The 57,209-nt window shown below is 62.0% G+C and carries 49 protein-coding genes and 1 pseudogene (1 of these 50 running past the window's edge); 32 read left to right on the top strand and 18 right to left on the bottom strand.

All coding sequences use genetic code 11. The features are described from left to right. From DWB85_RS11400 to DWB85_RS11390, 3 genes are all read right to left on the bottom strand, one after another. On the bottom strand, positions 1–2,412 hold the 5' portion of the coding sequence (locus DWB85_RS11400; RefSeq protein ID WP_117954661.1) for a DUF748 domain-containing protein. It extends 417 nt beyond the left edge of the window; only the first 2,412 of its 2,829 coding nucleotides appear in the window; the start codon lies at positions 2,410–2,412; the stop codon falls past the left edge of the window. 91 nt (positions 2,413–2,503) lie between these two features. Then, positions 2,504–3,511: an AraC family transcriptional regulator gene (locus tag DWB85_RS11395; RefSeq protein ID WP_117954659.1), complete on the bottom strand. Its 1,008-nt coding sequence runs from the start codon at positions 3,509–3,511 to the stop codon at positions 2,504–2,506. A 3-nt stretch (positions 3,512–3,514) separates the two neighbouring features. Then, the gene (locus DWB85_RS11390; RefSeq protein WP_117954656.1) at positions 3,515–4,687 is read right to left on the bottom strand and encodes a GGDEF domain-containing protein; all 1,173 of its coding nucleotides are present in this window, start codon (positions 4,685–4,687) and stop codon (positions 3,515–3,517) included. 126 nt (positions 4,688–4,813) lie between these two features. Here DWB85_RS11390 and DWB85_RS11385 point away from each other — a divergent pair, with 126 nt between their 5' ends. From DWB85_RS11385 to DWB85_RS11365, 5 genes are all read left to right on the top strand, one after another. Next, entirely contained in the window at positions 4,814–5,989 is a 1,176-nt protein-coding gene (locus tag DWB85_RS11385) for an acyl-CoA dehydrogenase family protein (protein ID WP_117954654.1), read from the top strand. A 26-nt stretch (positions 5,990–6,015) separates the two neighbouring features. Continuing rightward, entirely contained in the window at positions 6,016–6,789 is a 774-nt protein-coding gene (locus DWB85_RS11380; protein ID WP_117954651.1) for an SDR family NAD(P)-dependent oxidoreductase, read from the top strand. A gap of 11 nt (positions 6,790–6,800) precedes the next feature. Beyond that, positions 6,801–7,928: a CaiB/BaiF CoA transferase family protein gene (locus DWB85_RS11375; protein ID WP_117954649.1), complete on the top strand. Its 1,128-nt coding sequence runs from the start codon at positions 6,801–6,803 to the stop codon at positions 7,926–7,928. 10 nt (positions 7,929–7,938) lie between these two features. After that, positions 7,939–8,727: an enoyl-CoA hydratase/isomerase family protein gene (locus tag DWB85_RS11370; RefSeq protein ID WP_117954647.1), complete on the top strand. Its 789-nt coding sequence runs from the start codon at positions 7,939–7,941 to the stop codon at positions 8,725–8,727. A gap of 86 nt (positions 8,728–8,813) precedes the next feature. Beyond that, positions 8,814–10,676 (top strand): DUF3604 domain-containing protein, encoded by a 1,863-nt coding sequence (locus DWB85_RS11365; RefSeq protein ID WP_117954645.1) that lies wholly within the window; start codon positions 8,814–8,816, stop codon positions 10,674–10,676. On the opposite strand, the gene DWB85_RS11360 is transcribed toward DWB85_RS11365, so the two are convergent. Continuing rightward, positions 10,677–13,940 carry a mechanosensitive ion channel domain-containing protein gene (locus DWB85_RS11360; protein WP_117954643.1) on the bottom strand — a complete coding sequence of 1,088 codons (3,264 nt, stop codon included), beginning with the start codon at positions 13,938–13,940 and terminating at the stop codon, positions 10,677–10,679. 88 nt (positions 13,941–14,028) lie between these two features. On the opposite strand from DWB85_RS11360, the gene DWB85_RS11355 reads away from it, so the two are divergent. From DWB85_RS11355 to DWB85_RS11340, 4 genes are read left to right on the top strand one after another with little or no spacing between them, the layout of a single operon-like run. Beyond that, positions 14,029–14,970, top strand: coding sequence for an MBL fold metallo-hydrolase (locus DWB85_RS11355; RefSeq protein WP_117954641.1), 942 nt, complete (start codon positions 14,029–14,031; stop codon positions 14,968–14,970). Further along, a complete protein-coding gene (locus tag DWB85_RS11350) occupies positions 14,967–15,716 on the top strand; it encodes an alpha/beta hydrolase (protein ID WP_117954638.1) in 750 nt (249 codons plus the stop codon). The genes DWB85_RS11355 and DWB85_RS11350 overlap by 4 nt, the downstream gene beginning before the upstream one ends. Continuing rightward, positions 15,713–17,590 (top strand): TIGR00341 family protein, encoded by a 1,878-nt coding sequence (locus DWB85_RS11345; protein ID WP_117954636.1) that lies wholly within the window; start codon positions 15,713–15,715, stop codon positions 17,588–17,590. Before DWB85_RS11350 ends, DWB85_RS11345 begins: the two co-directional genes overlap by 4 nt. Before the next feature lie 5 nt (positions 17,591–17,595). Then, positions 17,596–18,303, top strand: a complete 708-nt coding sequence (locus DWB85_RS11340; protein WP_239017298.1) for a hypothetical protein — start codon at positions 17,596–17,598, stop codon at positions 18,301–18,303. 61 nt (positions 18,304–18,364) lie between these two features. Here DWB85_RS11340 and rapA read toward each other — a convergent pair whose 3' ends face one another. From rapA to DWB85_RS11320, 4 genes are all read right to left on the bottom strand, one after another. Continuing rightward, positions 18,365–21,127: an RNA polymerase-associated protein RapA gene (rapA, locus tag DWB85_RS11335; RefSeq protein WP_117954633.1), complete on the bottom strand. Its 2,763-nt coding sequence runs from the start codon at positions 21,125–21,127 to the stop codon at positions 18,365–18,367. Then, a complete protein-coding gene (locus DWB85_RS11330; protein ID WP_117954630.1) occupies positions 21,127–21,942 on the bottom strand; it encodes a TatD family hydrolase in 816 nt (271 codons plus the stop codon). The genes rapA and DWB85_RS11330 overlap by 1 nt, the downstream gene beginning before the upstream one ends. A gap of 20 nt (positions 21,943–21,962) precedes the next feature. Then, positions 21,963–22,946, bottom strand: coding sequence for a LysR family transcriptional regulator (locus DWB85_RS11325; RefSeq protein ID WP_117954628.1), 984 nt, complete (start codon positions 22,944–22,946; stop codon positions 21,963–21,965). A gap of 281 nt (positions 22,947–23,227) precedes the next feature. Next, on the bottom strand, positions 23,228–25,012 hold the full coding sequence (locus DWB85_RS11320) for a WS/DGAT/MGAT family O-acyltransferase (protein WP_117954626.1): 1,785 nt from the start codon (positions 25,010–25,012) through the stop codon (positions 23,228–23,230). Between the two features lie 106 nt (positions 25,013–25,118). On the opposite strand from DWB85_RS11320, the gene DWB85_RS11315 reads away from it, so the two are divergent. Continuing rightward, complete coding sequence (locus tag DWB85_RS11315) at positions 25,119–26,402, top strand: tetratricopeptide repeat protein (RefSeq protein WP_117954624.1); 1,284 nt, start codon at positions 25,119–25,121, stop codon at positions 26,400–26,402. Positions 26,403–26,404: 2 nt separating this feature from the next. Here DWB85_RS11315 and DWB85_RS11310 read toward each other — a convergent pair whose 3' ends face one another. Both DWB85_RS11310 and DWB85_RS19865 read right to left on the bottom strand, forming a co-directional pair. Then, positions 26,405–27,025: a class I SAM-dependent methyltransferase gene (locus DWB85_RS11310; RefSeq protein WP_239017297.1), complete on the bottom strand. Its 621-nt coding sequence runs from the start codon at positions 27,023–27,025 to the stop codon at positions 26,405–26,407. 65 nt (positions 27,026–27,090) lie between these two features. Further along, positions 27,091–27,273 (bottom strand): DUF3604 domain-containing protein, encoded by a 183-nt coding sequence (locus tag DWB85_RS19865; protein WP_117954622.1) that lies wholly within the window; start codon positions 27,271–27,273, stop codon positions 27,091–27,093. Positions 27,274–27,528: 255 nt separating this feature from the next. On the opposite strand from DWB85_RS19865, the gene DWB85_RS11300 reads away from it, so the two are divergent. Then, entirely contained in the window at positions 27,529–28,920 is a 1,392-nt protein-coding gene (locus DWB85_RS11300) for a DUF1329 domain-containing protein (RefSeq protein ID WP_162846090.1), read from the top strand. A 180-nt stretch (positions 28,921–29,100) separates the two neighbouring features. Continuing rightward, positions 29,101–29,763 carry a TetR/AcrR family transcriptional regulator gene (locus DWB85_RS11295; protein WP_117954617.1) on the top strand — a complete coding sequence of 221 codons (663 nt, stop codon included), beginning with the start codon at positions 29,101–29,103 and terminating at the stop codon, positions 29,761–29,763. Here the strand turns inward: DWB85_RS11295 and DWB85_RS19780 are convergent. The 5 genes and pseudogenes from DWB85_RS19780 to DWB85_RS11270 all read right to left on the bottom strand — a co-directional run. Then, positions 29,760–29,951, bottom strand: a pseudogene (locus DWB85_RS19780) (cold-shock protein); the annotation flags it as partial. The gene DWB85_RS11295 and the pseudogene DWB85_RS19780 overlap by 4 nt on opposite strands. A gap of 409 nt (positions 29,952–30,360) precedes the next feature. After that, positions 30,361–30,573: a cold-shock protein gene (locus tag DWB85_RS11285; protein WP_117954612.1), complete on the bottom strand. Its 213-nt coding sequence runs from the start codon at positions 30,571–30,573 to the stop codon at positions 30,361–30,363. Between the two features lie 114 nt (positions 30,574–30,687). After that, complete coding sequence (locus DWB85_RS11280; protein ID WP_117954610.1) at positions 30,688–33,456, bottom strand: valine--tRNA ligase; 2,769 nt, start codon at positions 33,454–33,456, stop codon at positions 30,688–30,690. Between the two features lie 119 nt (positions 33,457–33,575). After that, complete coding sequence (locus DWB85_RS11275; RefSeq protein WP_117954608.1) at positions 33,576–33,995, bottom strand: DNA polymerase III subunit chi; 420 nt, start codon at positions 33,993–33,995, stop codon at positions 33,576–33,578. Further along, on the bottom strand, positions 33,992–35,479 hold the full coding sequence (locus tag DWB85_RS11270; RefSeq protein ID WP_205422721.1) for a leucyl aminopeptidase: 1,488 nt from the start codon (positions 35,477–35,479) through the stop codon (positions 33,992–33,994). Before DWB85_RS11270 ends, DWB85_RS11275 begins: the two co-directional genes overlap by 4 nt. A gap of 92 nt (positions 35,480–35,571) precedes the next feature. Between DWB85_RS11270 and lptF the strand changes: the two genes are divergently transcribed. Both lptF and lptG read left to right on the top strand, forming a co-directional pair. Then, positions 35,572–36,681 (top strand): LPS export ABC transporter permease LptF, encoded by a 1,110-nt coding sequence (lptF, locus tag DWB85_RS11265; RefSeq protein WP_117954606.1) that lies wholly within the window; start codon positions 35,572–35,574, stop codon positions 36,679–36,681. Further along, on the top strand, positions 36,668–37,729 hold the full coding sequence (gene lptG, locus DWB85_RS11260; protein WP_117954604.1) for an LPS export ABC transporter permease LptG: 1,062 nt from the start codon (positions 36,668–36,670) through the stop codon (positions 37,727–37,729). The genes lptF and lptG overlap by 14 nt, the downstream gene beginning before the upstream one ends. Here lptG and DWB85_RS11255 read toward each other — a convergent pair whose 3' ends face one another. Further along, entirely contained in the window at positions 37,730–38,185 is a 456-nt protein-coding gene (locus DWB85_RS11255) for an RDD family protein (protein WP_117954602.1), read from the bottom strand. Positions 38,186–38,307: 122 nt separating this feature from the next. Between DWB85_RS11255 and DWB85_RS11250 the strand changes: the two genes are divergently transcribed. Continuing rightward, complete coding sequence (locus tag DWB85_RS11250; RefSeq protein ID WP_117954600.1) at positions 38,308–38,991, top strand: response regulator transcription factor; 684 nt, start codon at positions 38,308–38,310, stop codon at positions 38,989–38,991. Further along, entirely contained in the window at positions 38,991–40,361 is a 1,371-nt protein-coding gene (locus DWB85_RS11245; protein ID WP_117954598.1) for a sensor histidine kinase, read from the top strand. Before DWB85_RS11250 ends, DWB85_RS11245 begins: the two co-directional genes overlap by 1 nt. A 10-nt stretch (positions 40,362–40,371) precedes the next feature. On the opposite strand, the gene DWB85_RS11240 is transcribed toward DWB85_RS11245, so the two are convergent. Continuing rightward, the gene (locus DWB85_RS11240; protein WP_117954596.1) at positions 40,372–41,175 is read right to left on the bottom strand and encodes a hypothetical protein; all 804 of its coding nucleotides are present in this window, start codon (positions 41,173–41,175) and stop codon (positions 40,372–40,374) included. Positions 41,176–41,282: 107 nt separating this feature from the next. Here DWB85_RS11240 and DWB85_RS11235 point away from each other — a divergent pair, with 107 nt between their 5' ends. From DWB85_RS11235 to trhO, 3 genes are all read left to right on the top strand, one after another. Continuing rightward, positions 41,283–42,320 (top strand): AraC family transcriptional regulator, encoded by a 1,038-nt coding sequence (locus DWB85_RS11235; protein ID WP_239017296.1) that lies wholly within the window; start codon positions 41,283–41,285, stop codon positions 42,318–42,320. Positions 42,321–42,420: 100 nt separating this feature from the next. Next, the gene (locus DWB85_RS11230) at positions 42,421–42,744 is read left to right on the top strand and encodes a BolA family protein (protein WP_117954592.1); all 324 of its coding nucleotides are present in this window, start codon (positions 42,421–42,423) and stop codon (positions 42,742–42,744) included. A 3-nt stretch (positions 42,745–42,747) separates the two neighbouring features. Then, positions 42,748–43,683 carry an oxygen-dependent tRNA uridine(34) hydroxylase TrhO gene (trhO, locus tag DWB85_RS11225; protein WP_117954590.1) on the top strand — a complete coding sequence of 312 codons (936 nt, stop codon included), beginning with the start codon at positions 42,748–42,750 and terminating at the stop codon, positions 43,681–43,683. A 27-nt stretch (positions 43,684–43,710) separates the two neighbouring features. Here the strand turns inward: trhO and DWB85_RS11220 are convergent, their stop codons facing one another. Continuing rightward, on the bottom strand, positions 43,711–44,451 hold the full coding sequence (locus tag DWB85_RS11220) for a trypsin-like serine peptidase (protein ID WP_162846089.1): 741 nt from the start codon (positions 44,449–44,451) through the stop codon (positions 43,711–43,713). A gap of 104 nt (positions 44,452–44,555) precedes the next feature. On the opposite strand from DWB85_RS11220, the gene DWB85_RS11215 reads away from it, so the two are divergent. The 13 genes from DWB85_RS11215 (at position 44,556) to DWB85_RS11155 (ending at position 56,675) form a co-directional block, all read left to right on the top strand. Then, positions 44,556–45,416: an SDR family NAD(P)-dependent oxidoreductase gene (locus tag DWB85_RS11215; RefSeq protein WP_117954585.1), complete on the top strand. Its 861-nt coding sequence runs from the start codon at positions 44,556–44,558 to the stop codon at positions 45,414–45,416. A 111-nt stretch (positions 45,417–45,527) separates the two neighbouring features. Continuing rightward, a complete protein-coding gene (locus tag DWB85_RS11210; protein ID WP_117954583.1) occupies positions 45,528–46,718 on the top strand; it encodes an acyl-CoA dehydrogenase family protein in 1,191 nt (396 codons plus the stop codon). Positions 46,719–46,751: 33 nt separating this feature from the next. Further along, positions 46,752–47,585 carry an alpha/beta fold hydrolase gene (locus tag DWB85_RS11205; protein ID WP_117954581.1) on the top strand — a complete coding sequence of 278 codons (834 nt, stop codon included), beginning with the start codon at positions 46,752–46,754 and terminating at the stop codon, positions 47,583–47,585. 77 nt (positions 47,586–47,662) lie between these two features. Next, positions 47,663–48,454, top strand: coding sequence for a fumarylacetoacetate hydrolase family protein (locus tag DWB85_RS11200; RefSeq protein ID WP_275400277.1), 792 nt, complete (start codon positions 47,663–47,665; stop codon positions 48,452–48,454). Positions 48,455–48,569: 115 nt separating this feature from the next. Continuing rightward, the gene (locus tag DWB85_RS11195; RefSeq protein ID WP_117954579.1) at positions 48,570–49,478 is read left to right on the top strand and encodes an acetaldehyde dehydrogenase (acetylating); all 909 of its coding nucleotides are present in this window, start codon (positions 48,570–48,572) and stop codon (positions 49,476–49,478) included. Between the two features lie 94 nt (positions 49,479–49,572). Then, entirely contained in the window at positions 49,573–50,604 is a 1,032-nt protein-coding gene (dmpG, locus tag DWB85_RS11190; RefSeq protein ID WP_117954577.1) for a 4-hydroxy-2-oxovalerate aldolase, read from the top strand. Between the two features lie 115 nt (positions 50,605–50,719). After that, the gene (locus DWB85_RS11185; RefSeq protein ID WP_117954574.1) at positions 50,720–51,841 is read left to right on the top strand and encodes an AI-2E family transporter; all 1,122 of its coding nucleotides are present in this window, start codon (positions 50,720–50,722) and stop codon (positions 51,839–51,841) included. Further along, entirely contained in the window at positions 51,838–53,355 is a 1,518-nt protein-coding gene (locus DWB85_RS11180; RefSeq protein ID WP_117954572.1) for a TolC family protein, read from the top strand. Before DWB85_RS11185 ends, DWB85_RS11180 begins: the two co-directional genes overlap by 4 nt. 20 nt (positions 53,356–53,375) lie before the next feature. Next, a complete protein-coding gene (locus DWB85_RS11175) occupies positions 53,376–54,512 on the top strand; it encodes an HlyD family secretion protein (RefSeq protein ID WP_117954570.1) in 1,137 nt (378 codons plus the stop codon). A gap of 12 nt (positions 54,513–54,524) precedes the next feature. Then, the gene (locus tag DWB85_RS11170; RefSeq protein ID WP_239017295.1) at positions 54,525–55,565 is read left to right on the top strand and encodes a DUF2955 domain-containing protein; all 1,041 of its coding nucleotides are present in this window, start codon (positions 54,525–54,527) and stop codon (positions 55,563–55,565) included. Continuing rightward, the gene (locus tag DWB85_RS11165) at positions 55,565–56,014 is read left to right on the top strand and encodes an ion channel (RefSeq protein WP_117954568.1); all 450 of its coding nucleotides are present in this window, start codon (positions 55,565–55,567) and stop codon (positions 56,012–56,014) included. The genes DWB85_RS11170 and DWB85_RS11165 overlap by 1 nt, the downstream gene beginning before the upstream one ends. A 165-nt stretch (positions 56,015–56,179) precedes the next feature. Continuing rightward, positions 56,180–56,473, top strand: a complete 294-nt coding sequence (locus DWB85_RS19960) for a BrnT family toxin (protein WP_117954566.1) — start codon at positions 56,180–56,182, stop codon at positions 56,471–56,473. Then, positions 56,466–56,675 carry a BrnA antitoxin family protein gene (locus tag DWB85_RS11155; RefSeq protein WP_117954564.1) on the top strand — a complete coding sequence of 70 codons (210 nt, stop codon included), beginning with the start codon at positions 56,466–56,468 and terminating at the stop codon, positions 56,673–56,675. Before DWB85_RS19960 ends, DWB85_RS11155 begins: the two co-directional genes overlap by 8 nt. Positions 56,676–57,209: the final 534 nt, after the last annotated feature.

Below are 57,209 nucleotides of genomic sequence, written 5' to 3'. Positions count from 1 at the left end.
GGCCTGGCCCAGCTGGTCCAGCTTGGTCGTGGCCGTGGGGTTGAGTGCACTGCTGCCGACAGGAAACGCGACCCGCTGCAGGTCCTCGGCGGAACCGACCAGGCTGGCGAGCAGGTTGAAGGGCGCGGTAACCGCCTTGGTCAGCAGGTTAACGAAGGCGCCGGCGATCACGGTGCCGAGGCCGAACTCGGGGTCATTGACATCGCCTTCAACCGGCACCTTGAGATCGATTATGCCGTTCAGGTCGGTCAGCAGGGCGAGGGCGAGCTTGAGCGGCAGGTCCAGTGCCTTGTCACTCTCCACCTGGTCGCCCAGCCTGAGCTGGTCGATGATGACGTCGTTCTTGCCCCTGAGGTAGCCTTCCTCCAGGCTGTATTTGAGGTCCAGGTTGAGCAGGCCCTGTTCGATTGTGTAACCGGCGTAGGTGCCGGAATAGGGAGTGAGCAGCACCAGGTCCACCCCGGTGAACGTCAGGCCAAGGTCGAGGAAGGGCGGCGCGCGAAAAGGCGCCGCGGAACCCGCCAGCACTACCGGAGCGTAGCCGTCGACCGTTCCCTGGATATCGACGCGGGTCAACGAATCCTCGCCGGTGCCGAGGTCGAGTATCTCGCCGTTGACGTCGCCAATCACGGTACGGAAGTGGATGGGCAGCGACTCGTCCATGAAATCGATGGCGCTGTCGGAGATAAAAATTTCCGGTATCTCCAGCTGCCAGGGGTCGTTCAGGTGCATGTCCTCGGCCATCTCTTCGGCGCGCTGGCCAACTTCCTCCTGCCACACCTTCGATGCGTTGATACTGCCGTCCTCCGCGATATGCAGCCGTCCCTCATAGTCGTGAATCAGCAGTTTCTCGAGGCGGGCGCTGCGCTGCTCGAGGTTGACCAGCACATTTTCCCAGCGCACGCTCTCCCAGCGGGTAAGCGCCTGTTCACTGCCTTCAATGGTCCCGGAAAAGTCGCTGACCTGGCCGTTGCTGCGTACCTCCACGGGCAGGAATTCGTCCAGCGTGACCATCCCGTCAACGTCGACAGTGCCGCTGGTTATACTTGCCTTGAGCGCCGCGGGAAGGTTGGGGTTGAACAGCGGCACTGACAATTCGCTCAGCGAGTACTCGATGTCACCGGCGCCCGCCGCCAGGTCCAGGGCACCCTTCAGCTCGAAGCGGGTATCCGCATTGAGCGTCAACGCCAGCGCCATCGGTGAATCGCCGGCCAGGGGCCAGTTGAGAGACTCGATACTGGCGGCGATGGGCGCGGCGACCAGGGTAGCGGGTTCGGTGAAGGGTGATCGCCAGCTGACCCGGCCAGCGTCGAGGCGGATACTGGCCACGTGGGCCGTCCATCCGCTGTCGGGCTCAGCCGGCGCTTGCGGCTGCTCTTCCCCGGTGTCTGGCAGGTCCACAACAAACAGTTCCGCCAGGCTGATCCGCTCCCCCTCCATCCAGCCTGATATGGCGGGACTTTCCACCCGGATTTCGGCCACCTCGACATGCTGCCGGTCGCCATCGACTTCGATTCCGCTGATGTGCAAGCGGCCAAGGTCTGCCCCGGTGTCAGGCAGCGTACCGGGGTCCAGTGGGTCCAGGTCCAGATTGTTGATTTCCAGCTGGCCCTCCAGTACCTGGTAGCTGAGCCCCTCGGCCCAGCTGAGGGTGTAGCTGCCGCCCAGGGAGGCGGTGCCATCATGCAACTCGAAGTTGAGCCAGGGCTCGGCAAAGCGCCACAAGGTGTGCAGGTCCAGGCGCGACAGGCTTAGCGTGCCACTGCTGCTGGCTTCGGGCAGGGATACCTGGCCCTCCCAGTAGAGTTCGCCACCGCCCTCGGCAATGGCGCTGATCTGGTAGGGTTTGCCGTCTTCCAGCACCGTGGACAGTTCAGTGACCACGATGTCGATGCCGTCATAATAGGTGCTGAAGGGCTTCTCGCGGGCCTCGTCAGTCAGGGTGATGAGCTCGGCGCCAAATGCCAGCCGCCTGATCGTAATGGCCGGTACTTCGCCAGCAGTTTCGGCGGCCTCCGGTTCGGCTGGGGGGATGAGGTCGGAAAAATTGAATACCGAATCGTGCAGGTGGCGGACGTGTGCGTTCAGCCCGGCCAGGCTGATTTCGTCCATGACCAGCCCCGGGTGCCAGAGACTGCTCAGGGACAGGTTGGCCACCGCCTTGTCAAAGCTGACAAAATGATCCCCGTCGACCTCCTGCAGTTGGGCGCCCCGCACTTCGGCGCTGAAGGAAAAGGGGTTGAACAGGATGATATCGGTGCGCAATTTTCGCCCGTACTCCCGGTCGATGTACCACGGGGCGATGAAGTTGGCAGCCGGGATAACAACCAGGGTCACAATGGCCACATAGGCAATATAAATCGCCACGATGGTCCGAACCGCAATTTTTAACACCGGCAAGCTCCTGTTCATGTGTTGGGTTCAATATAGCTGAAAATCCGCAAGCCAGAAATTCCGGGCCGGGAATACGGTCAACTGATACCGACCGGCAACTCCTGACGCGTTAAAGACCTTTGCGGTAGGTGTATGGTGTTACGCCAGTCCAGCCCTTGAAGGCGCGAATAAACGCCGATGACTCCGAGAAGCCCGCGCGGTGGGCGATCTCCTCGATAGAGAGGCCCTGCTTGCCGAGGAAGTGCAGGGCGGTATCACGCCGCACCTGGCTCTTGATCTCCTTGAAGGTGGCGCCTTCGGCCGATAGCCTGCGGCGCAGGGTCTGGGGATGGACCTCCAGCATGTTCGCCACATCATTGAGCTCGGGCATATCCACCAGGTTCTGGTGCACCAGCTCACGCACCCGGGCTGTCCAGCTGTTCTGGTTGTAGGACTGGGTGAGCATGATCAGCACCGGGTGGCGCAGGAAGTGTCGCAGTGATTGCTCGGTCTGGGTTATCCGTTTGTCCAGCAGAGCCGGTGACAGTACCAGTTGTGAGTGGTCCTGCTCGAACGCCACCGGGTTGCCGAGAAACATGGCGCGGTAGTCAGTGAGCTGGGCGGCCGGGGCGTACGCCAGCTCCACCTGTTGCAGCGGCAGGTGTTCCTGCACCAGCCAGCTGAAATAACGATGGGCGTTGAACAACAGCAGCTCGATCATGTACGGGTCTGCTGCCAGGGTTTTGTCGACATTTATTACCCGCAGGCGCACGCTCTCGCCTGTTACCAGCAGGCTGGGATTCACGCCGTACTCGAATAACTGGTAGAAGCGGCAGTAGCGGGCCATCGCCTGGCCCAGGGTTTCACAGCCCATTACCGCGTGGCACATCATCGACCAGCAGCCCAGGGGCATGGGCCGCGAGGCATAGCCCAGGGCTTCGTCTTCCATGGCCAGCATGGTGTTTACCTGCAGGTCGGCAAAGCGTTCGGCGGATATCCGGGCGTCATTCTCCAACAGCAGGCGGGGCGAGATCCGCGTTTTGCGCAGCAGGGCGATGGGATCGAGGCCGCGGGACACAGCGTGCTTCAGTACGGCCCGGGCAAAATAAACGGAAACGGAAATATCGCGGCTGGCCATCAGTCAGGCGCCTGCACCGGCGTTGCTCAAATGTACCGGGGCGCTCTTTACCGATGCCACCCGGTTGCGGCCGCTGCGCTTCGCCAGATACATGGCCTGATCGGCCTCCTGGGTCAAGGCGTCCAGGTCCACCTCACCCACCGTAGCCGCGACCCCCAGGCTGACTGTCACCGGTATGCGCTGCTGGTCTACCAGCAGCGGGCGTTCGCCGATACCTCTGCAGATACGTTCCGCCAGTATACGAGCTGCGGCCTGGTCAGTGTCAGTGAGAATGACCAGAAATTCCTCGCCGCCGGTGCGGGCGATGACATCGCTGGCCCGGCACATGCGCTCTATCATGGCCGCCACCCGGCGAATGACCTGGTCACCGGTGTCGTGGCCAAAACTGTCATTGATCTGTTTGAAGTGATCCACATCGATGACAATAGCGGCGGTGGGCAGGTCGTGACGGCTGGCGTGGGCCATGCTGACCCGCATGGCATCCTCCAGGCCGCGGCGATTGAGCAGCCGGGTCAGTGGGTCTTCCGTGGCGAGGTGCGACAGGTGCTGCTGGTACTCGATGAGCACGCTGGCCAGGAAGCCGACCGCTACCAGCACATAGGCCCAGCTGTGGGCGCCAAAGGCAATAAGCTGGCCCAGCTTGTGGGCTTCCAGTACGGCAAAGTAGTACAGGGACGTCAGTGCGCCGGCGACCATGACCAGCGCCGCGCCGGCGATGATCAGGTCACCCACATTTTTCTCCCGCAGGCAGCGCGCAAGGCTGATAACGCCAGCCGCAGCGAAAAACGTGGCGGACAGTAATACCTGAGTGACAAACAGCTGCTGCTTGCTGAGGAAGAAGGCACTGAGACAGCCCGGCAGGCATAGCAGTCCAAGCAGAATTCTACCGCCGCGGATAGCCGCTCGCTGGCCGGCGGCGATAAAGAGGATGTAACTGTTGAGGATGGCAGCGACGGCGGGTACGTCTACCGCCATGGGTGCGCTGGCGCTCTGCTGCAGGGTGAAGGCTATCCAGCCCAGCAGGGCGGCCATGAAATACACCGTGAACAGGCCCAGTCCCGCGGGCGGATTGCTGGAATCACTCAGCACGTAGACCACCAGCATTTGCGCCAGGGTGACGGCAAAAATCAGCCCCAGGTGCAGTACGGCCCAGTTCTCGGGAAAAATTTGCTCCATGCCCGTTTCAGCTCAACTCGCTGTCAGTTCCAGTCAATTAATTTGTCGGGGGCGGTCATTGTTGCCCAAAAGGCGCCTTACCATACTGTCCGCCGACTTCAAACGCTATCTCAGAGGTACACCAGAATGCTCCCCAGAGACTTTACCGAAGAGCAGAACATGTTCCGCGATGCCTATCGCAAATTCCTGGCAGCAGAGATTGTGCCACATATGGAAGAGTGGCGTGAGGCTGGAATCGTGGATCGCGAGGCTTTTCGCCGGGCAGGGGAGCAGGGCTTCCTGATGATCTGGCCCGAGGAACGCCACGGTGGTATGGGCGATGACGACTTTCGTTTCGAACAAATCATCATCGAGGAGACCAACTACGCCCGCGCGGGTGACTGGTTCAATACCCTGCACAGCCGCCTGGTCGGCCCATACCTGACCCGCTTCGGTAGCGAGGAGCAGTGCGCCCGCTTCCTGCCCAGGTGCGCCAGCGGCGAGTGCATTCTGGCGATCGCCATGACCGAGCCCGATGCCGGTTCAGACCTGGCCGGTATGCGCACCACCGCGGTGGAGCAGGGCGATCACTGGGTGCTCAACGGCTCCAAGACCTTTATATCCAATGGCATCAATGCCGATCTGGTGGTGGTCGCGGCCAAAACCGATCCGGAGAACAATCCCCACCACATGACCCTGTTCCTGGTGGAACGAGGCATGGAGGGTTTTGAACGAGGCCGCAATCTCAGCAAAATGGGTCTCAAGGCCCAGGACACCGCGGAGCTGTTTTTCAACGATGTCAAAGTGCCCGCGGAAAATGTACTGGGCGAGTCCGGCAAGGGCTTTTACTACCTGATGCAGGGGCTGGCGGAAGAGCGTTTGCTGGGCGCCGTTGGCTACCTTGGCGGCGCACAGCTGTCCTGGGACCTGACCGCGGACTACGTCAAGGAGCGCAAGGCCTTCGGCAAGCCGGTGGCAGCCTTCCAGAATACCCAGTTCAAGCTTGCCGAAATGCGCACCGAGCTCGACATCAGCCAGGTGTACATCGACCAGTGTGTCAGGGCCTTCAACGCCGGCAGCTTCACGGCCGTGGATGCCGCCAAGGCCAAGCTCTACACCAGCGAATTGCAGGTGCGGATGGCGGAGCTGGGCGTACAGCTGCACGGTGGTCATGGCTATATGGACGAGTACCCGATCAGTCGCCAGTACACCGACGCCAAGATATCGACCATTTACGCGGGCAGTTCCGAGGTCATGAAGCTGATTATCGGCCGCGACTGCCTGGGGGACGATTACGTTCCCTTCAACACCCGCAATTTCTAACGTCCATTATCCCAGGGAGAATCAACATGGATCTGCAAGGAAAAGTAGCAATCGTTACCGGCGGCGCATCCGGCCTCGGCCAGGGTACCGTGGAAGCCTACGTGGCCAAGGGAGTCAAGGTCGCCATATTTGACCTCAACGCGGAACGGGCGCAGGCCCTTATCGACGAGCTGGGGGCCGACAATGTGGCCTTCTGGAGCGTTAACGTGGCCGATGAAAACAGCGTCAGGAACGCCGTGGCCGAGGTGGTGGAAAAATTTGGCGCCCTGCATATCGTCAACAATTTTGCCGGCATTGGCAGTGCCGCAAAAACCTACGGCAAGAACGGGGTGTTCCCCCTCGAGCAGTGGGATCCGGTTATTGCCATCAACCTGACCGGCACTTTCAATGTGTCCCGTTACGCCGCCGAACAGATGGCCAAGAACGACCCCATCAATGACGACGGCGGCCGTGGGGTGATTATCAATACCGCATCCGTTGCCGGTTACGAGGGCCAGGTCGGCCAGGTTGCCTACTCCGCCACCAAGGGTGGTGTGATCGGCATGACAGTGCCCATGGCACGCGACCTGGCCAGTTATGGCATTCGCGTCAACACCATTGTCCCGGGCCTGATTCACACGCCGCTGTTCGAATCCCTGCCCGAGCAGGCCTACAAATCGCTGGAGGCTTCGGTATGTTATCCGCAGCGACTGGGCAAACCGGCGGAGATCGCCCACCTGTCGGTATTCATTGCCGAGAATGATTACCTCAACGCCGAGTGTATCCGCCTGGATGGCGCGATACGGATGCAGCCTCGCTAAGGAGCTTTGTTATGGGACCCTTGAACGGTTACACGATACTGGAACTGGCGGGCATCGGTCCCGCTCCCATGGGGGGAATGATTCTCGCGGACATGGGCGCTGAAGTTATCCGCATCGACCGGGCCGGCGGCGGTCCGGGAATGAAAGATGTGAGTAGCCGCGGCAAGAAGTCGGTGGCGCTCAACCTCAAGGACCCGGCGGGGGTGGAAACCCTGTTGCGCATGGTAGAGAACGCGGATGTGATCATCGATCCGTTTCGCCCGGGTGTTTGCGAGAAGCTGGGTATTGGCCCGGATGTCTGCCTGGCACGCAACCCGAAACTGATCTTTGCCCGGATGACCGGTTGGGGCCAGGATGGGCCACTGGCTCAGGCGGCAGGCCACGACATCAACTATATTTCCATCACGGGGGCGCTGTTCGCCATGGGACGCGCGGGTGAAAAACCCGTGCCGCCACTGAACCTGGTGGGCGATATGGGGGGTGGCGGCATGCTGCTGGTTAACGGGGTTCTGGCCGCGCTGCTGGAAACGGCCAGTTCCGGCAAGGGACAGGTGATCGATGCGGCCATGGTCGACGGCGCCGCCCAGCTGATGTGGATGTTTCACAGCTTCGAGGCCATGGGCCTGTGGGATGCCACAAAACGCGAGAGCAATATGCTGGACGGTGGCGCTCACTTCTACGACACCTACGAGTGCGCCGATGGTGAATATATTTCCATTGGTTCCATAGAGCCGCAATTCTATGCCCTGCTGAAGCAGAAGGCGGGTCTGTCGGAGGAAGAGTTCGGCGACCAGAATAACGCCAGCCTCTGGCCGCAGATGAAACAGCGGCTGACGGAAGTGTTCAAGCAGAAAACCCAGGCCCAGTGGTGTGAACTGATGGAGGGGACGGACGTGTGTTTTGCGCCGGTGCTGAAATTCACTGACGCGGCCGCCCATCCGGCAAACCTGGCCCGCAACACCTACATCGAGGTCGAAGGTGTCACCCAGCCCGCGCCTGCCCCCCGGTTCTCGCGTACGCCTTCCGAGGTCAGGAATGGTGGATCCACTGGCGGCGCCGACACCGCGCAGGTGCTGTCCGATATGGGCTTTGCCGCGCAGGAGCTGGAAGAGCTGAAAAATGCCGGCAGCATCGGCTGAGGACTGACATATGAGTGATTACCAGAGTGTGGAAATCGAGCGCCGGGGTCCGGTGGCGGTGGTAACGATGAACCGGCCCGCAGCGCTCAATTCATTTGACGCCAGCCTGCGCCGGGAAATACTGCTGGCGGCCAGGGAGGTCAATGGGGATGACAGTATCCGCGTGGTGGTACTGACCGGGGCCGGTCGTGGTTTTGGCGCCGGCGCGGACCTGTCGGAATTACCCATGGAAGATCCCAACTGGCGGGTTGAAGACCAGCTTAACCTCGAATACAAGCCGGTAATGCTGGAAATCTACAATGCTCCCAAGCCCTGGATCAGTGCCGTGCATGGCCCTGCCGCCGGCGTTTCCAGTGCCTTTGCCATGGTCTGTGACCTAACGGTGATGGCGGAGAATGCCTACATTTACCAGGCCTTTGCCGCCATCAGCCTGGTTCCCGATGGCGGCGCCACCTGGCACCTGGTGCGTACTATCGGACGCAAGCGCGCCTACGAGGTCATAGCCACCGGCGAGAAACTGTCCGCGCAGAAGTGTCTAGACTGGGGGCTGTGCAATCGCGTGGTGGCCACCGAGAAATTGCTTGAGGAGACTCTGGCCTGGGCCGAGGAACTGGCAGCCCGGGCGCCGCTTTCCCTGCGTTATTCAAAGCAGGCTGTGGCCCGGGCCTGTGAGGCGGACCTCGAGCAGACCATATCCGAGGAAGCGCAGTTGCAGGGCATCTGCATCGACAGCCAGGACGCCGCAGAAGGCACCGCCGCTTTCCTGGAAAAGCGCCCACCGGTGTGGCAGGGGCGTTAGGGGCAAGTCTGTGAGTGTCAACAGGGCCTGGTAGGCCCGGCCGGCAACGCGTGTTAGCATCCGCTTAAAACCATAAGAGAGCGGATATGCGTAACCTGATTCTGGCGCTGGCCCTGGCGACCGGCTGTACAGCGACGGGCGCCGCGGAAAAGCGCTTACTCTGGGGTGATACCCATCTTCACACCAATAATTCTTTCGATGCCATCACCATAGGCAACAAGACTATTGGCCCCGCCCAGGCATATCGCTATGCCCGCGGCCTGCCGGTAGTTCATCCCTACCACGGTGCGCGGGTGCAAATCGGTACCCCGCTGGATTTCCTGGTTGTTTCAGACCACGCCGAATTTCTGGGCCTGGTGCGCCATGTTTACGAGCACGGCGTGTCTACCGAGGGCCTGGGGCCGCTGGACACTGTGTACGCCTGGATATCCTCCCTGGCCATAAAGTTTGGTATCGATAGCCGCTGGGGCGCGCTGCTGTTCGCCTCGCGCCTGCCCGAAGCCGAGGATCCGAAAGCAGCGGGCGAGCGAGTGGCGGAAGAGGGATTCAAGCTGGGGGGTATTCCGCCGAACCCGGATATTTCGCGCCAGGTCTGGGCCGAGATTACCGCCGCGGCGGACGCCTACAACGCGCCGGGGGAGTTTACCGCGCTGATCGGCTGGGAGTGGAGCTCCAACGGTGGTGGCGCCAACCTGCACCGCATCGTGATTACCGACGGTGATGCAGCCAGCGCCAACCAGTACCTGCCCTACAGCTTCCTCGACAGCTCCTTTCCCGAGGACCTCTGGGCCTGGCTGGATGCCACCAGTGCCAGCGTTGGAGCAGATTTTATCGCCATTCCCCATAACTCCAACATCTCCAAGGGTTACATGTTCGACACCCGGAGCCTGCGGGGAGAGGCCTTTTCCAGCGACTATATTGCCGCCCGCAGCCGCTGGGAAAAAGTGGTGGAAGTCACCCAGATCAAGGGCGATTCCGAGACCCATCCCGCGCTGTCACCGGAGGACGAGTTCGCCGACTTCGAGACCTTCGATTTTTATCTCCAGCGGGATGAAACCCCCTACGCGGTGTCCGCCGCCGATTACGTACGCTCCGCCCTGCGCAGCGGACTGGCGCTGGAGAGCCAGCATGGGCAAAACCCCTTTCGCTTTGGCCTGATTGGTTCCAGCGATGCCCACTCGGGGCTGGCGGGTGCGGAAGAGGACAACTTTCATGGCAAGTTTGCCGCCGACAGTATCCCGGCTAACAAGCAGGGGCTGGTCGAGGTGGCGGACAGGCGGGCGCCCAAAGGCTGGGATATGTCTGCATCCGGACTTGCGGCGGTGTGGGCAGAAGACAATACCCGGGAGTCGATACTGGCGGCGCTGAAGCGGCGCGAGGTGTATGCCACCACCGGTCCGCGGATTGCCCTGCGCTTTTTTGCCGGTGACGGCTGGTCCGACGACATCCTCGACAGTGAAACCCTGTACCAGAATGCGGTGGCCAGCGGGGTGCCCATGGGCGGGGTACTGCGCGGCGATCGTGATGCCTCCCCGGAGTTTATTGTTATTGCCGAGCGCGATGCCGGCGGTGCCAATCTCGAGCGGATACAAATCGTCAAGGGCTGGCTGGATCAAGACGGCCAAACGCGAGAGAAAGTCTATAACGTGGCCTGGTCGGGTGAGCGCGCCGTGGATGCCTCCGGCCGCCTGCCGCCGCTTGCGGACAGCGTGGATCGCGCCAGCGCCCGTTACCGCAACAGCGTTGGCGCACCCACTCTGCGCGTGCGCTGGGAGGATCCGGAGTTCGACCCACAGCAATCCGCCTTTTACTACGTCCGGGTGCTGCAGATACCCACCCCCAGGCATTCGCTGTATGATGCGGTGGCTCTTGAACTGGAGCGCGCCGAGGGGCAGCCCGATGTCATCCAGGAGCGCGCCTACAGTTCGCCCATCTGGTACCACCCCTGATCAGCTGTCCCGGATCTGGTCCAGGTTGCGAATCTCCAGCTGCAGCGGTTCCAGGGTGTCCAGGTGTACGTCCCGCTGCGGGTAGGAAATGACAATGCCGGCATCGTTGAACTTGTCGTTGATCAGCGTGCGCAGTTCAGTCCAGGTGCCGATGCGGTCCTCGCTGATGTAGCAGCGCAGCCAGAGCATCAGGGCGTTATCGCCAAAATCCTCGAACGAGACCCTCGGTTCCGGGTCGGACAGCACGTTGGCCGCTTCACCGGCGGCCTCCATCATCAGCGCCATCGCCCGGCGCACGTCCGAACCGTAGGCGATGCCCACCGGGATGATGACCCTTACTGCCTCGTCGGACAGCGTCCAGTTCACGACCTGGCCGGTAATCAGTTCCTTGTTGGGGATCAGGTGTTCCTTGCGGTCGAAGGTCTCGAGGATGGTGGCCCGGGGGTTGATTTTCTTGACCACGCCCTCCGCGCCGCCGGCGCTGATGATGTCGCCTACCCGCACCGGCCGCTCGAACAGAATTATGATGCCGCTGATAAAGTTGGCGACAATTTCCTGCAGCCCGAAGCCGATGCCGACACCCATGGCCGCCACCAGCCACTGCACCTTGTTCCACTCAAAGCCAATGGAGAACAGGAATATGGAGCCGCCGATGGCAATCACCAGGTACTGCAGGAGGATACTGCTGGCATAGCGGGCGCCGGCGCTCATGTTGAACCATTCGCGCATGAACACCTCGCTCAGCGAGGGCAGGTGCCGGGTCAGCAGGGCGGTCGCAATCAACACCAGCAAACTGTAGCCCAGGTCGAACAGGGTAATCTCCCGCAGGGTGCCTTCGCTGTTGCTGATGGTCCACAGAGTGATTGACTCCAGCAGGTCCAGGGCGGGCAGGCTGGGTGACCATAGCCACCAGAGGGCGGTCAGCGTGGCCACGATGCGGGCCATATTGAGCAGCCTGTTATGCGCTTCAGACAGTGACATCAGGTCGAGGGCCGCTTCCTGCTCGGCGGCCGCGGATTCATGATCCTGGGTTTTTTGCTCTTCTCTTGCTCTGCGTTCCATGCGGGCGCGCAGAATAAGCAACCAGCGTTCCAGGACGTCGCCGATGGTCTTGATGGCAATCACCCAGGCGATGCTGCGCGCCAGGGCAGCGACATAAATGTCGGCGGCATACATTAGTCCCATTGCCTGCAGTACAAGGGTGACCGCGGCGATGACGATGCTCAGGCGCAGGCCGAAGCGCATGGTTGGGGAGTCGTCAACGATTCCCCGGCGCAGCAGCCGGATGAAAAAGATACTCATGGTAATGGCCGCTGCGGCTGTGCCAATGGCTCCCAGTGGGCCGCCGCTGGTCAGGGCATCCAGTTCGTTGGCGAGTACGTCCAGCAGGATGGCGCTGCACATCACCGGTCCGGCCCAGTTGAGTTCTTCCCGCAGCACATCGAGGCGGCGTCCGTCCCACTTGAGATAACGCCTGCCGACGCCCTTGCGGTTGGCGATCATCCTGGTGAGCAGCAACAGGTACAGGATACTTGCAGTGAACATCAGTGCCGGCGCCAGTGGCCGGGATAGCGGGGTGCCGGGTTCAGCCTGCTCCAGGAAGTAGCCGATCAGGTACATGCACAGTGGCCAGGGCAGGACCAGCAGCATCGACAGTCCCAGGGCAGCGAGAATATTCCACAGGGTTGCGGTGCTGAGCAGCAGCGGGAGAGTGATCAACCGGTCGTACACCGGTAGCAGCTGGCGACGGCCGATAAAACTGAGTATTGCCAGCAACAGCAGCAGCGCCGACCACTCGGTCTGCTGGTAGCCGGAAACCAGCTGGGCGGGAAGCTGGAGCCAGTTTTCCGGGTGGCTTAGCACAGCCAGCTGGCGGCCCAGTTCGCCCGGGTCGACGTGGCCGAAGTTGCGAATCCACAGCAGGTTACCCAGCAGGAACTGGTCGAATTCCTCGCTGGCTGTAACCAGTTCACGGTTCAGGTCGTTGTTGTCAAGCAGCAGGCGCAGCAGCGAGCCCAGGCTCGCCAGGTTCCTCTCCAGCAGCTCCAGCCGTTGTTGTACCAGCTTGCGTACCAGGCTCGCGGTGTTCTCATCGCGCTGGTTCAGCTCGGCGAGCAGCTTCTCAATATAGGCGCTGCTTTCATTGAGGGTGCGAAATTCCTCTTCGATATCGATTTGCGTTAATGAGGTATCGACGATCAGTTCATTGCGTTGCCCGATTTCCTGGCGAATCGCTGCGGTATCAGGCAGGTTGTCGAGCCGGGTAAGCATCACCTCGCCCAGTATTTCGTTGCGTCCTGCAACCTGCAGCCGCCGCTGCATCAGCTGGAAGTCCTGGTTGATACTCTCCAGTTGCTCGGCGTCAAACTGGCCCTCGCGGCGGGCGCGATCTGCCAGCGTGGCCGTATCCTGGAGCAGCCGCGCCAGTTGTCGGTTTTTGTCGGCGAACTGACGCAGTTGCGGATCCTGGCTTTGCAGCTGTTGCTCCAGTTCGGCGGTGGTTTCCAGCTGAGCCCGGGTAGCAGTTGCCCTGGCGTTCTCCAGGGCCTCGGTCAACGCTGCCACGCGAGTCTCGGCCTGGAGGATGGCCTTGCCGAGCCAGGCTCTTTCAGCGGCATTGGTCTGGGCCAGGGCGGCTTCCCCGGTAATCTCCTTTTCCAGGTAGCGCTGCTCCGCCTCTGCGGCTTTCAGCCGCGCCTGCGCCAGCGTCCAGGCGGTGTTCATCTCGGTGGACTGGTCAGCCGGGGGGGGCGCCGTGCTGTCGCTGCTGATAATTTTTTCCAGCGCGGTCAACCGCTGGCGGATTTCTTCCCGTCGCTGGGGCAGGCCATCGACCTTGCCGAGCAACTCGTCACGCCTTTCGGTCAGTGACTTGAGCCGGGCTGTCGCCAGGGTAAGCTGGATCTCGATTTCCGCAGCGCTGCTGCTGTCAGTTACCGCACTCTCGGGCTGGTCTGCACCGTCTTTGGCATCGAGCAACTGTTGCTCGAACCGTGCGGTCTGCTCCGGAGCGCGTTCTATCTCTGCTTCCAGCTTTGTCCTGCGATTACGGAAGTCCGCAGCAGCCTGCAAGTGGGCCTCGGCGCGGTCCAGTTGCCCGTTCAGTTCGGCCCGGGATTCATCGTCAATCGTGGTGTCGTTGGCCACCGCGTTGCGTTGGCTCTCGATGTCTGCCAAAGTCAGCGCAGCAGCCGGATGTGGGAGCAACAGGCCCAGTAGACAGAGCAGGGCCAGGATTGGCGCACAGACTGGGTAATCTTTCATGAGCCCTGGGTTCTATCCTCGCTGGCGTGTAGGTCATAATCCGGACACCTCCATCTGGTGGAGGTAAGTTATTGCAGGAGATTAGCACATGGCGCCGCCAGTCACCGAGGATCTCGGATTTGGCATAACACGGATAGATACCGGCTACCTGGAACCGGGGGTTGCCAGTTTTTACCTGGTCCAGTCGGGTAGGGAGTGCGCGGTGGTGGAAACGGGCACCATCTACAGTGTGCCGGCCCTGTTGCAACTGCTGCAGGCGCTTGCAATCAGTCCCGGGCAGGTGCGCTATGTGATCCCCACCCATGTTCACCTGGACCATGCCGGGGGCGCCGGTGCGATGATGCGACACTTTCCGGAAGCAGAGCTGGTTGTCCACCCGCGGGGAGCGCGTCACCTGATAGACCCCGGCAAACTGGTTGCCGCATCGCGGCAGGTGTTTGGCGACGCCCGCTTCGCCAGTCAGTACGGGGATGTCGTTCCAGTGCCGGAGAGTCGGGTCCGCGCTGCGGAGGACGGACTTTGCCTGGAACTGGCCGGCCGCCGCCTGCAGCTCCGGCACACGCCCGGCCATGCCGATCACCACCTGTGCGTCTGGGACCAGCAAAGCCAGGGCTGGTTCAGCGGCGATGTGTTTGGGATTTCCTACCAGTGGTTGCGCACGCCAGGCGGCGACTTCTGTATGCCAACCACCACTCCCAGCCAGTTTCGTCCCGAGGCCCTGAAGTCCTCCATCAACCTGCTCGCTGCTGCCTCCCCGGCGCGTATTTATCTCACTCACTACGGTGAACTGGCCTACAGCGACCGGGTGCGGCAGTCGCTGTTGCGGCAGATCGATGATTATGTCGGCCTCGCCATCGAATACAGCGGCCAGCCACAGCAACTGGAGGAGGCGATCATCGACTACTCCCTGCAGTGCGTCCAGGCAATGAACCCCACCATGGAGGTGGCCGGTATGCGCGAGATGTTTCGTCACGACGCGCAGCTCAACTCCCAGGGGCTGAGCCACTGGCAGCAGAGGCAGTCGGCATGAAGCTGCAACGGGGGGCGGGGGAGTATCTTGCCTGTCAACACCTTGAGGGCCACGGTCCGGGCATTCTGTTTCTCAGTGGCTTCAACTCCAACATGCAGGGCGACAAGGCAATGGCCCTGGACGCCTGGTGCCGGAGCACGGGCAGGCAGTACACCCGCTTTGACTACCAGGGGCACGGCGACTCCAGTGGCAGATTCGAGGACGGCACTATCGGCCGCTGGATAGACGATGCGCTGGCGGTGCTGGACGAGGTCACCCGCGGTCCCCAGCTGCTGGTCGGTTCTTCAATGGGCGGCTGGCTGATGCTGCACCTGGCGCTGGCGCGGCCCGCGCGGGTGGTCGGGCTGGTGGGCATTGCGGCGGCTCCGGATTTCACCGCGGCCCTGGCCAGCGGCGGCCTGTCAGCGGAGCAAATGCTGCAACTGGAACTGTCGGGTTACTGTGCCATCGATAACTGTTATGACGATGGTGAGCCTTACCACATCGGCAAAGGCCTGCTGGAAGAGGGTCGCCAGCACTGTCTGCTGGAGCGCGACGCAATCGCCATCGACCAGCCGGTGCGACTGCTGCACGGGCAATGTGATGACGACGTGCCCTGGGAGCGCTCCCTGCTGCTGGCGGAAAAGCTCACCAGCAGCGACGTTGAAATACAACTGGTCAAGTACGGCGACCACCGCCTGTCGCGGCCGCACGACCTGGAACGCCTGCAGCGCACCATCAGTGCGCTGCTGGAGTCGCTCAATTGACAGCCAGCGAAGCCTGCTACCTGCTGCACGACTCCACCTTCGACCCGGAGCGTGCCGCCGAGTGGCTGCAGGCGAACGACATCAGCCTGGTGCCCTACGCTGAGCGCGAGAGCCTGGCTGACGCGTCGCGGGTGTTGCTGTGGCTGGGGGACGAACAGGTCCGGGAGCTGGCCTCACTGGGCATCGAGCGTCAGTGGCGCATCGGCCTGCTGCCGCATCCGGATGCCCGGGAGGCCTGTACCGCGCTGGGAGTAAAAGGCGAGCCTGCAGGGCTGACGGCTCACTATCGCGGCGTCGAGCCGGTGGCCGCGGATGCCCTCAGCTGCAATGGGGAGCTGGTATTTTCCTCAGTGGTCATCGGTTCCGTGCTCAGCCTCAGGCCGCAGGATATCAATCGCCGCTCTACCACGTGGAGCCTGTTTCGCGGCGCCCTGCGCGGACTTGGCAAGCTGAGCCTGCGCAGATTCCGGCTGGTCACGGCCAAGGAGCAGTCGGTGGACTTCGCCGCCCTGGGAATGGTCGCGGTGGCGCATACCCAGAGCGCCCTGGTCAGCCGTCGCTTCGACGATGATCTCAGCGCGGCCGACGGCCGGGTTTCCCTGCTGGCCATGGCCCCGCGCAGCATTATTGGCTACCTCTGGTTTGTGTTCCGCCTGCTGCTGCCGGGCAGGATAAGCCTCTCCCGGCTGCCGGATTCCCTGGCCCTGGTGCAGAGTGCACGCCTGCAGCTGGAGGCGGCCGATGGTTTTGAGTACCTGCTGGACAACAAGCCGGTGCACGCCCGGGAACTGGAGCTGGAAATTCGTCCCCAGGCGCTTTCTCTGCTGCCGGGGCCGGCCCTGCGCGGCACGGCGTCAACCAGCGTGAGCAGCAAGGAAACCCTGCGCCTGAATCACATACCGGTGAGCGAGGCGGCCAGGGCCATGAGCGGCAAGCACCTGCCGCTGTTCAACCACGCCAGCGAGGAGGAGTACCGTGAGCTGTTCGTCGCGCTGCGCGACAACGCCACCGCCTCCTCCTCTTACCAGGTGCTCATGGTGCTGTCGGTGATGCTGGCGCTGGCCGGCCTGTATGCCAACTCGGCGCCGGTGATCATCGGCGCCATGATCCTGGCACCGCTGATGGCGCCCATTGTGTCCTTTTCCATGGGCCTGGCGCGTTCCAACGTCAACCTTATTCGCAGCGCCCTGAAAACCCTGGTCATCGGCATTGCCTGGGGGCTCGCTTGTGCCGTGTTACTGGCATGGTTGATGCCCTTTGACATCGCCACCGATGAAATGCGGTCGCGAATGTCGCCGACCCTGCTGGATTTGTTCATCGCGGTGATCTCCGGCATCGCCGGTGCCTACGCCAACGCCAAGGAGGAAGTTGCCAGGAGCCTGGCGGGGGTCGCCATTGCCGTTGCCCTGGTTCCCCCCTTGAGCGTTGCCGGTATCGGCCTGGGCTGGGGTGACTGGCCCATGGCCAGGGGCGCGCTACTGTTGCTGACTACCAACCTGGTAGGCATTTCCCTGGCGGCAAGTATCACCTTTCTGGTGCTCGGCTTTGCGCCGTTGACCCGGGCACGCAAGGGGCTGGCTATCTCCCTGTTACCGCTGGCGCTGATCAGCGTACCCCTGTATATCGCCTACGATCACCTGGTGGAGCGGAGCCGGCTGGAGGAGCGGGTGCCGGCCGGGGAGCTCCGCCTGCTGGACCAGCAGGTACAGGTTGCGACCGTCCGGGTTGCCCTGGACGACCCCCCGCTGCTGTCAGTTGTGGTCAGCTCTGCCGAACGGCTGGAAAACAGGCATATCGATGAGTTGAAGCGCATCATCGGCGAGCAGGTGGGGCGCAAGATACAACTGGAAGCCCAGCTCAACATCCGGCGATGAGTATTGTGCCCCGACATTGGCCCCGACTGGCCCCGACGGCTGGCATGCGCTGCCTGGGCATCTGGCTACTGTGCTCGCTGCTGGCGGGTTGTGGCGGCTATGAACTGAAGAATCTCATAAAGTCCGATGTTGACCTGGTTACCGACGAATTTATCGATGAGACCCGGCGCCTGGTGCGGGAACTCACGGTCAAGCTTTACGGGCGCAATCCCGCCGAGCTGGCCAGGATACCGGGGATGACGGTCGAGATGCGGCTGGCGCAGTTACAGGCCACCCGTGGCGAACTGGACTTTGCCGAACTGGCGGGGCGCCAGGAAACCGACGCCCTGCAGCTGGTGTTCAATCCCCATTTTGACGGTGACCGCGTGTTTGCCCTGGTGGTGGGCCTCGGCGGCATGCTGCGTCATGCCTATGGGTATAACTCGGAATCCTTCCTGTTTGACGCGCTGGAACCGGAGCCCCTGTGGGCCAGTGCCCACAACGTGGAAGTGCTTGCCTGGAAGCTGCGCAACAATCGCAGGCCCAACGGCGAGCCCTGGTTGATTACCAGCGAGTACCGGGGGGTAAACGATAACCTCAGCTTCGAGCGTTTGTTTGGCAAGCTGATCGTGCTGCAGGAAATGATGGCGCGCATCGCCAGCGACGCGGATGACCGCCGGGTCACCAAGGCCGTGCATACGGCCGGCTCGGTGTTTATCCCCCTGCCGATCTGAGCCGCGGGCGTAGCTCAACATTGGTGCGTTTGAGCTGCCGGTGCTCGCCGCGGAACCTCATTCAGGTGGTAATAATCAGCCGCAGTGCCTGCAGTTGCAGGTTGGCGTGCTGGATGTGAATCGCGCATTCCTCGATGCGGTAGCGCAGGTGCTCGAGTTCCTCTTCGCGGATGGCGGGGTTCAGTTCACGCAGTGCTTCCAGACGGCTCAACTCTGCGCCCAGGCTGGCGCGCATGTTCTGCTCCGCGGCGCTCAGGATTTCCTTCAGCCTGGATTCGGCCTGCTGGTTGGCCAGCGCCATCTTGGCGTCGACTTCCTGGTGTACCTGCTTGATGATCGCCAGTGCGGTCGCTTTCTTCACCCGTTCAACCAGGCTGTTGAGGCGGGCGTGGGGAACCAGGTCGGCCAGCTGTTTGCCGCGGGCGTCCACCAGCAGCCGCATTGGCGACAGCGGCAGGAAACGCTCTACCTGCAGTGCCCTGGGGGCCACGCAGTTCACCGTGTACAGGGCTTCCAGCAGCATGGTGCCGGGCGGCACCCCCTTGAGCTTGAGGGTGCCCAGGGCCGCATTGCCGAGCTCCGTCGACAGCACCATGTCCATGGCCTCCTGGATCATGGGGTGCTCCCAGGTGATGAACGCCATGTCCTCGCGACTGAGGCCCTTGTCCCGGTCGAAGGTCACTGTCGTGCCCTCGTCGGAGATGCCGGGAAAATGCCCGGTCAGCATATGCTCGGAGGGTCTGAGGACCAGGGTGTGTTCAGAATGAAACTCCTGGTCGACCCCGAAAGCCTCGCACAGGGCCTCGAGATAGTGCTCCAGGGTCTCGCTGGATTCCAGCGCATGGATTTCCGCGACCAGTGCATCGGCGACCTCGCGCTTGCAGGAGTTGCGTTCCAGCAGCCGGTCCCGTCCCTCACGCAATTCGGCCCGGGTGCGCAGGGTGAATTCGGCAGAATCGGTGATCAGGGAGTCGAACTGCTCGCTGCGCTGCTCCAGTTCCGGCAGCAGCCGTTCACGGAAGTTCTGGAAGATCATGTAGCCGGCGGAGCAGGAATCGCGAAACAGGTCCAGGCCCCGGTCGTACCAGTCCAGCAGGGTTTCCTGAGCGCTGTCTTCCAGGTAGGGCACGTGTATTTGTACGTCCTGTTGCTGGCCAATCCTGTCGAGACGGCCGATGCGCTGTTCCAGCAGGTCGGGATTCAGGGGCAGATCGAACAGGATCAGGTGATGGGCGAACTGGAAATTGCGGCCTTCGCTACCAATCTCGGAACACACCAGGGTCTGGGCGCCGCCGGTCTCATCGGCGAAATAGGCCGCGGCCCGGTCCCGCTCGATGATGGATAAGCCCTCGTAGAAGGCGGCGGAGCGAATACCTGCCCGCATGTGCAGGTGGTGCTCCAGCGCCACCGCGGTGGCTGCGTGGGCGCAAATAACCAGTACCTTGGCAGGGCGCAGCGTCTTCAGGGTCTGTTCCAGCCAGGTGACTCGCGGGTCGAAGTCCAGCCAGCTGTCATCCACGTAAGGCAGCTCCGGATGCAGGCGTTCCTCAAGGTCCAGCTGGGCCAGGGCGTAGGGCTCGGGCTGGGGCAGGGGATAGCGGTGCAGGATGCGCTGCGGGAAGCCCTCGACGGCTTCGCGGGTGTTGCGGAATAACACCCGGCCGGTGCCGTGGCGGTCCAGCAACTGCTCAATCAGCTGTTCCGGCGGGGCTTCGGGGTCGAGGTCGGCGGGCAGGTCCGCCGGAATCTCCCCCCGCTCGAGGCTGTCGGCCATGGCGCTCAGGGCGCGGTAGCGGCGCTCTTCCGCCATGAAGCTGTCCAGGTCGTGAAAGCGCGAGGGATCCAGCAACCTGAGCCGGGCAAAGTGGCTGGCCTGGCCGATTTGCTCCGGGGTGGCGGTGAGCAATAACAGGCCGGCACTGCAGGCGGCCAGTGCCTCCACGAAGCGATAGTCCTCGCCCACCTCGTCTTCTGACCAGTGCAGGTGGTGGGCCTCGTCCACCACCACCAGGTCCCAGCCTGCGGCGAGGGCCAGTTGCTGCAGGTCCTCGCGACCGGCAAACAGGTCCAGGCTGCACAACACCAGCTGCTCCGCCTCGAAGGGGTTGCCCTCGGGCATTTCTGCCAGCCGCTCGGCGTCAAACAGCGAGAAGTGCAGGTTGAAGCGGCGCAGCATTTCCACCAGCCACTGGTGCAGCAGGCTTGGCGGCACCAGCACCAGGGCGCGACTGGCCCGGCCAGTGAGCAACTGCTGATGGATGATCATGCCCGCCTCGATGGTCTTGCCGAGGCCCACCTCGTCCGCCAGCAGCACCCGCGGCGCATAACGCTGCCCCACCTCGTTGGCGATATACAGCTGGTGGTGCAGCAGGCTGGTGCGCGAGCCCATCAGGCCGCGTGCGGGGCTGCCCTGCAGGCGACTGGTATGCTCCAGGGTGGCAACCCGGAGCGCAAAGTCCTCGTGTTTGTCAAAGTGGCCGTTAAGCAGGCGCTGTTGCGGCGTGGTCAACTGGACGAAGGCGTCCAGCTCCAGCTCCGACACGGTCACCGACTCTTCGTGGTGATCGGTGCCGGTGTACATGAGCAGGCCATGGTGCTCGTCGACGGCCGTGACCAGCAGCTCGACACCATCGACTGTGCTGATATGGTCGCCGGTCTTGAACCTGAGGCGGGTTAACGGGGCATTGTCTATTGCGTAGGTGCGTTCTTCGCCCACAGCGGGAAAACTGAGGGTGATGCGGCGCGGCTCTATCTCCACCACCACACCCAGGCCCAGCTGTGCATCGGCGTGGCTGACCCAGCGCTGGCCAACGAGGTATTCCATTAAACGTCTCTGAAAAACAAAGTCTGGCTATTACGGTAGACCTGTCGTAACAGTTCTTCCACCTCCAGCTGCATGGTTTTCGCCACCTGCTCGGCGATAAAGGGCAGGTAGTAGGAAGCATTCGGGCGGCCGCGGTAGGGTACCGGGGTAAGGTAGGGTGCATCAGTTTCAAGCAGGGTTTGGCCCGGTGGGGTGGCGGCAATCACCGCGCGCACATTGTCGGCGCGATTAAAGGTGGCAATGCCGTTGAAACCCAGCATGAAACCTTCGGCAAGGCAGTACTGGGCCAGCGCCATGCCCGAAGTAAAACTGTGAATAACCCCGCGGTGCGCTAACTGGCCAGTGAAATTGGCGAGAATGGCGCGGGTGTCGTCGTCCGCCTCGCGAGTGTGAATGACCACGGGCAGTTGCAGGTCGACAGCGATTTGCAGCTGCTGCTCGAATACCTGGCGCTGGGTGTTGCGATCGGCGTGGTCGTAGTAGTAGTCGAGACCGATTTCCCCTACTGCCAGCAGGCGGGCATCCTCGCTCAGCGCCTGGCGGATTTTGTGCTCGGTCTCATCACAGTAAGACTCAGCCTCATGGGGATGAATACCCTGGGTGCCCCAGATGTAATCGCCGCGGTTGGCGAGCGCCCTGACCGTATCGAGGTTGTCGACTGATACCGCAATGGTGATGATTTTCTCCACTCCGACTTCCCGGGACTTCGCCAGAGTTGTCTCCAGCGCGTCACCCTCGAGGTAATCGAGGTGGCAATGGGTTTCGATGATGGGGGTCTGAAAACGGGGAATATCCCGCCGCTTCTTGCTGCTCATGAATCGCCTGTTTGCCCTGGTTAGCGGTGTGCTGCGGCCCCTGCCGCAACACGCTGGCGCAGCTTGCGGGGCTGGGTTGGCCGCAGCTCGCGGATAGTACAGGTGATCTGCTCCCATAGCCAGTTGTGCAGGGGCGAGTTTTCGGTGCGCTGGTGGGCCACCAGCACATAGTCCACGCTCGTCTCGGCGAGGCCGGGCAGGCCGCGCGCGGTAATGCCCCGGCTGATGCTTTCATTTTGCAGCAGGAACGCCGGTCCAGGCATGAAATAGTCACTGTTGCGCAGCACTTCCATCGCGGTCATCAGGTGGGAAATCTCCAGCCAACCGCGGGCACCGCTGACCAGGCTCTCGAACTCCTGCCCACCGGTCTGCGCCTCCACCTGTTGCCGGTCCGAGACGTAGAGCCTGATCAGCGGATATTCGCTCAGGGCCGCCGCCGAGATCTCCCCCTGGCACAGGGGGTGGTTTTCACGTAGCAGCAGCATTACCGGGCTGCCGCCAAGGTCCGCTATGCGGAACTCGGGTCCGTAGTATTGCTGGCGAATATGGATCGCGAAATCCAGATTGCCGAGAGCCAGTTGCTCGCGCTGGTTCTCCACCCGGGTAACCACCCGCAGGTGCAGCTTTGGGGCAATAGCCTGCAGTCGCGCCGCGAGCCGGGGCAGGAGGGCGACGCCAATGTACTCCGACAGGGCCAGGGTGACTTCGGCGTCAATGTCTGCCGGCGCAAAGTCGCGCCGACTGACCAGCTGGCTGATGCCAGCGAGAATATCAGCCAGCTGCCCGGCCAGTTCCAGGGCCCTGGGGGTGGCTTGCATACCGTGGCCGGCCCGGGTGAACAGGGGGTCGTCAAACACTGAGCGCAGCCGGGAAAGGGTCTTTGACATGGCGGGCTGGGTGATGAAAAGGCGCTCAGCGGCCCGGGATACATTCTGTTCTTCCAGCAATACCTGCAATGAAATCAGCAGGTTAAGGTCGATTTTGGCGAGTTCTCTGGTATCCATCGGCACGATATGAAAATAATTTATGGCAAATATGATAATAATACATTAGAAACATATCAAAGCCGGTCTTACTATGAATGTGACTCGCAACATGAGCCCCTGATGCCGGGGCTGGCGCGCGGCCTGGTCCGCGCTGTCGATGGCATTCCATCCAGGTCCAACGTTAGAGTTATTTTTCAAACCCACCGCTCTGGTGGGTTTTTTTTTAAGGGTGGCTGGCAGCGGTCCGGGGAGTGGGTAGCAGTGGCCCCGGTCCTGTTACAGGACCGGGAAGCTGGCGCTCAGGATTGGAGTTTGGGTTTCACACCCGCTTGCGCCCGGGCGGCATTGCGCTTTGCCGGGGCTTTTTCGCCCGCGGGGGCTTTCTTGCTGGCGGATGCCTTTGCGCCAGCCGCTTTCTTTTTGACCGGCGCTTTTTTGCCGGCTCGGCTGGCCGCTTGCTTTTTGGCGGGCGCATTTGCTCCGGTCCCGGTGGCGGCCTTCTTTTTGCTCGCCGCCTTTGTTCCGCTGGCGGCCTTCTTTTTGGCCGGGGCTTTTTTGCCGGCCGCCGGCTTCTTCCCGGCAGCAGCTTTTTTCTTCGCTTTGCCCGCGGTACCGCGGCGCGAGGAATCCACTTTGGCGCGGGGGTTTTTTGCCCCGGCCCTGGACTTGTGGGTAGCGGCGTAGAGCTCTTCGTAGGCGCCTACCAGGCAAGCGTGATAGGTCTCCGGGTCGGGCATGATGTTACGGTCGGCGAGCACCGACAGGGTGATCTTGCCCGCGTAGCTGAACACGGCGTGGAACAATCCCACCCCGGGTGTCAGCACCCCGAGTCCGTAGTAGTCCACCATTCTTGCACCGGCGCAGTAGAGATCGAAATCGGGGCCGGGAACGTTGGTGACCACCGTGGAAATGTTAACTGGCAGATAGGAGGACAGGTTGTTTCGCGACCAGATGCCGGCCACGGTTTTTGCCACCACCGGGGAGAACACCCCGGCTATTTTCAGGGTGTCGACCAGCGGGCTGTTTTCAGCTGCGGCCTTGGCGTCAGCCGTGGACTGGGCAATGGCCTGCAGGCGCTCCAGCGGGTCATCGATATCGGTGTGCAGCGACGCGAATATCGACCCGACCTGGTTGTTGTCATCAGTGACCTCCCTGCGGGTGCGCATATTGACCGGTATACCTGCCGCCAGTGAGCCTTCCTCGGGCGCCTCGCCCTTGTCGATCAGGTAGCGGCGCAGGGCACCGCTGACAACCGCCAGGGCAACGTCATTGATGGATACACCGGCGGCGTTCTTGATGTCCTTGAATCCCGCCAGCGGAAACTCGGTGGCGTCGAAAACGCGGTGCGGGCCCACCGGCTGGTTGAGGATGGTCTTGGGCGCTGAAACGTCGGGGGCCGGTATTTTATTGCGTGCCGTATCCAGGGCGTAACGCCCCAGCTGCAGGGTATTCTTTACCGCCCCACGCAACAGGCTGGCGCTGTTCTTGACGCTGTTGACTGATGCCTTGGACAGTAGCTCGCTCATGCTCGGCTCAACATCCACCAGGCGGGGTTCCTCGGTATCGTCGGTTGCCGCGGGCGGGTCGGGCACCAGATCGTGTATCAGCGCCATGAATGAGGAGCCCCCGGCACCGTCCACCAGGGAGTGGTGCATTTTGGTATAGATGGCGAAGCAGCCCTCCGGCAAGCCAGGTATGTTGTCCAGCCCCTCGATAATGTAGGCCTCCCACAGGGGCCGGGCCATGTCCAGCGGCCGTGCATGCAGGCGCGCTATCTGGATGCACAGCTGGCGCCAGTCACCGGGCTCGGGCAGGGCAATGTGGCGCAGGTGAAATTCGACGTCAAAATTGGCATCCTTGACCCAGTAGGGCCGGTCCAGCCCGCCGGGCACTTCGACCAGCCGGGTGCGGAACAAGGGTTGCCGTGACAGCCGCCGTTCAAAGCCCGAGATCACATCCTTGAAGCGGACAAAACCGCCGGGGGCGGTAGAGGGATCGTAAATTCCCAGCCCGCCAACATGCTGGGGAGTGTTGGTCTGCTCGAGGTTGATAAATGCGGAGTCTAGTATGCCTAACTGTTTCATAATGTTTCGGGGTCCTGCGGTGCCAGCCAGCTAAGGTCGAAATTGTGGCGCCGTTATATCATTGTTGCCCCGGCGGCACCAGAAAGGTGATCAAAGTTTGTCCGCTATGCTGAATACTTGTCCCCTGAGCCTGCTTTGTGGCCTGTTGCTCGCTCTGCAGCCGCTGGTCGCAGCGGCAGCGCCTGCACCCTATGGCGAGGGCTTTGTGCGGCTCGGCGCCCAGTGGGGCGAGGGAGGACTGGAATGGCTCGAACGGCCGGGCGACAGCAATATCCCCGGGGATGGACAGGCCTTTGAGCAGCAGCTGGAGTCGCTGGAACAGGCCGGCGGCCCCTACGCAGACAGCCTCGCCGAGCCTCTGGCCTCCCTGGGCAGGCACTATCGGCAGGCGGGTGATTACCAGCAGGCGGCGGCCCTGTACCGGCGTGCCATGCATGTCATCAGGGTCAATGACGGGCTGGGCAGCGACCGGCAAGTCCCGCTGCTGCGCGAACTGCTGCTGTCCTACCGCCAGGCCGGCAACCTGGAGGCGCTCGACGAACGCTACGATTACTTTTTTCACCTGTTCGGCAACGGTCGTCCACCGTTCACCCAGGCGCGGATTCGGGCGGCCCAGGAATACATGCGCTGGCAGCGCGAGGCATTGCGCCATGAGCTGGGCGCCGGGCGGCAGCGGCTGCTCAAACTGATTGAGCTGAATGCCGATATGCTCGAGCACATGCAGCAACAGGCGAATGTGCCATACCGCTGGCTGCGGGACGTCAGCTACAGCCAGGTGCTGAATCATTACCTGCTGCTGCAGCGTTTCGAGCCGACAATCGCCGAGCAACAGTTGCTCACCTCCAGGGAGTACATGGGGACCCAGCAGGTAGTACAGTCGCTGGAGGAGCAGAAACTGGACGCGCGCCTGCGCACTGCGCCGGCGCAGGTGGCTGCCATCTTCAGGCAATTGTCCCGGGCGGCTGCGGGGCAGGGGGCGGTAGAGACTGCGGCCGTGCACCTGGGACTGGCAGACTGGTATTTCTGGAACGGTAACCGGCAGCGGGCCGCCGCGTCTTACCGCGAGGTGGTGGCGATTCTCAACGAGGCCGGCGAACAGGCGCTGTTACAGCAGTGGCTGGGGGAGCCGGTGGAGCTGCCCGACAATGGGGTTTTCTGGCGCGCCGAGACCTTCGCCGCCGGACCGGCGGCCACCATCGAGGCCCGCTATGACGTCTCCGCACGGGGCAGGGTCAGCGGACTTGAGGCCCGTCACACCGGGGGCGATGAGGATCACAATCTCCACGACTTCCGGCGCCAGTTGTCAGCTACCCTGTTCCGGCCACGCTGGGCCAGCGGGGAAGCGGAGGCGGTAGAGGGGCTTACCCGACGCTACCGCTTGCTGGACTGAACTCAGGCGTTTTCCAGCACCATGATTGCCCCGGAAGCCTTGATCGGGCTGCGGGTGCTCCACTCGACAACCTCGGCACAGTGCTTGTCGGCACAGCGCTCGGCGATTTCGAAAAAAGGCGAACGCTCGGGATCGGCAATCAGGATTTGTTTCACGCCAGCTTTAACCGCCCGGTTCACCATGTTGGTGACGGGCCTGACCAGTTCGTCCCAGAAGCAGATATCGGCGGCGATCAGCATGTCGTAGCGGGACAGCTGTCTGGTGGTGAGCTTTTCGAACCGCGAAACCAGGTGCTCGGTCTGCACGCCGTTCAGTTCCGCTGTGGCCTGGAGGAAGGGAAATACATCCGGATCGGCATCCATGGAAGTGACCTCGGAATTGAAGGTTTTGGCGCACCAGATTCCCGAGACCCCCCAGCCGCAACCCACATCGAGGATGCGCTGGCAGTGTTCTGGCGGACTTTTATTCAGGTAGTCGATCAGCAGGCAGCTGGACTTCCACAGCTTGTTGCCGTGGATCGACGGTTCAGCGCCCTGGCGCTTGACCCTGCGGATGGCGGGGTGGGACGCGGTGGGCATGATAACACCGCGAAAACGGCGTTCGATGCGCGGTTGGCTGGCCAAGTTTACTCCTTACTGGCATGAATCCAGATGGGCGATGGCTACGCCCGTTCCTGAATGTCGGGTGATTAAAACGGCTTCTGGGTCGGGGCCAGGCTACAGCGGCAGGACGGGTGTTCCAGCACCGTGACACAGTAAAGCGCCGATTCCGTGCCATTGTACTGTGGATCGCCACCCACGGTGCAGAGGTTTTTGTGGCCGCTGCCGGTCGCGCGTGGGCGAGCCTGCCCGGTGTTTTGCCCGTGCGCGATAGGTGTGGTTGATCTCTATCAAGGTCCCTACCCGCTTGCGTTGCGCTATAGTTAGGGCAGGCGATTAGCGGGGATTGCCAACAACTGGGTTCCCGCAAGCAACCTTAAGGGCGGGGCAGTCGCCCGCCGCTGGGTAGCACCCCACCGGGGGAGCGCAACCTGACGGCGACGATCCCGCCGAGCGGACCCTGGACGACCGTGACAAGCGGTCATCGGGCATCGAGCATGTTTTCCAAGCGAGGGGGAGGGAAGCCAATGTCCAACGCTATCAAGCAGTCCGCGGCAGCTGTGGCCGTTACCCTGCTGGCCGTTTCCCTGACCCAGGCCAGGGTGCCCGAGGAGCAGGCGGCAAGGCTGGAAGGCGGTGACCTGAATCCCTTCGGTGGCGAGGTGGCCGGCAACGCCGATGGCTCCATACCCGCCTGGGAACCGAAGTGGACGGGGGTGCCGCCCGGGCTGGAATACGGTGGCCCCGGGGCTCCCCGGCCGAATCCCTATGCGGACGAGAAGCCGCTACTGGTCATCACCGCCGACAATTATCAACAGCACCTGGACAATCTCTCGGAGGGCCAGGCGGCATTGTTCGACCGCTATCCCGGATTCGAGCTTCAGGTTTACCCCACCCATCGCGACTTCGGCTACCAGGAGCGCATGGCGAAAAAAGCCGCCTGGAATGCGCGCCACACCGAGCTCACCGATGATGGCGAGGGGCTGGTCAATTACAACGGGGGCATCGCCTTCCCGATACCCCTGAACGACCGGGAAGTACTGTGGAATATGCGCACCTCAGGTTGCACCACAACCCTGCAAGTCGCTTACGATGGTTATGGTGTATTCGCCAATGGTGAGCGCTCTCACGATGCCATAAGATTCACCCAGTCAGACCCCTTCAACAATCCGGCTGATCCGGACACCGGTGTGACCGAGGCCGAACGCGGCGCCTATGCGGTCTGGACCGTGTCCGAGCGGCTGGCGCCCCCGCGGACCAAAGGCCAGATTACCGTGGTCACCGATCCGCTGAATTTCAAGAAGCACAAGCGCAATGCCTGGCAGTACGATCCCGGCACCCGACGTGTGCGCAAGGCGCCGGCGATAGGCTACGACAACCCCGACGGCCCCGGCGGGATGCAGACGATCGATGACCACAAGGGCTTCAACGGCGCCTTCGATCGCTTCACCTACACGCTGCTGGGGCGCAAGGAAGTGTACGTTCCCTTCCACAATTTCAGCTTTAATGATTCGAGAAAAGGCAAGCTGGATGACCGGTTGAGCGTAAACTTCCTCAATCCCGACTATGTGCGTTTCGAGAAGCGGCGGGTCTGGGTGGTGGAGGCCAGGCTCGCACCCGGCAAGCGCCACGCCTACAAGAAACGTCGCTGGTATGTTGAGGAAGACAGCTGGAACCCCGTCATGTCGGAGAACTTCGATGGTCGGGGCAATCTGTGGCGGGTCGGTTTTTTCCTGTCTGACTACGAATACCAGATCAGCTGCTACGAGAAGCATACCCAGGTATTCATGGACCTCCCCTCCGGTGGCTATCTCAGCAATTTCATTACCGTCGACCGGGAGGAGGCGGTCCACAATCTGCCTTATCTGGACAGGGACTACTTCACCCCGGCCAACCTGAGGAATCTGGCCAAGCGCTAGTGCCAACCCAGTCAGAGTGGGCGAACCCTGGCCTGTTACTCTGCTGCCGCGGGTCCTGCCGGCGAGATTTCGGCGCTGCATCGCGACGCGTTGTCGCGGTGGTCAAATTTTTTCAGCTGGGATAGCATTGCCGGAAAAGAATTGTCGGCAAAGACCGGCTGATAACAGGTAGGGACTGCAATGACCGCAACCAGACGGCAGGTGGAACTGCTGGAAAAAAATCGCCCCCGCCAGGAACGGGCGAAGCGCACCTATGAGGCGATCCTCGCCGCGGCTGCCGAATTACTGGTGGAAGTCGGGGTAGAGCGCATTTCGACCAATCTCATCGCCGAGCGGGCCGGCATTACCGTGCCGGCGCTGTACCGGTATTTCCCCAACAAGTATGCGGTCATCAATGCCCTGGGCGCCAGCCTCATGGACCGCCAGAATGAGATTTTCCACGAGTGGGTGGAGACCTACCACAGCCCCAGCCAGCCCGAGCGTTTGCTTTCCCATATTTATGAGGTGTTGCGCAAGACCTACGATCTCACCCTGGAGAAGACCGGCGGGCTGGAAATTTCCCAGGCCTTGCGTGCCGTGGCGCCGCTGCAGGAGCTGCGACTGACCTCCCATCGTCTGCTGGCGGACCAGCTGGCCCTGTACCTGGCGGAATTGCAGCAGGGTGAAGTGAGCCCGGAGACCCTGATGCAGGCGCGGCTGACCGTGGATATTGGCTACAGCCTGATTGAAATGGCGCTGGAGGATCCCAGCCTGGAGCCAGACATGGTCCTGCGCCAGGGGGCGAATATGCTCGCCGCCGCCTGGCAGAATGAGATTATCGGCAGGGACCCGGAGGGGCGCTAAAGTGCTTCAACGTCCTCGGCCTGGGGGCCCTTTTCGGTCTGTGCCTCGACAAAGCTGACCCGCTGGCCATCGCGCAGGCTGCGGCGACCGTCGCCGCGGATTGAACGGAAGTGGACAAAAATTTCATCGCCATTGTCCTTGGTGATAAAGCCAAAGCCCTTGGACACGTTAAACCACTTGACCTCGCCTTCTTCCCGAACTCCGCTGGCAGCGGCAGTCGTGGCCTGCCTGCCGGGCTCCGGCTGGCCGGCTGCGGCACTGGCGGCAGGGGCGCCGGCAGCAGACGCCAACAGGACGGTAGCGACAGTTGCCAGCAGCAGGACGATGGGCACCGGTATAGCGGGTGCGAAGTGATTCAAAGCGGCGGCAGCCACGGCAACCAGGGTGGCGATAACGATTTTTGCAACAAGATTCATGAATACCTCTCAACAGCGCCCGCAGTCGGCGGGCTGTTTATCACCGATAACAACGGGATAAAAATAGTAAAAACAGCAGGTCTCAAGCGCTCACCGCGCTCCCGCTGGTGTGTTTGTGCAGTATGTTTTTGACGCCGTGTAGTGGGCGCCGTGCAGCGGACGCCGTGTAGCGGACGCCGGGCTAAAGCTTGTGGACGTCTTCCGCCTGCAGACCCTTGGGGCCTTCTACCAGATTGAACTCTACCTGCTGTCCTTCGTTCAGGGTGCGGTAGCCGTCGCCCTGGATGGAGCGGAAGTGGACAAAGACGTCAGCGTCTCCTTCTTCCCGGGTGATGAAGCCGAACCCCTTGGCGTTGTTAAACCACTTTACCGTGCCGTTTACACGATCACTCATACCTCTTTACCTCGGTTTAGCGTATTGCTTTTATTATGCTGAACCCCTCGCGGGAGAGACCCAGACGTGAAACCGTTTCATCCTGCCGGCGCTGCCAGCGGCCGCGCCGGCAGGTTACATTTGCCGGATGCGCCGTTCCTGCTCCTGTAATTGTTGCAGTGCTTGCTCCTGCGCCTGCAGCTTCTCCCGCTCCTTCTCCACGACAGCGGCGGGAGCCCTGTCTACAAAGGCGCTGTTGGCGAGCTTGCCCTGCACCCGTTTTAATTCTTTTTCCAGCTTGTCAATCTCTTTGGCGAGTCGGGCCAGTTCGGCACTCTTGTCTATCAGGCCCGCCATTGGCACCAGGATTTCCAGCTCTCCCACCAGCGCTGTCGCCGCAACCGGTGCCTCATCGTTGGCGGCAAGCCAGGTAAGCTCGTCCAGTTTGGCCAGCTTTTTGAGGAACGGCGCATTTTCTACCAGCCGCCGCTGGTCCTCGCCGCTGCCGTTTTTCATCAGCACCGTGAGCGCCTTGCCCGGGGGAATGTTCATTTCCCCGCGAATGTTGCGAACGCCGACAATCACTCCTTTGAGCCATTCTATATCTGCGTTTGCGGCGCTGTCCATAGCGTCAGGGTCGGCCACCGGGTAGGGCTGGAGCATGATCGTCGGGCCGGTCCTGCCCGCGAGCGGAGCGACGGTTTGCCAGATTTCCTCGGTAATAAACGGCATCATCGGGTGCAGCAGGCGCAGCCAGGTCTCCAGCACCCGGATCAGTGTGCGGCGGGTGCCTCGCTTGGCCTCAGCGTTGGCCTTGTCATCCCACAGCACCGGTTTGGACAGTTCCAGGTACCAGTCGCAGTACTCGTTCCAGATGAATTCGTACAGCGCCTGGGACGCCAGGTCGAAGCGATAGCCGGCTACCGCCCGCGCGACTTCGGCCTCGGTTTCCTGCAGCTTGCTGACAATCCAGCGATCCGCCAGGCTGCGTTCAAAAGGCAGGGTCTCATCCTGACCGCAGTCCTCGCCCTCGCAGTTCATCATCACATAGCGGGCGGCATTCCAGATCTTGTTGCAGAAATTCCGGTACCCCTCGATGCGACCGATATCGAATTTCACGTCGCGGCCGGTGGACGCCAGGGAGAAGTAGGTAAAGCGCAGGGCGTCGGTACCGTAGGCAGCGATACCTTCAGGGAACTGCTTACGCGTGGCCTTTTCGATTTTGGCCGCGAGCTGCGGCTGCATCATGCCGGCGGTGCGCTTTTGCACCAGGTCTTCCAGCTCGATGCCATCGATCAGGTCTATGGGGTCCAGCACGTTGCCCTTGGACTTGGACATTTTCTGCCCGTCCGCATCGCGCACCAGGCCGTGTACATAGACGGTGTGAAAGGGGACCTCCTTGCGCAAGTGCAGGGTCATCATGATCATCCGGGCGACCCAGAAGAAAATGATGTCGAAGCCGGTGACCAGCACCGAACTGGGGTGGAAGGTTTTCAGCTCCTCGGTTTCCTCTGGCCAGCCGAGGGTGGAAAAGGTCCACAGGGCAGAGGAGAACCAGGTGTCCAGCACGTCCTCGTCCTGGTGCAGGCTCATCTCGTCGGCCAGCTGGTGGTCGGCCCGCACCGCTGCCTCCGATTCGCCCACGTAGACATTGCCCCTGGCGTCGTACCAGGCGGGGATGCGATGCCCCCACCACAGCTGGCGGCTGATGCACCAGTCCTGGATGTCGCGCATCCAGGCAAAATAGGTGTTTTCCCACTGTTTGGGCACAAAGGCGATGTCGCCGTTTTCCACCGCAGCGATGGCCGGCCTGGCGAGTTCCCGGGCATCCACGTACCACTGGTCAGTCAGGTAGGGCTCGATGACCACACCGGAACGGTCTCCGCGCGGCACCTTGAGAGTATGGTCATCTATCTTTTCCAGCAGGCCCAGGGCCTCCAGGTCGGCTACGATTTTCTTGCGCGCCTCGAAACGATCCATGCCCACATAGGCGGCAGGCGCCTCACCGCCGATGGCGGCGTCGTCATCGAGAATATTGATCAGCGGCAGGCCGTGACGCTTGCCCATTTCGTAGTCGTTGAAGTCGTGGGCAGGGGTGATCTTCACGCAGCCGGTGCCAAACTCGCGATCCACGTAATCATCGGCGATGACCGGGATTTCGCGACCGGTCAGCGGCAGTTCCACCATGCGCCCGATCAGGTGGGCATAGCGCTCATCCTCAGGATGCACGGCCACCGCGGCATCGCCGAGCATGGTCTCCGGGCGGGTGGTGGCGACGGTGAGGTGGCCTTCGCCGCCAGCCAGCGGGTAGTTGAAGTGCCACAGGTGGCCCTGCTCCTCTTCTGAAATTACCTCCAGGTCGGAGATGGCGGTGTGCAGCACCGGATCCCAGTTCACCAGCCGTTTGCCGCGGTAGATCAGGCCCTCCCGGTACAGGCGGATGAACACTTCCTGCACGGCGTTGGAGAGGCCCTCGTCCATGGTGAAGCGCTCGCGCGACCAGTCCAGGGAGGAACCGAGCCGGCGCAGCTGGCGGGTGATGGTCCCGCCGGATTGCTCTTTCCACTCCCAGACCTTGTCGATGAACTTTTCCCGGCCCAGTTCGTGGCGGCTGATGCCCTGGGCTTCCAGCTGGCGTTCCACTACCATCTGGGTGGCGATGCCGGCGTGATCCGTGCCCACCTGCCAGAGGGTGTTGTAGCCCGACATGCGGTGATAGCGGATCAGGGCATCCATGATCGCCTCCTGAAAGCCGTGGCCCATGTGCAGGCTGCCGGTTACATTCGGTGGTGGGATCATGATGCTGTAGGCTTGCTCGCCGCCCTGGGGGGCGAAATAACCCCGGTCCTCCCACTCCTGGTACCAGCGGGTTTCGATCTCGGCGGGTTGGAACGTCTTTTCCATCACTTGCTGAATCCGGCTATCGTCTTGGGGGCGCGATTATACGGCAAGCACCCAACCCTGGGTAGGAGCCGGTGTTCACGCGGGCTGGCCAGGGCCGGCCCGTCTCGCGTGAACGGGCGCTAGAGGTCGTGCTTCTCCAGGTGATAGCCCCGTTCCTTGTAAAAGCGCCAGGAGTTTCGCAGGGCTGCCAGGCTGGTTTCGTCCTGGGTGACCACTTCGGCAACCCGGGCGAAACGGGAGAAAAATGCGGGAATTTCCAGCTGTAGGTTGATCAGCAGGTCGGAGTGACGGCCGGGATCCTGGCCCCAGCCGATGGCAATCTGTTCCGCCTGGGGCTCGCCGGCCAGGGCGTGGGGCAGGAAACTGTGGGGGCGGAAACTCCACAGCAATTCATCCAGCGCCTGCGCCTGCTGCTTGTCGGCGGCATTGATGTAGATGTTGTTGCCCTGCCGGTAGGCCTTGTCCGCCAGTCTCGCCGCCACCTGCAGGCGCTGGCCTGCAGCGGCGGCCTGGACCACGTAAAAGCCGACCCGGGTCACGCGCCGGCCCGGTCCAGCAGGTAGCGGGTGAGCAGGCTGACCGGGCGTCCGGTGGCGCCCTTGGGCGTACTGTCCCAGGCGGTGCCGGCGATATCCAGGTGCGCCCAGTCATAGGCGCCGGCGAACTCGGCGAGGAAACAGGCGGCAGTAACGCTGCCGCCGCCGGGCCCGCCGAGGTTGGCGAGATCGGCGAAGTCGCTTTTCAGCTGCTTGCTGTAGTCATCCCACAGGGGCATGTGCCAGGCCCGGTCATGGGTTTCCGTGCCGGCGGCCAGCAGCTGTTGCGCCAGTTCGTCCTTGTTGGCGTACAGACCCGTTGCGTGGGAGCCAAGCGCCACCACGCAGGCACCGGTGAGGGTGGCGATGTCGATTACCGCGGCGGGTTTGAAGCGCTCGACGTAGGTCAGGGCGTCGCACAGTACCAGGCGACCCTCGGCATCGGTGTTGAGAACCTCGATGGTTTTGCCGGACATGCTGGTAACCACGTCCCCGGGCTTGGTGGCGCTGCCGCTGGGCATGTTTTCCGCTGCTGCCACCACGGCAATTACGTTCAGTGGCAGTTCCATCCGGGTGACCGCGTCCATGGTGCCGAACACACTGGCGGCGCCGCCCATATCGAACTTCATCTCGTCCATTTTGGCGCCGGGCTTGAGTGAGATACCGCCGCTGTCGAAGGTAATGCCTTTACCCACCAGCACGTATGGTTTGTCGCTCTTTTTACCGCCCTGGTAATTCATGACGATAAGCTTGGCGGGCTGCTCGGTGCCGGCAGTGACCGAGAGCAGGGAGCCCATGCCGAGTTCGCGCATTTTTTTCTCTTCCAGCACCTGGATGCTGAGCTTGCTGTTGCCCCGGCCCAGCTTGCGTGCCTGTGCCGCCAGGTAGCTCGGGGTGCACACATTGCCGGGCAGGTTGGCCAGGTTGCGTGCGGTGTTGACGCCGCAGGCGGTGGCGGCACCCTGGTCGAGTGCCCGCTGGGCGCTGGCCTTGCCGGCGCTGGAGCTGACAACCACACGGGCGAGTTTCAGTGCGGGTTTGGGCTTGGCAACAGTCTCGGTGTAGCGGTAGCTGCTGCTTTCCAGGCTGCGAGCCAGCATTTCCAGCAGCCATTCAGCATCGGCGCCATCTACCTCTAGTTCCTCCAGGTGCAGCAATGCGTCCCGGGCGGTGGTGTCGTTAAGAGCCTTGTAGGTGTGCCGGGCAAACTCCCTGGCGGCGGCGCGGTCAAATTTTTTCCGCTCTCCGCAGCCAATCAGCAGCAGCCGTTTGGACTTTGCCGTGCCCGGCAGCAGGCAGCTCTGCCCGCTCTTGCCGGTGAAATCGCCCAGTTCCAGTGCCGCCTTGATAGCGCCCCCTGAGGCCTTGTTCAGGGCCGCGGCCGCGCCGCTGAGCTTGCTGTTGCGGAACAGGGGGACAACCGCGCACTGGCTGGTGGCGGTGCTTGCGTCGCTGACGGTGCGCGCAGTGAATTTGATCGCAGTCATGCTTATTAACCTCGCTGGTTTGGCAGCCCCTAGTGTATGATGGCGGGCTCGCAAACCCAACCAGTATGGGCCTATTTCTACCCGGGCAAGGCATGAAAATACTTCGATATCTGGCAATGGACGTGCTTTTGCACATGGTCGCCGTGAGTTTTGTCCTGCTGGTGATCATTATCAGTGGCCGCTTCGTGAAATACCTGGCCGAGGCGGCGGTGGGTGACCTGGCGGCGGACATTCTGCTACCCGTGCTGTTTTACCGCCTGCCCGGATTCCTCGAGCTGATCCTGCCGCTGGGCCTGTTTATCGGCATCCTGATGTCCTATGGCCGGCTCTATGTCGAGAGCGAGATGGTGATCCTCACCGCCACCGGCATGAGCCCGCAACGGCTTGCCGCCTGCACCCTGGTGCCGGCGCTGCTGGTTACCCTGGTCGTCGGCGCCCTGAGCCTGCTGGTGTCCCCCCTGGGGGCGGCCCGTTCCGAGGTGCTGCTCAACGCCCCCGAGTCAACCCAGGGCCTCAATGCCATGGCGGCCGGGCGTTTCCAGACCCGGCGCAGTTCCGATATTGTCAGTTATGCCCAGTCGGTCACCGGTGAGGGAATCATGCGTTCGGTATTTCTGTCCCAGGCGCGGCGCGAGGATGACGGTGAGCTGACCATGCTGCTGACCATCGCTGATGAGGGCGAACTCAAGTTTGACCCCGAGTCCGGTGCGCGTTACCTGGAACTGCGCCAGGGGCTGCGTTACGAGGGTTATCCCGGCGAGCTGGATTACCAGGTGCTGCAGTTCGAACAGTTCGGCGAATTGATTCCGGAACCGGAGGGGGGCATTCGCACCGCCGACCCGGTAGATGGTCGCGCCACCCGGCAGCTGCTGGCCTCTGACCAGCTGGAGGACATCGCCGCCCTGCACTGGCGGCTGTCGATTCCGGTCATGGTGCCCATCGTGGCAATCATCGCCATGTGCATGAGCCGCACCGACCACCGGCGCGGCCGCTATATCAAGATGGCCCCGGCTTTTTTGCTGTACCTGGGCTACCTGACCCTGCTTGCCAATGGCCGCTCGGCGATCGGCTCCGGTGACGGCGGTCCGCTGCATATCTGGGGGGTGCACCTGCTGTTCCTGGCGCTCGCCCTGGCGATGCTGTTTGGGCCCTCCTGGCGCAGCCGGATCAGGCACCGGAGGTACCTCAATGCGAAAGCTTGATCGGCACATAGGCTGGACCGTATTTGCGGCCATTTTGCTGGTGCTGGCGATTATCGTCGGGCTGGATGCCATTGCCGCCTTCATCGATGAGGCTGATGATATTTCCGAGAGCTATACCTTTGCCCGGGTGGGGATGTATATCCTGCTGACGCTGCCCGGCAGGCTGTACGAATTTGTTCCCTTCGCCGCGCTGATTGGCTGCATGCTGGGGCTGGGTCAACTGGCCACTTCCAGTGAGCTGGTGGTGATGCGCGCGGCGGGAGTGTCCATTGGCCGGCTGGTCTGGATCGCCATGAAACCGGCACTGCTGATCGCCGTACTGGGATTTGCCCTGGGCGAGCTGGTTGCCCCGCGCACCGAGCAATTGGCGGAGACCAACCGGGCCATGGCGCAGAACCCCGGGGAGAGTTTTGGCGGCCGCCATGGTATCTGGAATCGCGAGGGCAATACCTTTCTCCACTTCAATGCCCTGGAAGCCGACGGCGTCGTCCACGGCATCACCATGCTCGAGTTCGACCAGGACCTGGTCATGGAATACGCGCTGCGCGCCCGGCGCGCGACCTTCGAGGGCGACTACTGGACCATGGAGGAGGTCGTCATGACCCGGCTCAGCAGCTGGCAGGCGACCCGCGAGACTCACCAGAGCATGCGCTGGGACACCGGCATAACGCCGGAACTGCTGACGGTTATGGCGGTGGAACCGGAGTACCTGCCGATCAGCGACCTGTATCGCTACAGCCGTTACCTGCAGTCCCAGGGCCTGGATTCGGACGATTACCAGCTGGCCCTGTGGCGCAAGATCCTGCAGCCGGTAGCCATCGGGGCACTGGTACTGGTGGCGATTTCATTTATCTTTGGCCCCCTGCGCGAGGGCACCATGGGCTTTCGCATTTTCGCCGGGGTGATTGTCGGCATCGTATTCAGGACCAGCCAGGACCTCCTCGGCCCGGCCAGCCTGGTATTCGGTTTCGCGCCGATTTACGCCGCCCTGGTGCCGGTACTGCTGTGTGTGCTGGCAGGGCTGCTACTGCTGGCCAGGGCGCGCTGATCAGTCCTTGCCGCGGCTCGCCCTGGGCAGTAGTAACAGTTCGGTACCGGACAGGTAATCGTGCCAGTAGCGCTGGTTGCGGTCGACCAGGCGCCACAGGTAGCCCAGCCCAAGGCAGCCCGCGGAGAGCGCGGCACCGGCGCAGCGTAACAGGGCCTGCGACCAGCGCGGTTTGGTCCCGTCAATGCTGACCAGCTTGATCCGCCAGGCCTGCATGCCCAGGGTCTGGCCGCTCTTGAGCCAGAATGCGCTGTAGAAGCCGACCAGGGACAGGGCGATCAGCACTTGCCCCAGGTGCGGGTTGAGCACTTCCCGTTCACCGCCGCTGAGCTGTACCACCAGCGCCAGGGCAATGCCGTTGACCACGAATACCAGGGCGATCACCAGCAGGCCGTCGTAGACCATCGAAATCAGGTGGCGCAGTAGGGAGGGATGTTTCAGCTGGCTGTTTTCCATGGGCGGCGAGTCTATCACTGTCGGGCTGTATTAAGGATTGGTAATGATACTGCCGTCGGCCTCCGGATGCATTGGTTGGCACCTGCCCGCATGCTACATTGCGCCCAGATACGGAAGCCCTTATGAACGTACTGCTAGTAGAAGACGACCAGGCGGTTGCCCGGTTTATCCGCAGCGAGCTGGCGCGCGCCGGCGTCGACTGCACCCACTGTGCCGATGGTGACCAGGCCTTCGATACCGCCCGGGACCAGGCTTTCGATGTCTGGGTCGTGGACCGCATGCTGCCGTCACGGGACGGCCTCAGTCTTATCCAGGACCTCAGGGAGACCGGCAACGAGACCCCGGCGCTGGTGCTCAGCGCCCTCGGTGAGGTGGACGACAGGGTCCAGGGCCTGCGCAGCGGCGCCGATGACTACCTGGTAAAACCCTTTGCCATGGACGAATTGCTGGCCCGGCTGCAGGTATTGTCACGGCGCGCCACGGCCAGTGGCGACGGCAGCACCCGGCTGCAGGTTGGCGACCTGGTGATGGACCTGCTGCGCCAGGAGGTGTCCCGCCAGGGGCAGCCTGTCCCCCTGCAGCCACGGGAGTACAAATTACTGGAATACCTCATGCGTCATGCCGGCCAGGTGGTAACCCGGGCCATGCTGCTGGAGCATGTCTGGGGCTATAACTTCGACCCGCAGACCAATGTCATTGATGTCCATGTATCCCGCCTGCGGCAGAAAATCGACCGGGATTTCGAAGTCTCCCTGCTGCTGACCGTGCGCGGGGCCGGTTACCGCCTGGGCCCGGAAGCCGACTGATGCGCGAGGTTCTGAGCAGCCTCACCTTTCGCTACATCGCCAAGTACCTGCTGGTGCTCAGCGCCACGGTATTCCTAGTAATGGCCGGGCTCTACCTGTTATTCAGCTACAACTACTTCCGCCAGTTGTCCGCTACTATCGTCGAGGAACAACAGGCCCTGGAGATGATTTACCGTGGCCAGGGCCTCGCCGGGCTGCGCCAGTACATCAGCGAGCAGCGGACCACCCAGCTGCTGGATCGTTTCCACTACCTGGTCAGCGACCGGGCGGGGGAAAAAGTTGCCGGGGATCTGCCGGCGAATACCGCCTACCGGGAATTTGAGCGCGGCTGGCTGGGTTTCGAGCTGGCGCTGCTGGAGTGGGGCGAGTCGGTGGAAGTGGATTTCATTGCCCGGGAACAGCAGCTCGGGGATGCTTATCGGGCCATTGTCGCCCGCAGTTTCGAGCAGGCGGTCTACCAGGGCCAGCTGGTCCTGGCAACGCTGGTCCGGACCATGGTTGTTACCATTGTGCTGGGCCTGGTCGGCGGCTATTTCGCCGCGGCCAGGACCCTGCAGCGGGTGGAATGGCTGGGCCGGGAAATGTCGCGAATCGTCCGCGGTGATCCCTCCCAGCGCCTGGATGCGGCCGCTGAGAAGGGCCAGCTGAGGGAACTGGCGCAGATACTGAATACCCTGCTGGACCAGACCGAATCGCTAATGCAGGGCGTGCGCAGCGTGTCCGACAACGTTGCCCACGACCTGCGAACCCCGCTGAGCCGCATGCGCAACCAGCTGAGCCAGTTACAGCAGGATTTGCCCAGGGAGCGGCGCGGGGACGTTGAGCAGCTGATTGCCGACTGCGACAGCCTGCTGACCTCCTTCAATGCGGTACTGCGGATATCCACCCTCGAATCGGGCAACCGCTACAGCGGGTCTGGCGAGGTCGACCTGGGGCAGTTACTGGAGGACGTGGTCGAACTCTATGAGCCAGTGGCACAGGAGAACGGGGTGGCGCTGCAGCTGGCCAGCCCGTCGACCGCGCCCTGTCGCGGGGAAGCGGACCTGCTGTTCCAGCTGTTCGCCAATGTGCTGGACAATGCGATCAAGTATACCCCGTCCGGGGGGGCGGTCACGGTCGCGCTGAGGGCAAGCAGCGGCGACGGTGAAACCGCTCACCAGGTGACTATTGCTGATAGCGGTCCCGGAATTTCAGCCGAGCACTGGCGCGACGTCTTCCGGCGGTTTTACCGGGTCGAACCCAGCCGTTCATCGCAACCGGGGCACGGTCTCGGCCTGAGCATGGCACAGGCCATTGCCCACTATCATGGCGGCAATGTGGATTTGCAGGATAACAACCCCGGACTGCGCGTGCTGATCAGTCTGCCGTGAGTGCCGGCTATCAGTGCTCCAGGGTGATGTGGGCGGTGTCGGGCGGCGGTGGACTGGCGAGTTTGCGCTGTTCCTCATCCAGCACATCGGTACCCGGGGGGGATACTGCAAGCGCCGACAGGTCGAGTTCGGGCGGCGCCGCCTCGGGCCTGGCGCAGTCAGAAAAATCGGTGCCCTCCGGGGCCAGGACCAGGGCGTCGGTATTGGGCGACAGCGGCTCGGCGGTGGACGCCAGGGTGGGTATGTCCTCGCCCACCTCTCCCATGCTCAGGTGGCTGGTGTCCGGCGCCGGGGGCGGCGGTGGTGCCGCGCCAGCCAGACGGTCGGCAGGCGGGTCGATATCCAGCGCCGAGGTATCGATTTCCGCCACCACCACCTGTGGTCGTTCCCCGGGTCTCAGCACCTCGGTGCCGGCGGGGCTCAGGTTGAGCCCGGAACTGTCCGTCCCGGCCTCGGCCGGGACGGCCGTGGGTTGTGGCCCGGGTGCCGGCGCGGTGCCGACGTCGGGCGCGGCGGCCAGGGCCGCTATACGCTCGGCGGCAGTCTGCGGCTTCGCTGCTTCGGGCTCAGCTGCGGCGGCTGGACTGGCCGTCTTGATCACCGGTCTGGCACCGACTTTCTCCATCGCCTGTTTGTACTTCAGGGCCGTGGCCCTGTCGCACTCGCGCTTCACCAGCTGGGGCGTACCGCTGAACAACTTGTCCAGGGTGGCGTCGCCCGCCTTGAACAGCGCCCCCAGGCTGCTGCGTACCTGATCCGGCCCGTAGCCTGCCAGTATTTCGCCTGCGTAATAGATGTTGTACAACGGCTCCATTGCGGTTCTCCATTACCCACCCGGTAACAGTATACGCCCATGGGAGCAGCTTTGCTGCGCGGGCAAGTCTGTTACTATGCGCAGCCCTTAGGCGGCCAGATGAATCCATGAGTGATCGCGTCCCGACACGTTTTGTGAAAACCCTGCTGCGCATGGTGAGTGATCGGGGTTATGACTTTAGCGGTATTCTGCAGCACGCCGGCCTGGATTTTGACCCGCTGGACGAGGACTGCCCGGACTACCGGACCGAAGTCAGCGCCATGCAGTACTCCCGGGTTTACCAGCAGGTCCTCAGTCTGCTGCAGGACGAGACCTTCGGGGTCACGGGTAGCGACCTGGTTGCCCCCGGCGCCTTCAGAATGATGTGCTATTGCGTCATTTCCTGCGAAAACCTGGGTCAGGCGATCCAGCGGGCATCGGAGTTTTACCGCACTTTTTTTGACGAGCGCAGCCAGCTGTACGCCAACTTCAGCCAGGAGTTCGCCCGGGTCGGCTACCAGACCACGATCAGGACCGGGCAGCCTCAGGTCGGCCCGGCGCACGCGTACGGCCTGTCCATGTGGCACCGCTTTTTTGGCTGGCTCTGCGGCCGACCGATAGAGCTGCAGCGGGTTGATTTTGCCGGCGATCCACCGGCCAACCCGGACAAGTACGAGGCGCTTTTTGGCTGCCCCCTTTACTTCAACCAGGCCAAGGATTTGCTGTACTTCGACAGCGCCTGCCTGGCCTGGCCCGTGGTCCATACCCAGCATTCGCTGCGGGAATTTTTGCACACGGCGCCCTACCAGATGCTGCTGCTGGACAACGATACCTCGGGCAACAACCTGTCCGTCCAGGTGAGGGCGATGATCGGGCACGATTTCAGCGAGGGGTTCCCGAGTTTTGAAATGATAAGCAGCGCGCTGCATATGTCTGCCCCGACCCTGCGCCGCCGGCTCAAGCGGGAGGGCACTACCTTCCAGGAAATCAAGGACCAGGCCCGCTGCGAAGCGGCCAAGCTGTGCCTCAACCGGCATGAGCTGTCAATCAATGAGGTGGCGCTGCAAATGGGCTTTACCGACCCCAGTGCTTTTCACCGTTCGTTCAAGAAGTGGACCGGAGAGACCCCCGGGCAATTTCGCCAGGGTTTGCGCAGCGGCCGCTAGCGCCGGCGCCCGTCCGGGCTCGCCAGGCCAGCATTCGGGGATGATGGGCGCCGGGCGTCCATTGCCGTATAATATGCGCCTCGTTTTTTGAGGCATCCCGATGAGCGTACAAACTGAAATTGAACAGCGGCTGACGGCCGAACTGTCCCCCGAGCACCTGCAGGTGATCAACGAGAGTCACATGCACAGCGTGCCCGCCAATTCCGAAACCCATTTCAAGGTGGTACTGGCCTGTGCCGAGTTCGCCGGCAAGCGCAAGGTCGCCCGCCACCAGCGGGTTTACGCTATTCTGGCGGAGCAGCTGGCAGGGCCGGTTCATGCCCTGGCCCTGCATACCTACAGCCCGGAGGAGTGGTCGGAGCGCGAGCAAGGCGCCCCGGGGTCTCCTGATTGCCTGGGCGGCTCCCGGGCGGAGGTGTCCTGAGTCATGGCTCCCGTTGTTGTCGCTGCCCTGTACCACTTCGTCACCCTGGAAGATTTTCACGAGTTGCGTGAACCACTGCTGGATGTCTGCCGGGACGCTGGCGTCAAGGGCACCCTGTTGCTTGCCCATGAAGGCATTAACGGCACTGTGGCCGGCCCTCGCGAGGGCATCGATACCGTGCTGGCTTACCTGCGCGCCGATCCCCGACTGGCGGCACTGGAACACAAGGAGTCCTTCGACGAGGCAATGCCTTTTTACCGGATGAAGGTCAAGCTCAAGCGGGAGATCGTCACCATGGGCGTCGAGGGCATAGATCCCAACCTGGTGGTGGGGACTTATGTCAAACCCGGGGACTGGAATGAGCTGGTGAACGATCCCGACGTGTTGCTCATCGACACCCGCAACGATTACGAGTACAGCATCGGTACCTTCAAGGGCGCGGTGGACCCCCATACCACCACCTTCCGCGAGTTTCCCGAGTACGTGCGCAGCCACCTGGATCCGAAAAAACAGAAGAAGGTCGCCATGTTCTGCACCGGCGGCATTCGCTGCGAGAAAGCCTCGGCGTTTATGCTGCAGGAAGGTTTCGAGGAGGTTTATCACCTGCAGGGTGGAATTCTCAAGTACCTTGAAGAAGTGCCGGAAGCGGAGAGTACCTGGCAGGGGGAGTGCTTTGTATTCGACAACCGGGTGGCGGTGAACCACAAGCTGGAGAAGGGGCACTATGACCAGTGCTACGGTTGCCGCATGCCGATCACCGAGGAAGACAAGCGCTCCGATAAATATCGCAAGGGCGTATGCTGCCCGCACTGCTATGACCGCCTGTCTGTCGACCAGGTCACGCGCTTCAGTGAGCGCCAGAAGCAGATCGAGCTTGCCCGCGCCCGCGGTGAAATCCATGTCGGTGAGCAGACTGCACCGCGTCGCGAGGAGGCCTAGTGGCAACTCACTGGGTGTGATCAGGCCCTAGTTGAGATGCTGCTCCAGGGGCCGACGAAAATCGGCCACTGGCACGTAAATGCTGATCCCCTCACTGTTGCCGCGGGAGATAACCCCGGTCAGCTGGGCGCTGCCCTGCCGTGACAGCTGGATCACCGCCCCGCCTGAGGCGCCTTTGTAGGCGCTGCAGTCGGTTTCGCTGCCATCGCGGTGCTGGCGGGTAATCCGGCAGTTGTCGTGGTAGGTCAGTACAGCACCGTCCATCCCCAGCCCTGCATCGCCGGAAAAGCCCGCCATGGTAACCGGCCGCAGCCGGTCACCCAGGGCCGGGTTCAACTCCATGGCGGGAATGACCCGGGTATCGACAGGCCGATAGAGCCTGAGTACGGCCCAGTCCGCATACATGCTGCCCCCGTCGGCCAGCAGGTAAGCCTCACGCCGGGTAACCCGGTCGCTCCCCGGTAACAGGGTGAAGGTGATGGGCTTGCTCAAATCCCGGTAGTACTCCAGGCAGTGCCAGGCGGTAACCACCGTATTGGCCAGGCGTTTACCGGCCGCCGCCACCAGCGTACCGCTGCAGTTTTCCCGCTGGTGCCTGCGCTGTCCTCCTTCGAACTGTATTCCCGGCACGTCCAGCTTGCCCACCGACTGCAGCCACCGGGGCGAGTCCTCTGTGTAGGCCAGCCGCGGCTCGGCGCCAGAGCCCGGCCCGGCGCCCAGCAACAGCAGGGTGGCGAGTGTTATCGTTTTTACCTGGTTAAAGTTCATTGACTGGATCAACATGCCTGGCAGCGTTAATGGTAATAAGCTTGGCGGCCGCCGTCATCATCATTAGGATAGGCGATAATGGACTAATCACTTCGGGAGCAAGCATGCAGATCAGTGGTCGGGTTGCACTAGTTACCGGTGCCAGTCGCGGCGCCGGCAAGGGTATTGCCATAGCCCTGGGCGCCAGCGGTGCCACGGTTTATGTCACCGGCCGGACCCGACAGGACGGTGACGCGCCGCTGCCGGGGAGCCTGGCCGATACCGCCGAGGCAGTTACCCAGGCCGGCGGCAAGGGGATTGCGCTGTACTGCGATCACAGTAATGACGAGGAGGTCAAGCGCGCTTTCGAGCAGGTGCAGCGGGAGCAGGGCAAGCTGGATATCCTGGTCAACAACGCCACTGCCCTCAACGATGCCCTCACCCGGAAGGGGCCGTTCTGGGAGAAGCCGCTGGCGCTCACCGATCTCTGGGATGTGGGTATGCGCTCGCACTATGTCGCTACCCACATCGCTGCGCCGCTGTTGCTGGCCAGTGATCGGGCGCTGGTGGTCAACACCTCTTCCTTCGGCGGGCGGATCTATATGCACGGCCCCGCCTACGGGGCCGGCAAGGCAGCGGTGGACAAAATGGCCCACGACATGGCGGTGGATTTCAAGCCCCACCAGGTGGCGGTGGTGTCGATCTGGATGGGGCTGCTGTTGACCGAGCGCACCCGGCAGGTCTTCGAGGCAGAGCCGGAGATGTATGCCGACCTGGTCGACACCTGTGAAACGCCGCAATTCACCGGCAGGGTGATCGAGGCGCTCTACCGTGACCCGGAGTTGATGGCGCGTTCCGGCAAGGTCTGGATTGGCGCCGAACTCGGTGCACAGTACGGGGTGACCGACATCAATGGGCGGCAGCCGCCGTCGCACCGGGCTTTTTTCGGGGAAACGACCCGTTTCGGCGATGCGGTAGTGGAGTAAGGGCTATAGCCCAAATGGAGGATGCGGCGCCTTGCCACAGTGGATTTAATGGTGGATTGCCGCGGATTTGCCGGCACAGGTTTTATGATAAGTCAGAACACAGGTGAGTATATGAACGAGTACGGACTGGAATCACCCAGGGCACAGGAATTGATCGCCGCCGCCAAAGCGATGGGGCCGGCACTGGTGCAGCGCAGGGCACAATGCAAGGCGCAGCGTAAAGTGCCCGAGGAGACGGTGGCCGATTTTCACAAGGCGGGCTTTTTCAAGATTCTGCAGCCGGAACAGTGGGGCGGATATGCCATGGACCCGCAGGTGTTTTACATGGTCGGCTACGAGATCGCCCGCTTCTGCCCCTCCAGCGCCTGGATTCTTGGCGTTATTGCAGTGCACAACTGGCAGTTGGCGGTGTTCGACGACCAAGCGGCCCAGGACGTGTGGGCTGATGATCCCAGCGTGTTGATCTCCTCATCCTACGCACCGGTGGGCAAGGTAAAGGTCGTGGATGGCGGCTTCCGCCTCAGCGGCCGCTGGAGTTTCTCCAGTGGTTCCGAGCACTGCAAGTGGGCATTTCTCGGGGCGGTGGTACCCACGCCGGAGGCGCCCTTCGACATGGCCAACTACCGGACCTTCCTGGTACCCATTGAGGACTACGAGATCGTCGATCACTGGGATGTCGTCGGCCTGCAGGGCACCGGTTCCCACGACATTGTGGTAGATGATGTGTTCGTGCCCGAATACCGGACCCACAAATCCATGGACGGCTTCCGCTGCGACAATCCGGGTAACGCGGTCAATAGTGCCCCGCTGTACCATATGCCCTTCATGCAGGTATTTGTGCGTGCCGTGTGCACCGCCACCCTGGGTGCCTGTGAAGGTGCGCTGCAGTCGTTCATCGAAGTGGCGAAAACCCGCCAGGTGGGGCCCAACAAAATGAGTAACGACCCCCATGCCCGCGAGCTGGCGGCGGAGGTGCGTGCTGCCATCGAGGAGATGAAGCTGACCATGCTGCGCAATTTCGACGCGATGATGGCAAAGTGCCGGGCCGGTGAGCCGATCCCGGTAGAGGATCGGGTGCGCTACCGTTACGACTCGGCGGTGGTGGCAGACCGCTGCCTGGAGCTCTCGAGCCGGATGCTCAAGGCCGCCGGCAGCGGCGGCATCCGCAAGGGCAGTGAGCTGCTGGACTTCCACCTGGACATGCTCGCCAGCCAGGCTCACGTGGCCAACCATTCCACGCCTTTCGCCAACAATATGGGGGCGATGATGTTTGGCGAGGAAAATATTGATTACGCCATCTGAGGCAGACGTTTCACTCCCGACAAGGAAAAAACTATGGGCAAGATAGGACTGCTTCCCGAAGGCAATTACGCTGACTGCGCCAATGGCTACAGAATCCATTACCTGGATGAAGGCGAGGGTGAGGTAGTGGTGTTCCTGCATGGCTCAGGGCCGGGTGCCAGCGGGTACTCCAATTTCAAGGGCAATTACCCCTTCCTGGTGGACGCCGGCTACCGCTGTATCATTCCCGATCACATCGGCTATGGTTTTTCCGACAAGCCGGATGACGTGGACCATCCGCTGTCGTTCTTTGTCGAGTGCATCAAGCAGACACTCGATTGCGCCGGGGTGGACAAGTGCACCCTGGTGGGCAACTCGCTGGGAGGCGCAATCGCCTTCGGCCTTGCCCTGGATTACCCGGAGCTGGTGGAGAAGCTGATACTCATGGCGCCGGGGGGGCTCAGCGAACTGGCTGAATACCAGAAGATGCCCGGCATGCAAAAGGTCTTCCAGGTGTTCGGGTCGGGGGAGCCGGTTACGCCGGCGGTGATGAAGGACCTGTTCGCAACCGGGCTGATGCACAATCCGGCTCTTGCCACCGACGAGCTGGTGGCGGAACGCATGCAGATCATGGAGATCATGAACGGCCATGTGATGGCCACCATGCAGGTCCCGGTGCTGGTTGACAGGCTGGCCGAAATCAGCTGCCCGACCCTGGGGTTCTGGGGCATGGACGAGAAGATGATGCCCGAGGAGGGTATTATGGCCATGGTCAAGAACATCAGGCACATGCGCACCATTCTCGTCAACGAGTGCGGCCACTGGGTGATGGTAGAGCACGAGGGCATGTTTAACCGGGCCTGCCTCGACTTTCTGCAGAACGGCTGAACAGCCAATCAATTTAAACCGGCTGGTTGTCCCGGCAGTGTAGAATGACGCCTGTATGTAATGAGGTGTTTACCCCCATGATGGATCCCCAAAAAATCGAGCAGTTAGGTGACGAGCTGTACCAGGCGATGCGCGCATGCAGTACCCTGGTGCCGCTCACCGATCGTGAGAGCGATATCACCATTGAAGATGCCTACCACGTGAGCCTGCGCATGCTGCAGCGCCGGCAGCAAGAGGACGGCGAGCAGGTGGTGGGCAAGAAGATCGGTGTGACCAGCAAGCCGGTGCAGGACATGCTCGGCGTGTTCCAGCCCGACTTCGGGTTTCTGACCGATGCCATGGCCTATCCTGACGGGGCCGATATACCGATTGCCGGCAACCTGATTGCGCCGCGGGCCGAGGGCGAGATCGCCTTTCGCCTGAAGCAGGACCTGGTCGGTCCCGGGGTGACCGAGGCCGACGTGCTCGCCGCCACCGAGACCATTATTCCCTGTTTCGAAATCGTGGATTCGCGCATCGATGACTGGAAAATAAAGATCCAGGATACGGTGGCGGACAACGCCTCCTGTGGGGTCTATGTGCTCGGCGAGACCGAGGTGGACCCGCGCGACTTCGACCTGCCCCAACTGAAGATGAAGATCTACAAGAATGGCGAGTTGCACTCGGAGGGGCTGGGTAGTGCTGTCCAGGGCAACCCGCTGACAGCGGTGGCCTGGCTGGCCAATACACTGGGCGAATTCGGGATTCCGTTCAGGGCCGGTGAAGTGATTCTTTCCGGCTCGCTGGCGCCGCTGATTCCGGTGGTGGCGGGGGACGAGATGAGCCTGGAAATCGAGGGTATTGGTGGCTGCAGCTGCAGGTTTACCTGACCCGGTCACAAAACATGGGTTAGTGCCCGTCACAGGGGCAATTGGATTCCGGCCGGCGCCGGAATGACAGAATTCAGCCGGTGGCGCTGCAGCCCCGGTGAACAGAGGAATCAGTATGAGCAAGAAAATCAAGGCGGCGATCATCGGTCCGGGCAATATCGGCACCGACCTGCTGATGAAAGCCATGCGCAGCGAGGTGGTGGAACCGGTGTGGATGGTGGGGGTGGACCCGGACTCGCCGGGGCTGGCCCGGGCCGCGGAAATGGGCCTGAAGACCACCGCTGAGGGCGTGGACGGCATGCTGCCGACCATGCGGGAGGACGGAGTGCAGCTCTGTTTTGACGCCACCTCGGCCTACGTGCACGCGGAGAACAGTCGCAAGGTAAACGAGCAGGGCGCGGTGATGATAGACCTCACTCCGGCGGCCATCGGCCCGTTCTGCGTGCCGCCGGTCAACCTGGCTGGCGCCGTCGAGCAAAAGGCGATGAACGTCAATATGGTGACCTGCGGCGGCCAGGCGACAATCCCCATGGTGGCGGCGGTGAGCCGGGTGCAGGAAGTCACCTACGCGGAAATTGTGGCAACGGTGAGCTCCCGCAGTGCCGGCCCCGGTACGCGCAAGAATATCGACGAATTCACCCGCACCACGGCCAGGGGCATAGAACAGGTGGGCGGCGCGCACACCGGCAAGGCAATTATCATTATCAACCCGGCGGAGCCGCCGCTGATTATGCGCGACACCATTCACTGTCTCACGCACGCTGACCCGGACCAGGATGCCATTGTCGAGTCGGTGCAGAATATGATTGCCGAGGTCCGCAAATATGTGCCCGGCTATACACTGAAAAACGGTCCGGTGTTCGACGGCAAGCGGGTTTCCATTTATATGGAGGTGGAAGGCCTGGGGGATTTCCTGCCGAAATACGCCGGCAACCTGGACATCATGACCGCCGCCGGTTTGCGCACCGCGGAAATGTACGCCGAAGAAATGCTGGCCGGTAACTTCGTGCCCACGGCGGCGTGAACCGGGATGACCGATAAACGGAACACGACAACAGCACACTCGGCCGGTCTCGACCCGCACTTGCAGCTCACGGCCCGCCAACTGGAGAAAGACAATGGATCTTAAAGGAACAAAAGTTACCGTCCACGATATGTGCCTGCGCGACGGCATGCACCCCAAGCGGCACCAGATCACCGTCGAGGAAATGGTCACCGTGGCCCGGGCCATGGACGAGGCGGGTGTGCCGCTGATTGAGGTGACCCACGGCGATGGACTGGGCGGCGCCTCGGTCAACTACGGCTTTCCTGCCGCCAGTGACGAGGAATACCTGACTGCGGTTTGCAGGGAAATGAAAAGCGCCAAGGTGTCGGCGCTCCTGCTGCCTGGTATCGGCACGGTTGACCACCTGAAAATGGCGCTCGACTGTGGTGTATCCACCATTCGGGTGGCCACCCATTGCACCGAGGCGGATGTCTCGGAACAGCACATCAACGCCGCCGCCGGCATGAACGGGCTGGATACAGTCGGCTTCCTGATGATGGCGCACATGATCGAGCCCGAGAAACTGCTGACTCAGCTCAAACTGATGGAGAGCTACGGCGCCAACTGCGTGTACATCACCGACTCTGCCGGTTACATGCTGCCCGAGGATGTGACTGCCCGGGTAGCCCTGGCGCGGGCCGAGCTCAAGCCGGAAACCGAACTGGGCTTTCACGGGCACCACAACCTGGCCATGGGTGTGGCGAATTCCATTGCCGCGGTGGCGGCGGGCGCCAACCGCATTGACGGTTCCATGGCCGGTCTGGGCGCCGGTGCCGGCAATACACCGCTGGAAGTGTTCATTGCGGTGTGTGATCGCATGGGGATAGAGACCGGCGTCGACACCTTCAAGGCCATGGACATCGCCGAGGACCTGATCACCCCCCTGATGGACGAGCAGGTGCGTATCGACCGCGATGCCCTGACCCTCGGTTACGCCGGCGTGTACTCCTCCTTCCTGCTGTTTGCCAAGCGCTCGGCCGCCAAGTACAACCTGTCCAGTCGCGACATCCTGGTGGAACTTGGCCGGCGGCGTACCGTCGGTGGCCAGGAAGACATGATCGAGGACCTGGCCCTGGATATGGCCAGGGAGCGGGGAACGATTTAGCCGAGCCCCTTGCCGGCGCTGAAAAAAGCGCCGGTAATAGCAAATCTGTTTCAGTATGCTAATCTCCCTGAGCTAAGCAGGCCGCATACGGCTGCCGTCGACTCGGGGAAATCGCATGGAAAATAACACCAACCAGTCCCATCCCATTACCGCCCGGGAACTCACCGACGTAATCATCAGGGTCAGCATTGTCTTCGGCCTGGTGGTGATGTGTTTCCGCGTGTTCAGTCCGTTTTTGAACCTGATGCTGTGGGCGGTGATACTGGGTGTCACGCTGTATCCCATGCACCAGAGACTGGCGGCAAAGTTCGGTGGCAAGCAGGGCCGAGCGGCGACGGTTATCGTCCTCTCGGGGCTGCTGCTGATTGGTGTGCCGGCGGTCAAGCTCGCCAGTTCCATGGCGGAGGAACTGCGGAGTGTGCACGAGGCCTATGGCGCTGGCACCCTGAGCCTGCGGCCACCGCAGGAATCGGTGGCCGAGTGGCCGCTGATCGGCAAGCAGGCCTACGCCGCCTGGCATGAAGCCAGTGAAAACCTGCCCGGCTTTATCGCCGACTACCGGACCAATATCGAGGCGGTGATGAGGAGAGTGCTGGCCACCGCGAAAGGCACTGCCGGGGGCATTGCCCTGTTGCTCGGCGCCCTGATAGTCGCCGGTATCATGATGGCTTACGGCAGGGGCGGCAGCGGTGCCACCCTGCGCATATTCAATCGCATCGCCGGTCCGGAGCAGGGGCCAAAGGTGCACAGCCTGGTGACCATGACCACGCGGTCCGTGGCGGTTGGCGTGCTGGGTGTTGCCGCGATACAGGCGGTGCTGATGGGGCTGGTGTTCCTGCTGGCCGGCGTGCCCGCGGCGGGTCTGCTCGCCCTGGTGGTGTTGCTGATGGCGATTATGCAGTTGCCCGCGATGTTGATCGGCATTCCGGTTATTCTGTGGATCTGGAATGGCGGTGATTCCGGTACCTTGATGAATTCGGTGTGGTCGGTTGCGGTGGTGATCACCGCCCTTGCCGATAATGTCCTCAAGCCCATGCTGCTGGGGCGTGGCGTCGACGCGCCCATGCCGGTGATCCTGATCGGCGCCCTGGGCGGCATGGTGTCCTCCGGATTTGTCGGCCTGTTCATCGGCGCGGTGGTGCTGGCGGTCGGCTACCAGATCTTCATGAAGTGGGTCGAATATCAGGCGCAGTCGCCGGAGGAGGTTGCCCCGGCATCGGACCCGGTAGACGAATGACGCCCGGAATAAATACGCTCGTCGCCGCCGCGCTGCTGGCGCTGGCGGCCTGCACCAACCTGGGGCCGGATTATGAGGAACCCGATGTCGCCTGGCTTGACCAGTGGCAGACTGACCTCTACGGACAGGTAAACCTGGCAGCAACTGAACAGGAAGATCTGCAATTCTGGTGGCGGGCCTTCGCTGACCCGCTGTTAACCGAATTCATCGAGATCGCCCGCCGGGAAAACTACAATCTGCGCCTCGCCGGCCTGGCGGTGCTGGAGAGCAGGGCCGTGCTGGGTATTGCCAGCGGCAGCCAGTACCCGCAGGTGCAGCAGGCCAACGGTAGCTGGGCGCGGGTCGACCGCTGGCCAACCGAGGGCGACAAGTCTGGCAACCACTCGAACCTCAACAGTTATGACCTGGGCTTCGACATCGGCTGGGAGATGGACTTCTGGGGCCGCTGGCGGCGCGGGGTGGAATCCGCCGATGCGGCTTTTTTCGCCTCCATCAGCAACCAGCAGAACGCCCAGGTGCTGCTGGCGGCGCAGGTGGCCCAGGCCTACTACAGCTACCTGACTATTGCCCGGCAGATCGAGATCGCCCGCGAAAACGCTGAATTGCAACAGCGCAGCCTGGAAATCACGACCAGGCTGTTCGAGAGCGGCCAGTCCTCGGAACTGGACGTGCAGCAGGCGCGTACCCAGTACCTCGCCACCGTGTCCACCATTCCGGAACTGGAGTCCAGTCTCAGGCAGGTCGAAAACGGCCTGTGTGTGTTATTGGCGCGCTCCCCCGGTGACCTGCCGGAACTCGACAGGGCCGTCATCAAGCTGCCGGCATTGAATCCAGTCTATCTCGATGCCTTCCCGGCGGCGCTGTTGCTGCGTCGGCCGGATGTTCGCAGCGCCGCTTACAGCGTCGCCGCCCAGTCGGCGCAGATAGGCGTGGCCCGGGCTGCGCTGTACCCATCCATTTCGCTGTTTGGCACCATTGGCTGGTCGGGTAATTCCCTGGATTTGACCAACGACACCCTGGCTACCGGCATCGGGCCGGCGTTCACCTGGAACCTGTTCAACTACGACCGGATAGAGAACCAGGTGCGGGTGCAGGACGTGCGCCTGCAGCAATTGATCGAGGGCTATCAGCTGACGGTTCTCGCCGCCGCCTCCGAAGTCGACAGCGCGGCCATAGCCGTGGTCAAAACCCGTGAGCAGCAGCAGTTGCTGGCCGAGGCGCTGCGGGCGGCCGAGCGCTCGCTGACGCTGTCGACGAAACGCTACCGGGAGGGATATTCCGATTTCCAGCGGGTACTCACCGCGCAACAGTCACGGGCTGCCAGGTCCGCCGCCTACGTGGCCAACCAGGGTGCCCACATCAACGGGGTGATCGCTTTTTACAAGGCCCTGGGTGGCGGCTGGCGACCGGCGGACGCGGAGGACCTGGTGCCGGAGGCTATTCGCGAGCTGATGGAGCAGCGCACGGACTGGGACGGGATGCTGGATGACCCGGTACCGGTCATCCAACAATAGGGACCACAGTGGGGGACACGATGAGCGACGCAGACAACAGTGATGATGGCGCCCAGGTTAGTGATCAGGAAGCGGCGCCGAAAGCGGTGAAACGCGGCGGCCAGGCGGTGGCGCTGCTTATCCTGCTGAGCCTCTGCTGGTACCTGGCCAGTGACCGCTATACCCCCTATACCTCCCAGGCCCGGGTGCAGGGCTACGTGATCGGCGTTGCGCCCCAGGTGTCCGGCAACGTTACTGAAGTGTTCATTGCCAATAACGAGCGGGTGGAAGCCGACCAGCCGCTGTTCCAGATCGACAGGTCCCAGTACGAGATCGCCCTGGCCAAGGCCCGTTCCGATTACCAGAACGCCCTGCGCCAGGTGGAGGCGGGCGACGCCGGCGTTGAAGCCGCCCGGGCCAACCTGCGCTCGGCGCAGGCCAATCTCGACAAGGCGCAGAAGGATACCAACCGCCTTGAACGACTGTATAAAGAAGACCCGGGTACTATATCGACCCGCCGCCTGGAGATCTCCCAGGCTACCCTGGCCCAGAGCAAGGCGGCGGTAAGCGCGGCGCAAGCCGGGATAAAGCAGGCGATTGAGGCCAAGGGCGGCGACTCCAGTGAGGAGCTCAATACCATTCTGGCCATCGCCCGCACCGGGGTCGAAAAGGCCGAGCTGGACCTGGAGCGGACCACGGTCAGGGCCAGCGATCGCGGCATGATCACCGATTTGCGTACCGACGTCGGTTCCTTTGCCGGGGCCGGTCATCCGGTTATCACCCTGCTGTCGCTTGGTGATGTGTGGATAGATGCCCAGTTCACCGAAAACAATCTCGGCCACATGCAGGCCGGCACACCGGTGGAAATTCTGTTCGACTCCCTGCCCGGGGAAATATTCTCCGGCGTCGTTGCCAATATCGGCCTCGGTGTCAGTGCCGGCCGTACGCCCCAGCCGGGCACCCTGCCCACGGTGAACAACGATCGCAACTGGCTGCGGCCATCACAGCGCTTTCCGGTCATGGTGCGGTTCGATCCGCAGCAGAGCGGGCAATTGCGGGAACAGCTGCGCATGGGGGGGCAGGCCTCGGTAATGGCGTACACCGAGGGCGCCTGGCTCACCCGGTTTCTCGGCAAGCTCTATATACGCTTCCTCAGCGTCGTGTCCTACGCGTACTAGATAGGGATGTCAGTGAGCCTGCCACTAGCAGCACGACGGGTATTCAGGCTGAGCCTGACGATCAGTATCGCCCTGGCGATCAGTTACGCCATGGGTAACAGCCTGCCTTATATTGCGCCCCTGTTTGCCTTTTTGCTCGGTGCCGCCCCGAAGCCGCCGATGGGACCGAAAGGCCTGGTAGGCCTGATAGTGGCGCTTTCGCTGATGCTCGGCACCGGCCTGCTGTTGATTCCATTGCTGACCTATTACCCGCTGACCGCTCTGGTTATCGTGCTGCTGGGGCTGTTCCTCGCCAACTACCTGAGTCTGAACAGGGGCAAGGGGCCGGTGGGGCTGTTGCTCATTATCGGCATTACCCTGATTTCAGCCCTGGGGCTGATGGGGCCGTCGCTGGCCACCATGATTATCTCCGCGCTGCTGCTCAATATTGCCATCGCCGTGGTCTGCCAGTGGCTGGTTTATCCCTGGTTCCCGGAGGACTGTGACCCGTCGGCGGAACCACCTCCACCGCCGCCACTGCAATCCAGCTGGCTGGCACTGCGCGCCACCCTGGTGGTTTTCCCCAGCTACCTGCTGGTGCTTTACAATCCCACGGCGTACGCGCCAATCATCATGAAATCGGTCGCCCTGGGGCAGCAGGCCAACGAGACTGCGGCCAGGCACGCCGGTCGTGAGTTGGTGGGTTCCACCTGCCTGGCGGCACTGATTGCCATGCTGTTCTGGTTTTGTCTGAAGCTGGCGCCCAACCTGTATATGTTCACCCTGTGGACCCTGTTGTTCAGCGGCTACCTGGTGGCCAAATTCTACGGAGTCCTGGCCAGTGCTTTTGGCCCCACATTCTGGCAGAACGTGCTCGTTACCCTGTTTATCCTGGTGGGACCAGCCGTTGAGGACACGGCCAATGGCAAGGACCCCTATGCGGCGTCGGCGGTGCGTATCGGCCTGTTTATCGGCGTCACCCTCTACGCCTGGATGATGCTGGTCTTTCTGGAAGGCCTGCGCCGGCGGCAGGAAATGAAAAGTCAGTCGGCGATGCAGATGGAGGCGGGATAATGCTGGAGAATGTCCTTCTGGGCCTGTTGGTCATGGTTGGCTGCCTGTTTGTGCAGGCCCTTCTGGTCGCCGCGGCAGCGCGGACTTACGCGCGCCACAGTAGAGCCGTGGAGAGCGGGTCCTTCGCCAGTACGGTTTTGCTGATCGGCGGTGTGATGATCGTACTGGTGGTGGGCAACTTCCTCCAGGTGTGTATCTGGGGCGCCCTGTTTCTGCAGCTGGGTGAGTTCGAGGATTTCCGGGTGGCGGTCTATCACTCGGCGGTGAACTTTGCGACCCTGGGCTACGGCGATATCGTGATGTCGGAAAAGCATCGCATCCTGGGGCCATTGCAGTCCCTGAACGGCATCCTGATGATGGGCGTCTCCACCGCAGTGGTGATGTCCGCCCTGCAGGATGCCCTGCAACGGGTCAGGGATGCGCGCGGGAATGGCCCTGGCGCTGATTGATATTGGAACTGGGATCGTGCCGGAGCTGGTTCTCGGGGCAAGAGAGAATCGCGAGGAAGCGGAAGATGCCTGCGCACACCGAATTTTTCCAAGTAAGTAGCTAACTGCCGGCATCACCCCGACCACCACTCTTGACTATAATTATATTGTAGTTATATTGTCGCTATGACTAGCCTATTTTTTGAATGGGATGAAACTAAGAATGCTTCGAACACCAAGAAGCATGGAATCTCATTCGACGAAGCTAAGACTGTATTTACCGATCAATATGCACGTTTAATTGCAGATCCAGATCATTCAGAGGATGAAGATCGTTTTATCTTGCTGGGTACCAGCATTAACTCCCGCTTACTGGTTGTATGCCATTGCATACGATTCAACGAAACAATCCGAATTGTCTCGGCCAGGAAGGCAGATAAGCGAGAACGAGCCATCTATGAGGAATTTCGTCATGCGTAAACACTACGATTTTTCAGAATCTATACCTAATCCATACGCACAAAAGCTCAAGAAACAAATCACCATTCGCCTTGATGAAGATACAATCGCATATTTCAAAGAAATGGCAGAAGAAAAGGGTATTCCCTATCAAAGTCTAATCAATTTGTACTTGCGTGATTGCGCGCAATCTCATCGTGATTTAAAGCTGCAATGGAGCTAGCAGTTAACAAGGTCAAACAGCGGGACGCGCTTACAGCGCGCCCTTGTTTGCGGCGTTGTGGAGCCTTCCTCGACCGCCAGTACCCTGGCTTCCGGGAATGATGAGCGAGCGCAACGACTACTATCGATTCAGGCAACTCATGTACGACCATGGAGAAGGGGAATTTTTGCAGAATTAATTTTCGAGCGCCATTCAATCCCGCTTTCCCATCTACAGGGGTAAGCGGCGGCTTCCTTGCCTATCTTTACCGGTTTCATTTGCCTCGTAGGCGCTGCCTCGCTTGTGCAAGTACTAGCTCAGGCTCCAGAGTCAGGGCTGGGTCGGCCTCTATCTCATTGATTCTTTTGCAAATCTCTAAATCCCAGGCATCGGCAAGGCCGGGATTGGTGGGGCCATCCAAACTCGCCACTAAGTGTAAGCGCCTCTGCATCGGCCCCCTTCCGCCCAGGGCGATGACGCCGGAACATGCCCCCGTGTTTTTTTCACAGGAGCATGGCCATGTCTGCCGACAACGAACAACGCGAAGACTACTGG

The organism is Seongchinamella sediminis (genome assembly GCF_003457605.1).
GTDB classification, from domain to species: Bacteria; Pseudomonadota; Gammaproteobacteria; order Pseudomonadales; family Halieaceae; genus Halioglobus; species Halioglobus sediminis.
This window is presented reverse-complemented; position numbering and strand designations above follow the sequence as displayed.

Excerpts from the sequence above, each read along its gene's own strand:
- DWB85_RS11360 (WP_117954643.1), bottom strand. The coding sequence starts at position 13,940 with ATGAAAGATTACCCAGTCTGTGCGCCAATCCTGGCCCTGCTCTGTCTA.
- DWB85_RS11205 (WP_117954581.1), top strand. The coding sequence starts at position 46,752 with ATGGGCAAGATAGGACTGCTTCCCGAAGGCAATTACGCTGACTGCGCC.
- lptG (WP_117954604.1), top strand. The coding sequence starts at position 36,668 with ATGCGAAAGCTTGATCGGCACATAGGCTGGACCGTATTTGCGGCCATT.
- DWB85_RS11385 (WP_117954654.1), top strand. The coding sequence starts at position 4,814 with ATGCTCCCCAGAGACTTTACCGAAGAGCAGAACATGTTCCGCGATGCC.
- DWB85_RS11200 (WP_275400277.1), top strand. The coding sequence starts at position 47,663 with ATGATGGATCCCCAAAAAATCGAGCAGTTAGGTGACGAGCTGTACCAG.
- DWB85_RS11155 (WP_117954564.1), top strand. The coding sequence starts at position 56,466 with ATGCGTAAACACTACGATTTTTCAGAATCTATACCTAATCCATACGCA.
- DWB85_RS11300 (WP_162846090.1), top strand. The coding sequence starts at position 27,529 with ATGTCCAACGCTATCAAGCAGTCCGCGGCAGCTGTGGCCGTTACCCTG.
- DWB85_RS11280 (WP_117954610.1), bottom strand. The coding sequence starts at position 33,456 with ATGGAAAAGACGTTCCAACCCGCCGAGATCGAAACCCGCTGGTACCAG.
- DWB85_RS11215 (WP_117954585.1), top strand. The coding sequence starts at position 44,556 with ATGCAGATCAGTGGTCGGGTTGCACTAGTTACCGGTGCCAGTCGCGGC.
- DWB85_RS11165 (WP_117954568.1), top strand. The coding sequence starts at position 55,565 with ATGCTGGAGAATGTCCTTCTGGGCCTGTTGGTCATGGTTGGCTGCCTG.
- DWB85_RS11390 (WP_117954656.1), bottom strand. The coding sequence starts at position 4,687 with ATGGAGCAAATTTTTCCCGAGAACTGGGCCGTACTGCACCTGGGGCTG.
- DWB85_RS11195 (WP_117954579.1), top strand. The coding sequence starts at position 48,570 with ATGAGCAAGAAAATCAAGGCGGCGATCATCGGTCCGGGCAATATCGGC.
- lptF (WP_117954606.1), top strand. The coding sequence starts at position 35,572 with ATGAAAATACTTCGATATCTGGCAATGGACGTGCTTTTGCACATGGTC.
- DWB85_RS11330 (WP_117954630.1), bottom strand. The coding sequence starts at position 21,942 with ATGAGCAGCAAGAAGCGGCGGGATATTCCCCGTTTTCAGACCCCCATC.
- DWB85_RS11355 (WP_117954641.1), top strand. The coding sequence starts at position 14,029 with ATGGCGCCGCCAGTCACCGAGGATCTCGGATTTGGCATAACACGGATA.
- trhO (WP_117954590.1), top strand. The coding sequence starts at position 42,748 with ATGGCTCCCGTTGTTGTCGCTGCCCTGTACCACTTCGTCACCCTGGAA.
- DWB85_RS11175 (WP_117954570.1), top strand. The coding sequence starts at position 53,376 with ATGAGCGACGCAGACAACAGTGATGATGGCGCCCAGGTTAGTGATCAG.
- DWB85_RS11270 (WP_205422721.1), bottom strand. The coding sequence starts at position 35,479 with ATGACTGCGATCAAATTCACTGCGCGCACCGTCAGCGACGCAAGCACC.
- DWB85_RS11235 (WP_239017296.1), top strand. The coding sequence starts at position 41,283 with ATGAGTGATCGCGTCCCGACACGTTTTGTGAAAACCCTGCTGCGCATG.
- DWB85_RS11220 (WP_162846089.1), bottom strand. The coding sequence starts at position 44,451 with ATGAACTTTAACCAGGTAAAAACGATAACACTCGCCACCCTGCTGTTG.
- DWB85_RS11245 (WP_117954598.1), top strand. The coding sequence starts at position 38,991 with ATGCGCGAGGTTCTGAGCAGCCTCACCTTTCGCTACATCGCCAAGTAC.
- DWB85_RS11375 (WP_117954649.1), top strand. The coding sequence starts at position 6,801 with ATGGGACCCTTGAACGGTTACACGATACTGGAACTGGCGGGCATCGGT.
- DWB85_RS11350 (WP_117954638.1), top strand. The coding sequence starts at position 14,967 with ATGAAGCTGCAACGGGGGGCGGGGGAGTATCTTGCCTGTCAACACCTT.
- DWB85_RS11395 (WP_117954659.1), bottom strand. The coding sequence starts at position 3,511 with ATGGCCAGCCGCGATATTTCCGTTTCCGTTTATTTTGCCCGGGCCGTA.
- DWB85_RS11210 (WP_117954583.1), top strand. The coding sequence starts at position 45,528 with ATGAACGAGTACGGACTGGAATCACCCAGGGCACAGGAATTGATCGCC.
- DWB85_RS11255 (WP_117954602.1), bottom strand. The coding sequence starts at position 38,185 with ATGGAAAACAGCCAGCTGAAACATCCCTCCCTACTGCGCCACCTGATT.
- dmpG (WP_117954577.1), top strand. The coding sequence starts at position 49,573 with ATGGATCTTAAAGGAACAAAAGTTACCGTCCACGATATGTGCCTGCGC.
- DWB85_RS11320 (WP_117954626.1), bottom strand. The coding sequence starts at position 25,012 with ATGAAACAGTTAGGCATACTAGACTCCGCATTTATCAACCTCGAGCAG.
- rapA (WP_117954633.1), bottom strand. The coding sequence starts at position 21,127 with ATGGAATACCTCGTTGGCCAGCGCTGGGTCAGCCACGCCGATGCACAG.
- DWB85_RS11240 (WP_117954596.1), bottom strand. The coding sequence starts at position 41,175 with ATGGAGCCGTTGTACAACATCTATTACGCAGGCGAAATACTGGCAGGC.
- DWB85_RS11365 (WP_117954645.1), top strand. The coding sequence starts at position 8,814 with ATGCGTAACCTGATTCTGGCGCTGGCCCTGGCGACCGGCTGTACAGCG.
- DWB85_RS11325 (WP_117954628.1), bottom strand. The coding sequence starts at position 22,946 with ATGGATACCAGAGAACTCGCCAAAATCGACCTTAACCTGCTGATTTCA.
- DWB85_RS11295 (WP_117954617.1), top strand. The coding sequence starts at position 29,101 with ATGACCGCAACCAGACGGCAGGTGGAACTGCTGGAAAAAAATCGCCCC.
- DWB85_RS11370 (WP_117954647.1), top strand. The coding sequence starts at position 7,939 with ATGAGTGATTACCAGAGTGTGGAAATCGAGCGCCGGGGTCCGGTGGCG.
- DWB85_RS19960 (WP_117954566.1), top strand. The coding sequence starts at position 56,180 with ATGACTAGCCTATTTTTTGAATGGGATGAAACTAAGAATGCTTCGAAC.
- DWB85_RS11230 (WP_117954592.1), top strand. The coding sequence starts at position 42,421 with ATGAGCGTACAAACTGAAATTGAACAGCGGCTGACGGCCGAACTGTCC.
- DWB85_RS11250 (WP_117954600.1), top strand. The coding sequence starts at position 38,308 with ATGAACGTACTGCTAGTAGAAGACGACCAGGCGGTTGCCCGGTTTATC.
- DWB85_RS11185 (WP_117954574.1), top strand. The coding sequence starts at position 50,720 with ATGGAAAATAACACCAACCAGTCCCATCCCATTACCGCCCGGGAACTC.
- DWB85_RS11380 (WP_117954651.1), top strand. The coding sequence starts at position 6,016 with ATGGATCTGCAAGGAAAAGTAGCAATCGTTACCGGCGGCGCATCCGGC.
- DWB85_RS11180 (WP_117954572.1), top strand. The coding sequence starts at position 51,838 with ATGACGCCCGGAATAAATACGCTCGTCGCCGCCGCGCTGCTGGCGCTG.
- DWB85_RS11315 (WP_117954624.1), top strand. The coding sequence starts at position 25,119 with ATGCTGAATACTTGTCCCCTGAGCCTGCTTTGTGGCCTGTTGCTCGCT.
- DWB85_RS11285 (WP_117954612.1), bottom strand. The coding sequence starts at position 30,573 with ATGAGTGATCGTGTAAACGGCACGGTAAAGTGGTTTAACAACGCCAAG.